Annotated in this window: 49 protein-coding genes, 4 tRNA genes and 3 pseudogenes; 19 read left to right on the plus strand and 37 right to left on the minus strand. The window is 69.8% G+C overall.

What is annotated here, in order from left to right; genetic code table 11:
* Nucleotides 1–747: 747 nt before the first annotated feature.
* The 8 genes from ACLQ23_RS22185 to ACLQ23_RS22220 form a co-directional block, all read right to left on the minus strand.
* A tRNA-Phe gene (locus ACLQ23_RS22185) sits at nucleotides 748–821 on the minus strand.
* A gap of 99 nt (nucleotides 822–920) precedes the next feature.
* Nucleotides 921–994: transfer RNA gene (locus ACLQ23_RS22190), tRNA-Asp, on the minus strand.
* 31 nt (nucleotides 995–1,025) lie between these two features.
* Nucleotides 1,026–1,098, minus strand: a tRNA-Glu gene (locus ACLQ23_RS22195).
* A gap of 153 nt (nucleotides 1,099–1,251) precedes the next feature.
* Nucleotides 1,252–2,034 carry a polysaccharide deacetylase family protein gene (locus ACLQ23_RS22200; protein ID WP_355587836.1) on the minus strand — a complete coding sequence of 261 codons (783 nt, stop codon included), beginning with the start codon at nucleotides 2,032–2,034 and terminating at the stop codon, nucleotides 1,252–1,254.
* A 73-nt stretch (nucleotides 2,035–2,107) separates the two neighbouring features.
* Complete coding sequence (locus ACLQ23_RS22205; RefSeq protein WP_425735022.1) at nucleotides 2,108–3,055, minus strand: MerR family transcriptional regulator; 948 nt, start codon at nucleotides 3,053–3,055, stop codon at nucleotides 2,108–2,110.
* Nucleotides 3,045–3,665: an isopentenyl-diphosphate Delta-isomerase gene (idi, locus tag ACLQ23_RS22210; protein WP_355627370.1), complete on the minus strand. Its 621-nt coding sequence runs from the start codon at nucleotides 3,663–3,665 to the stop codon at nucleotides 3,045–3,047. Before idi ends, ACLQ23_RS22205 begins: the two co-directional genes overlap by 11 nt.
* Nucleotides 3,662–5,143 carry a phytoene desaturase family protein gene (gene crtI / locus ACLQ23_RS22215; protein WP_355627373.1) on the minus strand — a complete coding sequence of 494 codons (1,482 nt, stop codon included), beginning with the start codon at nucleotides 5,141–5,143 and terminating at the stop codon, nucleotides 3,662–3,664. Before crtI ends, idi begins: the two co-directional genes overlap by 4 nt.
* 25 nt (nucleotides 5,144–5,168) lie before the next feature.
* Entirely contained in the window at nucleotides 5,169–6,311 is a 1,143-nt protein-coding gene (locus ACLQ23_RS22220) for a polyprenyl synthetase family protein (RefSeq protein WP_355587841.1), read from the minus strand.
* A 65-nt stretch (nucleotides 6,312–6,376) separates the two neighbouring features.
* Here ACLQ23_RS22220 and ACLQ23_RS22225 point away from each other — a divergent pair, with 65 nt between their 5' ends.
* Complete coding sequence (locus ACLQ23_RS22225; protein ID WP_355587843.1) at nucleotides 6,377–7,300, plus strand: phytoene/squalene synthase family protein; 924 nt, start codon at nucleotides 6,377–6,379, stop codon at nucleotides 7,298–7,300.
* A gap of 74 nt (nucleotides 7,301–7,374) precedes the next feature.
* On the opposite strand, the gene ACLQ23_RS22230 is transcribed toward ACLQ23_RS22225, so the two are convergent.
* Nucleotides 7,375–8,481: a serine hydrolase domain-containing protein gene (locus ACLQ23_RS22230; RefSeq protein WP_425734916.1), complete on the minus strand. Its 1,107-nt coding sequence runs from the start codon at nucleotides 8,479–8,481 to the stop codon at nucleotides 7,375–7,377.
* Between the two features lie 263 nt (nucleotides 8,482–8,744).
* Between ACLQ23_RS22230 and ACLQ23_RS22235 the strand changes: the two genes are divergently transcribed.
* The 6 genes from ACLQ23_RS22235 (at nucleotide 8,745) to ACLQ23_RS22260 (ending at nucleotide 19,073) form a co-directional block, all read left to right on the plus strand.
* On the plus strand, nucleotides 8,745–9,749 hold the full coding sequence (locus ACLQ23_RS22235) for a LacI family DNA-binding transcriptional regulator (protein ID WP_053652044.1): 1,005 nt from the start codon (nucleotides 8,745–8,747) through the stop codon (nucleotides 9,747–9,749).
* A gap of 369 nt (nucleotides 9,750–10,118) precedes the next feature.
* Nucleotides 10,119–11,498 carry an ABC transporter substrate-binding protein gene (locus tag ACLQ23_RS22240; protein ID WP_053652046.1) on the plus strand — a complete coding sequence of 460 codons (1,380 nt, stop codon included), beginning with the start codon at nucleotides 10,119–10,121 and terminating at the stop codon, nucleotides 11,496–11,498.
* 77 nt (nucleotides 11,499–11,575) lie between these two features.
* Complete coding sequence (locus ACLQ23_RS22245; RefSeq protein ID WP_425734915.1) at nucleotides 11,576–12,532, plus strand: carbohydrate ABC transporter permease; 957 nt, start codon at nucleotides 11,576–11,578, stop codon at nucleotides 12,530–12,532.
* Between the two features lie 10 nt (nucleotides 12,533–12,542).
* Entirely contained in the window at nucleotides 12,543–13,430 is an 888-nt protein-coding gene (locus tag ACLQ23_RS22250) for a carbohydrate ABC transporter permease (RefSeq protein ID WP_425734914.1), read from the plus strand.
* Nucleotides 13,431–13,527: 97 nt separating this feature from the next.
* Nucleotides 13,528–15,195 (plus strand): glycoside hydrolase family 13 protein, encoded by a 1,668-nt coding sequence (locus ACLQ23_RS22255; protein WP_425881028.1) that lies wholly within the window; start codon nucleotides 13,528–13,530, stop codon nucleotides 15,193–15,195.
* Nucleotides 15,196–15,374: 179 nt separating this feature from the next.
* Nucleotides 15,375–19,073: a discoidin domain-containing protein gene (locus ACLQ23_RS22260; RefSeq protein ID WP_425881029.1), complete on the plus strand. Its 3,699-nt coding sequence runs from the start codon at nucleotides 15,375–15,377 to the stop codon at nucleotides 19,071–19,073.
* A gap of 119 nt (nucleotides 19,074–19,192) precedes the next feature.
* Here the strand turns inward: ACLQ23_RS22260 and ACLQ23_RS22265 are convergent, their stop codons facing one another.
* Nucleotides 19,193–19,957 (minus strand): crotonase/enoyl-CoA hydratase family protein, encoded by a 765-nt coding sequence (locus ACLQ23_RS22265; protein ID WP_425881030.1) that lies wholly within the window; start codon nucleotides 19,955–19,957, stop codon nucleotides 19,193–19,195.
* Between the two features lie 195 nt (nucleotides 19,958–20,152).
* On the opposite strand from ACLQ23_RS22265, the gene ACLQ23_RS22270 reads away from it, so the two are divergent.
* Entirely contained in the window at nucleotides 20,153–21,004 is an 852-nt protein-coding gene (locus ACLQ23_RS22270; protein WP_355587856.1) for a Rieske 2Fe-2S domain-containing protein, read from the plus strand.
* A 679-nt stretch (nucleotides 21,005–21,683) separates the two neighbouring features.
* On the opposite strand, the pseudogene ACLQ23_RS22275 reads toward ACLQ23_RS22270, so the two are convergent.
* From ACLQ23_RS22275 to ACLQ23_RS22330, 12 genes and pseudogenes are all read right to left on the minus strand, one after another.
* Nucleotides 21,684–22,799, minus strand: a pseudogene (locus ACLQ23_RS22275) (LysM peptidoglycan-binding domain-containing protein); the annotation flags it as partial.
* Nucleotides 22,800–22,814: 15 nt separating this feature from the next.
* Nucleotides 22,815–23,258, minus strand: coding sequence for a pilus assembly protein TadG-related protein (locus tag ACLQ23_RS22280; protein WP_355587858.1), 444 nt, complete (start codon nucleotides 23,256–23,258; stop codon nucleotides 22,815–22,817).
* Nucleotides 23,255–23,722: a TadE/TadG family type IV pilus assembly protein gene (locus ACLQ23_RS22285; RefSeq protein WP_425734912.1), complete on the minus strand. Its 468-nt coding sequence runs from the start codon at nucleotides 23,720–23,722 to the stop codon at nucleotides 23,255–23,257. Before ACLQ23_RS22285 ends, ACLQ23_RS22280 begins: the two co-directional genes overlap by 4 nt.
* Entirely contained in the window at nucleotides 23,719–24,162 is a 444-nt protein-coding gene (locus ACLQ23_RS22290) for a TadE/TadG family type IV pilus assembly protein (protein WP_355587862.1), read from the minus strand. The genes ACLQ23_RS22285 and ACLQ23_RS22290 overlap by 4 nt, the downstream gene beginning before the upstream one ends.
* Before the next feature lie 5 nt (nucleotides 24,163–24,167).
* Nucleotides 24,168–24,371, minus strand: a complete 204-nt coding sequence (locus tag ACLQ23_RS22295) for a hypothetical protein (RefSeq protein ID WP_053652060.1) — start codon at nucleotides 24,369–24,371, stop codon at nucleotides 24,168–24,170.
* Nucleotides 24,372–24,395: 24 nt separating this feature from the next.
* Nucleotides 24,396–25,271 carry a type II secretion system F family protein gene (locus tag ACLQ23_RS22300; RefSeq protein ID WP_053652062.1) on the minus strand — a complete coding sequence of 292 codons (876 nt, stop codon included), beginning with the start codon at nucleotides 25,269–25,271 and terminating at the stop codon, nucleotides 24,396–24,398.
* Nucleotides 25,272–25,311: 40 nt separating this feature from the next.
* Nucleotides 25,312–26,214, minus strand: coding sequence for a type II secretion system F family protein (locus ACLQ23_RS22305; RefSeq protein ID WP_053652354.1), 903 nt, complete (start codon nucleotides 26,212–26,214; stop codon nucleotides 25,312–25,314).
* Between the two features lie 4 nt (nucleotides 26,215–26,218).
* Nucleotides 26,219–27,751 carry a CpaF family protein gene (locus ACLQ23_RS22310; protein WP_355627388.1) on the minus strand — a complete coding sequence of 511 codons (1,533 nt, stop codon included), beginning with the start codon at nucleotides 27,749–27,751 and terminating at the stop codon, nucleotides 26,219–26,221.
* Nucleotides 27,741–28,541: a ParA family protein gene (locus ACLQ23_RS22315; protein ID WP_355627391.1), complete on the minus strand. Its 801-nt coding sequence runs from the start codon at nucleotides 28,539–28,541 to the stop codon at nucleotides 27,741–27,743. The genes ACLQ23_RS22310 and ACLQ23_RS22315 overlap by 11 nt, the downstream gene beginning before the upstream one ends.
* A 2-nt stretch (nucleotides 28,542–28,543) precedes the next feature.
* On the minus strand, nucleotides 28,544–29,200 hold the full coding sequence (locus ACLQ23_RS22320) for an SAF domain-containing protein (protein ID WP_355627394.1): 657 nt from the start codon (nucleotides 29,198–29,200) through the stop codon (nucleotides 28,544–28,546).
* 25 nt (nucleotides 29,201–29,225) lie between these two features.
* Nucleotides 29,226–30,167, minus strand: a complete 942-nt coding sequence (locus tag ACLQ23_RS22325; RefSeq protein WP_425734911.1) for a hypothetical protein — start codon at nucleotides 30,165–30,167, stop codon at nucleotides 29,226–29,228.
* Nucleotides 30,161–30,727, minus strand: a complete 567-nt coding sequence (locus ACLQ23_RS22330; protein ID WP_425735021.1) for a hypothetical protein — start codon at nucleotides 30,725–30,727, stop codon at nucleotides 30,161–30,163. Before ACLQ23_RS22330 ends, ACLQ23_RS22325 begins: the two co-directional genes overlap by 7 nt.
* A gap of 589 nt (nucleotides 30,728–31,316) precedes the next feature.
* Here ACLQ23_RS22330 and ACLQ23_RS22335 point away from each other — a divergent pair.
* Nucleotides 31,317–32,108, plus strand: a complete 792-nt coding sequence (locus ACLQ23_RS22335) for a prepilin peptidase (RefSeq protein ID WP_425881031.1) — start codon at nucleotides 31,317–31,319, stop codon at nucleotides 32,106–32,108.
* A 149-nt stretch (nucleotides 32,109–32,257) separates the two neighbouring features.
* Here the strand turns inward: ACLQ23_RS22335 and ACLQ23_RS22340 are convergent, their stop codons facing one another.
* Nucleotides 32,258–32,887: a phosphatase PAP2 family protein gene (locus tag ACLQ23_RS22340; RefSeq protein ID WP_425881032.1), complete on the minus strand. Its 630-nt coding sequence runs from the start codon at nucleotides 32,885–32,887 to the stop codon at nucleotides 32,258–32,260.
* 169 nt (nucleotides 32,888–33,056) lie between these two features.
* Between ACLQ23_RS22340 and ACLQ23_RS22345 the strand changes: the two genes are divergently transcribed.
* Entirely contained in the window at nucleotides 33,057–35,456 is a 2,400-nt protein-coding gene (locus ACLQ23_RS22345) for a glycoside hydrolase family 65 protein (protein WP_425881033.1), read from the plus strand.
* An 18-nt stretch (nucleotides 35,457–35,474) separates the two neighbouring features.
* Here the strand turns inward: ACLQ23_RS22345 and ACLQ23_RS22350 are convergent, their stop codons facing one another.
* The gene (locus tag ACLQ23_RS22350; protein ID WP_355627400.1) at nucleotides 35,475–35,939 is read right to left on the minus strand and encodes a hypothetical protein; all 465 of its coding nucleotides are present in this window, start codon (nucleotides 35,937–35,939) and stop codon (nucleotides 35,475–35,477) included.
* Between the two features lie 142 nt (nucleotides 35,940–36,081).
* Between ACLQ23_RS22350 and ACLQ23_RS22355 the strand changes: the two genes are divergently transcribed.
* From ACLQ23_RS22355 to ACLQ23_RS22370, 4 genes and pseudogenes are all read left to right on the plus strand, one after another.
* The gene (locus ACLQ23_RS22355; RefSeq protein ID WP_425734908.1) at nucleotides 36,082–36,876 is read left to right on the plus strand and encodes an SAM-dependent methyltransferase; all 795 of its coding nucleotides are present in this window, start codon (nucleotides 36,082–36,084) and stop codon (nucleotides 36,874–36,876) included.
* Between the two features lie 75 nt (nucleotides 36,877–36,951).
* Nucleotides 36,952–37,347: pseudogene (locus ACLQ23_RS22360) on the plus strand (low temperature requirement protein A); the annotation flags it as partial.
* A gap of 53 nt (nucleotides 37,348–37,400) precedes the next feature.
* A complete protein-coding gene (locus ACLQ23_RS22365) occupies nucleotides 37,401–38,120 on the plus strand; it encodes a low temperature requirement protein A (RefSeq protein WP_425881034.1) in 720 nt (239 codons plus the stop codon).
* Between the two features lie 10 nt (nucleotides 38,121–38,130).
* The gene (locus tag ACLQ23_RS22370; protein WP_425734906.1) at nucleotides 38,131–39,027 is read left to right on the plus strand and encodes a GNAT family N-acetyltransferase; all 897 of its coding nucleotides are present in this window, start codon (nucleotides 38,131–38,133) and stop codon (nucleotides 39,025–39,027) included.
* A 21-nt stretch (nucleotides 39,028–39,048) separates the two neighbouring features.
* Here ACLQ23_RS22370 and ACLQ23_RS22375 read toward each other — a convergent pair whose 3' ends face one another.
* The 9 genes from ACLQ23_RS22375 to ACLQ23_RS22415 form a co-directional block, all read right to left on the minus strand.
* Nucleotides 39,049–41,085 (minus strand): ABC transporter permease subunit, encoded by a 2,037-nt coding sequence (locus ACLQ23_RS22375; RefSeq protein ID WP_425734905.1) that lies wholly within the window; start codon nucleotides 41,083–41,085, stop codon nucleotides 39,049–39,051.
* Nucleotides 41,082–42,518 (minus strand): extracellular solute-binding protein, encoded by a 1,437-nt coding sequence (locus ACLQ23_RS22380; RefSeq protein ID WP_355587888.1) that lies wholly within the window; start codon nucleotides 42,516–42,518, stop codon nucleotides 41,082–41,084. Before ACLQ23_RS22380 ends, ACLQ23_RS22375 begins: the two co-directional genes overlap by 4 nt.
* Nucleotides 42,519–42,926: 408 nt before the next feature.
* Nucleotides 42,927–43,697 (minus strand): IclR family transcriptional regulator, encoded by a 771-nt coding sequence (locus tag ACLQ23_RS22385; protein WP_355627414.1) that lies wholly within the window; start codon nucleotides 43,695–43,697, stop codon nucleotides 42,927–42,929.
* Nucleotides 43,698–43,871: 174 nt separating this feature from the next.
* Nucleotides 43,872–45,323: a class II fumarate hydratase gene (gene fumC, locus ACLQ23_RS22390; protein ID WP_425734904.1), complete on the minus strand. Its 1,452-nt coding sequence runs from the start codon at nucleotides 45,321–45,323 to the stop codon at nucleotides 43,872–43,874.
* Nucleotides 45,320–46,282 carry an alpha/beta hydrolase gene (locus tag ACLQ23_RS22395; protein WP_355627420.1) on the minus strand — a complete coding sequence of 321 codons (963 nt, stop codon included), beginning with the start codon at nucleotides 46,280–46,282 and terminating at the stop codon, nucleotides 45,320–45,322. Before ACLQ23_RS22395 ends, fumC begins: the two co-directional genes overlap by 4 nt.
* Before the next feature lie 126 nt (nucleotides 46,283–46,408).
* A complete protein-coding gene (locus ACLQ23_RS22400; protein ID WP_425734903.1) occupies nucleotides 46,409–49,150 on the minus strand; it encodes an AAA family ATPase in 2,742 nt (913 codons plus the stop codon).
* 239 nt (nucleotides 49,151–49,389) lie between these two features.
* Nucleotides 49,390–49,686 (minus strand): hypothetical protein, encoded by a 297-nt coding sequence (locus ACLQ23_RS22405; protein WP_425734902.1) that lies wholly within the window; start codon nucleotides 49,684–49,686, stop codon nucleotides 49,390–49,392.
* Complete coding sequence (locus ACLQ23_RS22410) at nucleotides 49,683–50,021, minus strand: hypothetical protein (RefSeq protein ID WP_425735020.1); 339 nt, start codon at nucleotides 50,019–50,021, stop codon at nucleotides 49,683–49,685. Before ACLQ23_RS22410 ends, ACLQ23_RS22405 begins: the two co-directional genes overlap by 4 nt.
* Before the next feature lie 64 nt (nucleotides 50,022–50,085).
* The gene (locus ACLQ23_RS22415; RefSeq protein WP_425881035.1) at nucleotides 50,086–50,313 is read right to left on the minus strand and encodes a hypothetical protein; all 228 of its coding nucleotides are present in this window, start codon (nucleotides 50,311–50,313) and stop codon (nucleotides 50,086–50,088) included.
* Between the two features lie 258 nt (nucleotides 50,314–50,571).
* On the opposite strand from ACLQ23_RS22415, the gene ACLQ23_RS22420 reads away from it, so the two are divergent.
* Nucleotides 50,572–51,993, plus strand: a complete 1,422-nt coding sequence (locus ACLQ23_RS22420) for a helix-turn-helix domain-containing protein (protein WP_377674899.1) — start codon at nucleotides 50,572–50,574, stop codon at nucleotides 51,991–51,993.
* Here the strand turns inward: ACLQ23_RS22420 and ACLQ23_RS22425 are convergent, their stop codons facing one another.
* A complete protein-coding gene (locus ACLQ23_RS22425; RefSeq protein ID WP_425881036.1) occupies nucleotides 51,994–52,560 on the minus strand; it encodes an NUDIX hydrolase in 567 nt (188 codons plus the stop codon).
* Nucleotides 52,561–52,956: 396 nt separating this feature from the next.
* Here ACLQ23_RS22425 and ACLQ23_RS22430 point away from each other — a divergent pair, with 396 nt between their 5' ends.
* The gene (locus tag ACLQ23_RS22430; RefSeq protein WP_425881037.1) at nucleotides 52,957–53,148 is read left to right on the plus strand and encodes a hypothetical protein; all 192 of its coding nucleotides are present in this window, start codon (nucleotides 52,957–52,959) and stop codon (nucleotides 53,146–53,148) included.
* A gap of 466 nt (nucleotides 53,149–53,614) precedes the next feature.
* Nucleotides 53,615–54,496: pseudogene (locus ACLQ23_RS22435) on the plus strand (tyrosine-type recombinase/integrase); the annotation flags it as partial.
* Nucleotides 54,497–54,526: 30 nt separating this feature from the next.
* Here ACLQ23_RS22435 and ACLQ23_RS22440 read toward each other — a convergent pair.
* Both ACLQ23_RS22440 and ACLQ23_RS22445 read right to left on the minus strand, forming a co-directional pair.
* Entirely contained in the window at nucleotides 54,527–54,784 is a 258-nt protein-coding gene (locus ACLQ23_RS22440; RefSeq protein ID WP_167946203.1) for a Txe/YoeB family addiction module toxin, read from the minus strand.
* A complete protein-coding gene (locus ACLQ23_RS22445; protein WP_167946201.1) occupies nucleotides 54,781–55,056 on the minus strand; it encodes a type II toxin-antitoxin system Phd/YefM family antitoxin in 276 nt (91 codons plus the stop codon). Before ACLQ23_RS22445 ends, ACLQ23_RS22440 begins: the two co-directional genes overlap by 4 nt.
* Before the next feature lie 248 nt (nucleotides 55,057–55,304).
* Here ACLQ23_RS22445 and ACLQ23_RS22450 point away from each other — a divergent pair, with 248 nt between their 5' ends.
* Nucleotides 55,305–56,549 (plus strand): IS256 family transposase, encoded by a 1,245-nt coding sequence (locus ACLQ23_RS22450; RefSeq protein ID WP_425735785.1) that lies wholly within the window; start codon nucleotides 55,305–55,307, stop codon nucleotides 56,547–56,549.
* Between the two features lie 88 nt (nucleotides 56,550–56,637).
* Here the strand turns inward: ACLQ23_RS22450 and ACLQ23_RS22455 are convergent.
* Nucleotides 56,638–56,709 (minus strand) — tRNA-Lys (locus tag ACLQ23_RS22455).
* Nucleotides 56,710–56,934: 225 nt separating this feature from the next.
* Between ACLQ23_RS22455 and ACLQ23_RS22460 the strand changes: the two genes are divergently transcribed.
* Nucleotides 56,935–57,237 carry a hypothetical protein gene (locus tag ACLQ23_RS22460; RefSeq protein ID WP_425881038.1) on the plus strand — a complete coding sequence of 101 codons (303 nt, stop codon included), beginning with the start codon at nucleotides 56,935–56,937 and terminating at the stop codon, nucleotides 57,235–57,237.
* Nucleotides 57,238–57,263: the final 26 nt, after the last annotated feature.

Below are 57,263 nucleotides of genomic sequence, written 5' to 3' on the forward strand. Positions count from 1 at the left end.
AAGGCGGCCCGCAAGCGGGCCGCGCCGGCCCGGCCCCGGCCTGCTGGCGACCTCCGGCCGGCATCGGCCGGGCCGGCCGGCCACGTTGGTGTCCCTACAGCTGTTGTCGGCACCACCGTGGCACCTGTCCGGATTGACAAGGGCCCCGCTGTTGCTCAGGACCCCGTAGCTTCCGCCCGCTGTCCACCCCCGGGGCACTCCTCGGGCGGGGCGTAGGCGCGAATGGTGCCGTTGTGCCGCGCAACTCTTCCGTCAGCGGTAAGGGGTACGAGGCGTTTACAGACGGGGCAGTAGCCCCGCTGGTGCTGCGAGCGTTGCGTCACCATGCCCCCATCGTCGCCCATCGAGGCTCAGGTAGCGGGCTGGCGACGGAAGGTGCCAGGTCTGGCCGGACGGGACGGGACAGTCGGCGGACTGCACGAGCTATCGCCCTCCGGGCGGGGATCTTCGACAGAGATGGGGGAGGCCCGTCCGGACGGTGCGGTAGTCGGTGGTTGCGTGGGTCGCCATCTCCACCATGAGTCCCTGGCCCGCTCCACGGTGTGTGGGACTCACGGCGGAGATGGCTCTGAGGTTGGCCGTGCGGATTAGGACGGCGTGCGATCTGCGTGCGATAGGCGGCGGCGATCCGAGGCCAAGAGCGGTCAGCCACGGGCAACGCTGACAGATGCGGGATGAGGGCATACAGCAAGATCCCCACCTGCGTTTCCGCTGGTGGGGATCTCTGTAGCCCGGCGAAAGGCTATGTGGCCAGGGGCGGGGTCGAACCGCCGACCTTCCGATTTTCAGTCGGACGCTCGTACCAACTGAGCTACCTGGCCGTGTTACTCGGCTCATGCTACCCGCCGACCTGACGAATCAGCGGCAGGGTCACACGCTCCGATACGCAGAACGCCGCGCGGGGCGCGGCGTCAGCGCTGCGGTCCTGACGGGACTTGAACCCGCGACCTCCGCCTTGACAGGGCGGCGAGCACTCCAACTGCTCCACAGGACCTAGCTTGTGTTGCTCCGGCTTGCGCCGGTCGTGCCCCCAACGGGATTCGAACCCGTGCTACCGCCTTGAAAGGGCGGCGTCCTGGGCCGCTAGACGATGAGGGCGGCCCCGCCATCATTGCACACTCGCAACTTCAAGCGGACTTGCTCCCATCCGGCCCCGCCGGAGGCTTGGAAAGCATACGTGATGCCTGGTCGGTCGACAAAACCGGTATCGCAGGAGCTCCAGCGAGGCGAATAACCGCAGGTCAGGGCGTTCTAATGGAGTCGGGCGATGCCGTAGCGGCGCTTCAGGTCGGCGATCAGGTGCGGGCAGGCGGCGAGCGTCGCAGCCCGGTCGCCGCCGCCGTCGTGCAGCAGCACGATGGCTCCGGGGCGAGCGGCGGAGTGGATGCGCTTGGCGATCGTCTTGGCGGTCGGCTTGTTCCAGTCCTGCGGGTCGACGGTCCAGTGCAGGGGGCGCATGCCGAGTTCCTTCGCCACCGTCAGCACCTCCGCTGTCCAGCGGCCGCCTGGCTGGCGGTAGAAGGGCACCGGGGCGTTCGGGGCGGCCGCCCGGATGGCCTTGTTGGTCCGGGTCAGGTCGGCCCGGATCTCGGCGACCGGTCGACGGGCCAGATCGAGGTCGTGCCGCCAGCTGTGGTTGCAGAGCTGATGTCCCTCCCGGACGATCCGTCGAATCAGTTCGGGGTGGCGCTGGGCCTCGTGGCCGACGACACAGAAGGTGGCGCTCACCCGGGCAGCCCGCAGTTGGTCGAGCACCTTGGGAGTCCAGGTGGGGTTCGGGCCGTCGTCGAAGGTCAAGGCCACCGGCTTCACACCGGTGGTGCGCCGCAGGCCGGACGGAAGGGTGGACGGCAGCGGTCGCAGCGGCGGCTTCGGCGGCTTGGTACGTGTGGGGCGCGGCGTCGGTGTGGGCGGCGTGGTCGACTCGATCGGCTGTGGCCCGCCGGCGGCGTGAATGCTGCCGCGCGGCTGCGCGCAACCGGACAGGGCCAGCACCACGGCGAGGACGGACGCCAGGGCGGCGCGGGCTTGCATCTGTTCGCTCCCGGGGGTCGGGGCAGGCGGACCACCGACGGTAGTGGAAGCCACCCCGAGCCGACAGGGCCGGTCAGGTCCCCGTCGACTGGTCCAGCGAGTCGCGTACCGCGACGGCGAGGGAGAGCGCCTCGGCCAGGTCGAACGGTCGCACCACCCCGGCGGGCAGTGTGTCGGCCTGCCAGCCGGGGCCGGCCGCGAGGATCAGCAGTGGGCGTCGGGGCGCGGCGAGCAGGGCGACGAGCTGGGCCGGATCGGCGGTGGCCCGGGTGTGCGACCAGAGCACCACGGCGGCCGGGCCGGTTCGCGTGACCGCCTCGACGAGGGCGGCAAGCGGTACCCGCGCACCAAGCATCCGGTAGCTGATCCCGACCTCGGCGAGCGCGGCGGCCAGCGCCTCCAGGGGCAGGCTGTGTTGCTCCTCGTCGGCGCACGACAGCAGAATGCGGGCGGGGCCGGTGGGCGCGTGGGCCCGACTGGTCGCCGCGAACGCCTCCGACACGCAGCGGGAAATCAGATGTTCGACCTCGACCAGGGCGCCGGTGGCGGCGTGCCGCTCGCCGACGCCGACGAGTACGGGACGCAGCAGGTTCTCCCAGGTGGCGACGACACCGCTGGCGGTCAGGGCGTGCGCGATCGTCTCGTTGATGGCGGCGGCGTCCAGTCGCATGGCGGCGCGGGCCAGCCCTCGGGCGGCCGGGCCGGCGCGACCCACCGGGATGGATCCGCCGCCGTCCCGGTGGGGCGGGCGGAGCCGATTTCCGTTACGAGCGACGTCGGCGGCCACCTGGTTCGGTGCCTGGCGTGCCCACCGGGCCGCCTCGGCAGGACTCACACCTTCGGCGGTGAGCCGCCGCATGATCTCGAGGCGGGCCAGGTCGGCGGGCGTGTACCGGCGGTGGTGGCCCGGGACATGCTCGCTCGGGCCGAGCCCGTAGCGCTGGTGCCAGGTGCGCAGCGTGGTGACTGCCACCCCCAGCCGCCGCGCGACGGCGCCAGCGCTCAGCGCCTCATCGGCCACCCGACCGCTCCGCCGCGTCATCCGCCGACGATCCGGACGGGGTCACGGCCGGGCCGGGTGCGCCCGGCGTCTCGCCAGAGGGGCGCAACAGCCGGTTCACCACCCCACCCAGCCACGGTGCGTACGACCGGGGGTCGCGGTCCAGCTCGGCTTCGAGGGCGGCAGGATCTGCCCAGCGCAGCTCGGCCACCTCGTCCGGGTCCGGTTGCAGTGGGGCGGCGGGCAGGAACTCGCCGCGCAGCACGTGGTCGTACTCGAATTCGACCCGACCGGTGGTCGGATCCTCGGCGTAGTAGACGTAGACGCCGACCTCCGTCAGCTCGACCGGGCCGGTGCCCAGCTCCTCGCGTAGCCGCCGGTTGGCGGCCTCGGTGAGCGACTCGTCCGGTTGGGGATGGCCGCAGCAGGAGTTGGCCCACCGCAGCGGAAACCGGGTCTTGACCGCGGCCCTGCGCTGCAGCAGCACCTGGCCGTCCGGGTCGACAAGCAGCACCGAGAAGGCCCGGTGGAGCTGCCCCGGCGGCTGGTGGGCTGTTGCCACCGTGGCTGCACCGAGGGCCTGGCCCGCGTCGTCGACCAGTTCGACGAGGTGTTCCTCGCGGCTGCTCATCGGCCCTCCCCGGTGATCCGACCGGCGGCCAGCTTGCCGGAGATCAGCACCATCGGCACACCGACCCCCGGTTGGGTGCCGGAGCCGACGAAGACCACGTTCGCCAGGTCGCGGTGCAGGTTCGACGGGCGGAACGGACCGGTCTGGAAGAGCGTGTGCGCGGCGGCGAACGGGGTGCCCGCGGCCATTCCCTGCTCCGCCCACTCGGCGGGGGTGATCGCCTGGAGCACCTCGACCCCGTCGCCGAAGCCGACGTAGCCGCGCTCCTCGAGGGTGCCGATCAACTGGTCGCCGTAGCGCCGGGTCAGGTCGCCACGCCACTCGAACGGCGCCCGGTCGAGGTTGGGCACCGGTGCGAGCACGTAGTAGGTGTGCCGGTCCGGTGGGGCAACCGACGGGTCGGTCCGGCTCGGGTTGGTGACCAGCAATGACGGGTCGGTCATCAGCTCACCCCTGCGGATGACCTCATCGAAGGTGCCCTTCCACGCGCGGCCGAAGTGGATGTTGTGGTGGGCGATCTTCGCATATCCCTGCCGCGAGCCGACGTGCAGCACGACGCACGACGGCGAGTAGGTGAGGCGGCGCGAGGGGGCGGCGGGAAGCAGATCCCGGTAGGCCACCGGCAGGTCCGGGTTGAGCACAACCACGTCCGCCGGCACCAGTTCGCCGTCGGCGGTGAGCACACCGGTGGCACGGCCGTTCACGGTCTCCACCCGCGTCACTGTGGTGTCGTACCGAATTTGCACGCCGTGCTTCTCGGCGGCGCCGGCCATGGCCCGGGAGACCGCGTGGATGCCGCCGCGCGGGAAGTAGACACCGGCCACCGAGTCGAGGTACGCGATGACCGCGTAGATGGCCAGCGCGTCGTGCGGGGCGAGGCCGGCGTACATCGCCTGGAAAGAGAAGATCCGCTGGGTACGCGGGTCACGGAAGAACTGGTTGATCTTCGTCTGGAGGCGGCGGAAGGCACCGCCGGTGAGCAACTTGAGCAGGTTGCCGGTGATCAGGTCGGTGGGGGCGTCCAGGTTGCGCTCGATGAAGTCGGTCCGCTCCAGCCGCCACAACTCCCGCGCGTAGTCGACGAAGCGCAGGTAGCCGTCGGCCTCGCGCGGCCCGCAGACCCGGGAGATCTCGGCAGCCATCCGCGTGGTGTCGGTGAGCACGTCAAGCGTGGAGCCGTCCGGGTAGTACGCCCGGTAGGCCGGGTCGAGCGGGGTCAGGTCGAGCCAGTCGTGCAGCTCCTCACCGACCGCGCCGAGCGCCTCGGCGATCAGGTCGGGCATGGTGAGCACCGTCGGGCCGGTGTCGAAGTCGTAGCCGTCCACCGAGAGCCGACCCGCCCGGCCGCCGGGCACCGGCTCGCGTTCCAGCACTGTCACCTGCCGGCCGCTGCCGGCCAGGTGCAGCGCGCAGGCCAGCCCACCCAGCCCGGCGCCGACGACAACCACCCGATCCGTTCGTCCCGTCACCGTGCGCACGTGACCTCCTTGAAAAAGTCGCTCATCAGGCCCGCCGGTCGGTGGCGGCGGTGGCCAACCCGGTCAGCGCGGTCCGCGCCGTCCGGTCCACGGGCGCGGCGTCGAGCGCGGCCAGCGCGTCGCCCACCCGCTCGGCGATCATCCGTTCCACCCGCGCCACCGCGCCGGTGTCGGCTACCAGTTCGGCGAGCTCGTCGACCGGCCCGGTGTCGGCTTGATCCAACGCTCTGCGCTGGGCGGGCGTGGCCAGTTGCCGGGCCAGCATGAGCAGTGTGGTGGGCTTGCCGGTGCGCAGGTCGTCGCCGGCCGGCTTGCCGGTGGTGGCCGGGTCGCCGTAGACACCCAGCAGGTCGTCGCGGAGTTGGAACGCCTCGCCGACGGCAAGGCCGTAGCGGGTGTACGCGGCGACGAGCGGGGCGTCGGTGCTCACTCCGGCCAGGGCGGTGCCGAAGAGCAGCGGTCGTTGCACCGTGTAGCTGGCGGTCTTGTAGCGGGCCACCCGCAGCGCCCGGTCGACAGTCCAGTTGGCCGCGTCGTTCTCGCCGAGCACGTCCAGGTACTGCCCGGCGATCGTCTCCACCCGCATCTGGTCGTAGCAGCGGCGGACCTCCAGCAGCCGTGCCGGCGGCACTGCGGCGTGCGCCAGCAGCCGGTCGGCCCAGACCATGCAGAGGTCGCCGATGAGCACAGCGGCAGCCTCGCCGTAGCGGTCTGGATCGCCCCGGTGGCCGGCGGCGACGTGCTGGGCGGCGAGCGCGACGTGCGCCGTGGGCCGGCCGCGCCGGGTGGCGGAGTCGTCCATCACGTCGTCGTGCACCAGCGCGAAGGTGTGCAGCAGTTCGAGGGCGGCCAGCGCAGGCAACACCGGTGGGAGTGATTCGCTGCCGCCGGACGCGCCCCGCCAGCCCCAGTACGCGAACGTGGACCGGAGACGTTTCCCGCCGACCAGGACTGCGTCCCGTGCGGCTGCCGCGAATTCGCCCATCGCTGCGTCGATCTGAGCGAGGGATTCGACCTCGGCGGTGAGGAAAGTGGTGAGGGTGTCGTTGACGGCGGTGCTCAGATCGTGGGTGTACGCAGCCAGGACGGCACGGACCGGATCGTCCCTGTCGCCCGGCTCTGTCGGAGCCACACGGATCGCGTTGCCCGTCGCTGCGTCGTTGGCCATGTGGGCGAGCGTACCCTAGGCTACGAGTTGCGTCGATTGGTGCGTCGATAATTGAGGAGGGTCCGGTGGACACGGATCTCACCGCTGCCTATGACCGATGCCGTGAGCTGCACAAACGCCACGGCCGCACCTACTATCTCGCCACCAGACTGCTTCCCGCCTGGAAACGGCGACACGTGCACGCGCTGTACGGCTTCACCAGGTACGCCGACGAGATCGTCGACCGCACCGAGGACCTTCCGCCGGCCGAGCGGGCCGCCCTGCTCGACGACTGGGCCAGCCAGTTCGTGGCCGGTCTGCACGGCGCGCAGGTCGACGACCCGTTGCTGCCGGCCGTCCTGCACACGATCGCCATCTTCGATCTCGACCGGGACGACTTCGCGTCGTTTCTCAAGAGCATGGCGATGGACCTGACCGTCACGGCGTACCCGACGTACGACCACCTGCTCGACTACATGGAGGGCTCGGCGGCCGTCATCGGCACCATGATGCTGCCGATCCTGGGCAGCTCCGACCCGGCCGCTGCCCGCGAGCCCGCCCGGCAGCTCGGCTTCGCCTTCCAGCTCACCAACTTCATCCGGGACGTCGCCGAGGACCTCGACCGGGGCCGCACCTACCTGCCCGACGAGGACCTTGCGAAGTTCGGCGTCACCCGCGACGACCTGCTCGAGGCCCGCAACCGAGGGCGCGGCACGCCCCGTATCAGAGAGCTGATCGAGTACGAGGTGACCCGAGCCCAGGCGCACTACGCCGCCGCCGCACCGGGCATCACCATGCTCGCCCCTGCCTCGCAGGCCTGCATGCGCACCGCGTACGCGCTCTACGGCGGCATCCTCGACGAGGTGGCCGCGCAGAACTACGACGTCTTCGCTCGGCGTGCCCTCGTGCCGCAGCGACGGCGGATGGCGGTGGCCGCCCGCGCACTGCTCACCCCGACCGGCACCCCCGTCACGATTCCCGGGCCGACGATCCAGCCGGCCGCCCGCTAACCGCCAGCTGCACTGCAAGAAAGGGCACCTTATTAACGCCTGGTGTTGTAGAAGGGGCCCTTCCTAACAAGCGGTCAGAGGCAGGAGTGCAGGGCTTCCGCCAACTCGTCGACACGATCGTGCTCGGCCAGCGTGGCGGTGGCGTACGCGAAGGTGTAGCCCCGGCCCGGGTCGGCCCACGCGCTGCTGCCGCCGATGCCACCCATGCCCCAACTGCCGTCCGGCTCCCACTGCATGCCCAGCGTCCACTGGGCGACCCGGTCCAGCACCAGGTCCGGCCCGTCGTACTGGACCCTCGTCGCCTCCGCCACCAGGTCCGGGCTGACCAGGCGTACGCCGTCCAGGACACCGCCGGCCAGCAGACCGGCGTAGAGCCGGGCCAGGCCGGCGGCGGTGGCGTGCAAATTGACCGCCGGCACCTCGGCGCCCCGCCAGAGCGGACTGTTCAACACGGCCAGGTCGAGCCCACCCGCGGGGTTGCCGATGGCGCGGGCGCGCAACGAGCCCGGCGTACCGAGCGCTCGGGTCGGCCACTGCGGGTCGCCGTAGCGCAGGTCAGCGCAGCGCCGCTGATCCGCCGCGGCCAACCCGAAGCCGAGGTCGAGTCGCCACGGGCCGGCGATCTCGTCGGCCAGGTAACGCCCCACCGACCGACCGTCCACGCGGCGGACCAACTCGCCCACCAGGTGGCCGTACGTCCACGCGTGCTCACCGGCCACCGAGCCCGGCGTCCACTCGGGGTCGGCGGCGGCCAGATCGCCGGTGAGCAGCGCCCAGTCGGTGATCGCCGTGGCCGGCCGGGGCACCGGGAAGGCCGGCAGTCCGGCGGTGTGCGACAACACCTGGCGCACGGTTGCCGGGGTACGGAACTCCGACCAGTACCGCGTCACCGGCGCGTCGATGTCGATCCGTCCCCGGTCGACGAGCATCAGCAGGCAGAGTGCCGCGACGGGCTTGCCGACCGAGTAGACGTTCACGAGCGTGTCGTGCCGCCACGTCCCGCCGTCGTTCCCGGCGGTGGTCCGTGACCCGCCGTCGGGCCTGTCGGTGGTCCGTGACCCGCCGACCAGGTCGACCACCGGGTGACCGTCGTACCAGATGGCCAGGCTGGCCCCGGTCTCCCGACCGGAGCTGAGCAGGTCGTGGAAGCAGTCCCGGACCGGGGCGAAGCGCGCGTGCATCAGGCCACCGTAAGTGGAGTTGCCGCTCCCCGTGCCTCTGGCCCACGTTCTGCTCGCACGCGGCCCTGGAGTGCTCTGATGAGCGTGATACCTCAGAGTCATATTGATGACTCTGAGGTATCAAGCTCATAGCATTGACCGATATCCGGCGCGGAGGCGCGGAGGCGCTGCCTGGTGAAGGCGGCAAGACACCGCAGCGGAACGGCAAATCCCGACGATCCTGCTGTTCATTTCTTTCAGTAATGTGACGTACGATTGCGGCCGTGACCAAGCGGTTGACTGAAGTTGCCAAGAAGGCGGGCGTCAGCGAGGCCACCGTCAGCCGGGTGCTCAACGGTCGGGACGGGGTCTCCGAGGCGACCCGGACGGCCGTGCTGACCGCGCTTGACGTGCTGGGCTACGAGCGACCGACCAAGCTGCGTGGCGAGCGCGCCCGGCTGGTCGGGCTGGTGCTGCCCGAGTTGCAGAACCCGATCTTCCCGGCGCTCGCCGAGGTGGTCACCGGATCCCTCGCCCAGCGCGGCTACACGCCCGCCCTCTGCGCCCGCACCATCGGTGGTGTGTCCGAGATGGACTACGTCGAGATGCTCCTCGACCACCAGGTCTCCGGCGTGATCTTCGCCGGTGGCTCGTACGCGCTGGCCGACGCCCGCCACGACCACTACCGCCGGCTGACCGATCGGGGCCTTCCGGTGGTGCTTGTCAACGCCGGCGTCGACGAGTTGGGCTTTCCGCGGGTCTCCACAGACGACGCCGTGGCGGTGGAGCAGGCGTACGGGCATCTGCGCTCGCTCGGTCACGAGCGGATCGGGATGGTGCTCGGCCCGGAGGGGCACGTGCCGTCGCGCCGCAAGCTGGACGCGATGGTCCAGGCCGCCGGTTGGGGTGACGCCGAGCGTGAGTGCGTGGAGCGTTCGAGCTTTTCGATGGAGGGCGCACGGGTCGCCGCGACCAAACTTGTCGAACGTGGCGTGACAGGCATCATCTGTGCCAGCGACGTGCTGGCTCTGGGCACCATCCGGGCCGCCCGGCGGCTGGGTCGTGCGGTGCCGACCGACATCTCGGTTGTGGGCTTCGACGACTCGGCGTTCATGACCTGCACCGACCCGCCGTTGACCACGGTGCGGCAGCCCATCGAGACGATGGGTCAGGCCGCTGTGGACCTGCTCGTCACCCAGATCGAGGGCGTCGGCGTCCTTCAGGACGAGTTGCTGTTCGAACCGGAGCTGGTTGTTCGCGGCTCCACCGCACCGGCCCCGGGTCGCTGACCACGCCCGTGCGCTGACGCTGCCGGGGTACCGACCCGTACCCATCTGACGACGTTCGGCCGTCGACCGCTCACCAGCGGTCGGCGGCCGTTTTCGTCGTTGCCCGGCCCTCGCCGGCAGCAGCCTGAGCGCCACCTGGTCAAAGAGCGGCAAAAGCTCTCAAGGTCACCCCAGCCCCGCATCACTATCCCTATCTGTCACTCAGATGTCGTGTCTTTTCATGTTGCAGTCGCACTCTTGCTGAAGCGAGTTCTCATCGCTACAGTGACGTCACTCACACCTGGCACCGGCGCAGCTACAAGGCGTCAGGTCTCACCACCGCAGATTCAGCGACGTCATGGAGACACCCGTTCCCGAAGGGATGGACAGATGTCCGTACCGCAATACCGAAGGGCTGCGGCGTTAGCGCTCGTGGCCGGCCTGGGGCTCAGCCTCACGGCGTGCTCCACGAAGAGCGACGACAAGGACACGACCGCTGGCGGCAAGGTCACCATCACTGTCGACTGCCAGCCCGTCGGCGCGCAGAAAGAGCTGTTGAAGAACTGGAACGACGATGTCGCCGAGTTCCAGCGGCAGAACCCGGACATCGTCATCAAGAGCGTGAGCGTCGGCGAGCAGTGCAACAACCCGCCGGACTTCACCGCCCGCCTCGCCGGCGGCACCGTGACGGACGTCTTCTACGGGTACATGACCGATCTCCAGCAGGTGCTGGACTCCGGTCAGGCGATGGACATCTCCGAGTACGCGAATAAAGACACCGTCCCCACCTGGGACAGCATCGACCCGGCGCTCAAAGAGGTCTTCAGCGACGGCGGCAAGCTCTACGCCGTCCCGGTGAAGAACTACTCGATGGGCCTGGTCTACAACAAGGCCCTGTTCCAGCAGGCCGGGCTCGACGTGAACAACCCGCCCAAGACGTGGGCCGACGTCCGGGCCGCAGCCAAGAAGATCTCCGCGCTCGGCAACGGCATCGCCGGCTACTCGGAATACAGCGCCGGCAACACCGGCGGCTGGCACTTCACCTCCCTGCTCTACTCGCAGGGCGGCCGGGTGCTGACCGAGGACGGCAAGAAGGCCGACTTCAACAACGCCATGGGCAAGCAGGTCCTGCAGAACCTCAAGGACATGCGGTACGGCGACAACAGCATGGGCGCCCGCCAGCTCCTCCAGTGGGGTGACCTGCTTACCAACGCCGGTGCGGGCAAGGTCGGCATGTTCATCGGCGCACCGGACGCCACCCAGGCGATCGTCAGCCAGTTCCAGGGCAAGTTCCAGGACTGGGCGATGAGCCCGCTGCCCGGCCAGGACGGCCTGGCGAAGGGCACTCTCGGCGGCGGCGAGGGCTACTTCTTCAAGAAGGGCCTCACCCCCGAGCAGGTAAAGGCCGGTCTGAAGTGGATCGCGTACCAGAAGTTGACCCCGGGCAAGGGGCAGTTCGACTACGTGCGGGCCAAGCCGCAGAACTACCCGGTGGGTCTGCCGCAGCCGCTGCTCTTCGCCAACGGCAGTGACGCGCAGAAGCAGGAACTCGAACTGCGCAAGGCGAACGCGAACGTCGACACCGCGAACTTCGCGATCTTCGAGGCGACCCCGATCCCGATCAAGGGCGAGCCCCGCAACGCGCAGGCGATCTACGCGGTGCTCGACGCCGCGATGTCCGGGGTGCTCACGAACCCGAACTCGAACATCGACGCGCTGCTCAAGACGGCCGAGGACAAGGTCAACCAGCTCCTGTCCGCCCAGAGCTGACCGGCAGGTGTGGGGGCCGTGGCACCCGGCCCCCACACCCCGTGCCGCACCGTCCGCGTCACTGACTTGGAGTTGCCTTGACGATCACCACCGTCCCGGAGACCCCCAGCAAACCGGGCCGCCCGACGTCGCCGTACCCGGTGGGGCCGCAGCGCACCAGCCTCGGCCGCAAGGTACGGGACAACCTCACCGGGCACGCGTTCCTGATCGGCGCGGTGCTCTGCTTCGTGGTCTTCTCCTGGTACCCGATGATCCGCGGCATCGTCATGAGCTTCCAGCGGACCCGGCGCGGCGAGACGACCTGGGTGGGCTGGGACAACTACCTGCGCATCGTCGACGACCCGAGCTTCTGGACCGCCTGGAAGAACACCGCCTACTTCACGGTCCTCGCGCTCGCCCTCGGGTACGTGGTGCCGTTCTTTGTGGCGATCCTGCTCAACGAGTTCCGCCACGCCAAGGGATACCTGCGGATCCTGGTCTACCTGCCGGTGATGCTGCCCCCGGCCTCGGCGCTGTTCCTGTTCAAGTTCTACGCGTACGACCCCAGCGAGGCGGGGTTGTTCAACGCGATCCTGAAGGCGTTGCACCTGCCCACGTCGCAGTGGATGCAGTCGCCCGGGATGACGATGCCCGCCATGGTGCTCGCGTCGACCTGGATGAACATGGGCGGGGCCGTGCTGATCTACCTGGCGTCGTTGCAGAACATCCCCGGCGAGCTCTACGAGGCTGCCGAGTTGGACGGCGCCGGGATCTGGAAGCGGATCCGCCATGTGACGATCCCGCAGACCCGGCTGATCCTCGCGCTGCTGGCGATGCTCCAGATCGTCGCCACCATGCAGGTGTTCATCGAGCCACTCATTCTCGCCAACGGCGCGGGCGCGGAGGACTCCGCGACATCGGTGGCGTACCTCATCTATCAGCACGGGTTCTTCCAGAACGATCTCAACGGCGCCGCCGCACTGGGCGTGATCATGCTCGTGGTGCTGGCCGGCTTCTCCGCCGTGTACGTGCGGCTGACCGCGAAACAGGACTAGGACGGCGAGAATGGCACAGGACTCCGGGACCCGGACCCTCATCTCCCATGCCCAGCTCAGCAGGGGGCGCGGTCGGGTCATCTACTGGGCACTGCTGGCCATCGTCGTGGCCGGCTTCACGCTCGTCTTCCTCGGCCCGCTCTACTGGATGGTCACCGGCGCGCTCAAGTCCGGCCAGGAGATCGCACAGACCCCGCCGACGCTGTTCCCGAAGGACCCCCAGCCGCAGAACTACATCGACGCCTGGAACAACCTGGCCCTGGCCAAGCTGCTGTTCAACACGTTCTACTACGCGGCCGGCGCGGTGCTGTTCCAACTCGTCTTCGACAGCGCGGCGGCGTACTCACTGTCCAAGCTCCGACCGATCTTCGGCAACACGATCCTCGCCCTCATGCTGGCGACGCTGATGATCCCGGCGATGGTGCTCATCGTGCCGCAGTACGTGACAGTGCTCGACCTGCCGATCCTGCACATCAACCTGCTCGACTCGCCGTTCGCGATCTGGCTGCCGATGGTCGCGAACGCGTTCAACATCTTCCTGTTGAAGCGGTTCTTCGACTCGATTCCCGAGGAGTTGATGGCGGCGGCCCTGGTGGACGGGGCGACGCCGCTGCGTACGCTCTGGTCGATCATCCTGCCGCTGTCGCGTCCCATCCTCGGGGTCGTCTCGATCTTCGCCGTGACGGCGGTCTGGAAGGACTTCCTCTGGCCGAAGCTGGTCATGCCGTCACCCGAGACCAGGACGGTGAGCGTCGGCATCTACACCTTCGCGGGCGGTACGCCGATGAACGTGGTGATCGCCGCGTCGGTCATCGCCGCGATCCCGACCGTCATCATCTTCCTGGTCTTCCAGCGGAACATCATGTCCGGTCTGACCGCGGGAAGCCTCAAGGGATGACCACCACCGCAACACCGCGGCGACCAACGGTGGTCCGCTCCGAGACAGAGACAGGTCGGCGAGCACGTCGACGTACTGACGCAGAAAGCAGGTGCTCGTGTCCACAGCAGACAGAGGTCCGTGGTGGCGTGGGGCGGTTATCTACCAGGTGTACCCGCGGAGCTTCGCCGACGGCAACGGCGACGGCATCGGCGACGTCGCCGGCATCCGGTCCCGGCTCGACCACCTGTCCGCGCTCGGCGTCGACGCGATCTGGTTCAGCCCCTGGTATCCGTCGCCGATGGCGGACGCCGGCTACGACGTGTCCGACTACCGCGACATCGACCCGGTCTTCGGCACCCTCGCCGAGGTGGAGGCGCTGATCACGGAGGCGCACGAGCTGGGTATCCGGACGATCGTCGACGTGGTGCCAAACCACTGCTCCGACGCGCACCCGTGGTTCCAGGCGGCGCTGGCCGGCGGCCCGGTAGCACCTGAGCGGGACCTGTTCTGGTTCCGCCCCGGCCGTGGTCCGAACGGCGATCAGCGGCCCACCGACTGGGTCGGCGAGTTCGGCGGCGAGACCTGGACCCGCACCACCAACCCGGACGGCACCCCCGGAGACTGGTATCTGCACCTGTTCGCCCCGCAGCAGCCGGACTTCAACTGGGACCACCCCCGGGTGCGGGCCGAATTCGAGGACATCCTGCGGTTCTGGTTCGACAGACGGGTCGACGGCATCCGGATCGACTCGGCCGGGCTGCTGGTCAAGGACGGGACGCTGCCGGAGGTCCGGCCGGACCAGCCGCACCCGTTCCACGACCTCGACGGCGTACACGACATCTACCGGGGCTGGCGGCGGGTCGCCGACTCGTACCCGGGCGACCGGGCGCTGATCGGCGAGGTGTGGCTGCCGGACCGGCAACGGTTCGCCAACTACCTGCGCCCCGACGAGCTGCACGCGGCGTTCAACTTCGACTTCCTCGGCTGCGCCTGGGACGCCTCGGCGTTGCGCGAGAGCATCGACGGGACGCTTAGCGCGCACGCCCCGGTCGGCGCGCCCGCCACCTGGGTGCTGTCCAACCACGACGTCACCCGGCACGTCACCCGCTACGGCCGGGCGGACACCACGTTCAGCTTCGCCGCCAAGCGCGAGGGGATCCCCACCGACCTGGAGTTGGGCACCCGCCGGGCGCGGGCCGCCGCGCTGCTGTCGCTGTCACTGCCCGGCGCCGCCTACGTCTACCAGGGCGAGGAGCTGGGACTGTGGGAGGTCGAGGACATCCCGTACGCGCTGCGCCAGGACCCGATGTGGGAACGCTCCGGTCGGGTCGACCCAGGTCGGGACGGCTGCCGGGTGCCGCTGCCGTGGGCCGGTGACGAGCCGCCGTTCGAGTTCAGCCCCGAAGGCGCGGCGGCACCCTGGCTACCCCAACCGGCCGACTGGAAGGACCGGACGGTCCGGGCGCAGACCGGCGACGCGACCTCGATGCTGGAGCTGTACCGGGCGGCACTCACCCTGCGGCGGGCCGAACCGGCGCTCGGCGACGGCGAGTTGACCTGGCTGCCCGCCCCGGACGGTGTGCTCGCCTTCAGCCGCGGCGACGGCTTCCGCTGCCTGGTCAACCTCTCCGACACGGCTGTGCCGTTGCCACCGGACGGGGAGTTGCTGCTGGCCAGCGGCCCACTCGACGACGGGCTGCTGCCGTCCGACACGGCCGTCTGGCTGCGTACCCCCGAACTGGCTGGCGGGACGCGCGCGGCGGACGGTACCGCCTTGACCTGACCTGGCCGGCGGACCCATCGAGAGAGAGGAGAGCCGAGGAACCTGCGACGCCGCACCGACACGGGCCCACCCAACATCGCACCGTCTCCACCTGTCGCGGCACGACGGGCGTACCCCTGCACCCGTCACCGGGCAACGCAACGCACCCCACCACCCCCGAAAGAGGTGTAAGCGACCCCATGTCCAGAAACGGCACCAGACGAGGCACCCCACCGACCGGTACGCCCGGTCCCCGCACCACCCACACGGCTTGGCGACCCGTTCACCGCCGGCTGCTCGCCGGCGCGCTCGCCGGGATGCTCCTCGCCGCCGCCCCGGCCCTCACCCCAGTGGCCAGCGCGGCCCCCGCTGTCGACGCGTCCGCGTCCGCCGCACGCGCGGCAGTGCTCGCCGGGCTCTCCGCCACGATGAGCGCCAGCAGCTACAACCAGAACTACGTGGCGGCCAACGCCAACGACGGCAACGCCGACACCTACTGGGAGAGCGCGAACAACGCGTTCCCGCAGTGGATCCAGGCCGACCTGGGCGCCACCGTCAGCGTCGACCGGGTGGTGCTCAAGCTGCCGCCGTCGTCGGCCTGGCAGACCCGTACCCAGACGCTGTCCGTGCTCGGCTCCACGAACGGCTCGACCTTCACCACACTGAAGGCGTCCGGCAGCTACACCTTCGACCCGGGCACCGGCAACACCGCGACCGCCAGCTTCACCGCGGCCAGCACCCGCTACGTGCGGGTCCAGGTCACCGGCAACACCGGCTGGCCCGCCGCCCAGTTCTCCGAGGTCGAGGTGTACGGCGCCGCCGGCAGCCCCGACACCCAGGCGCCAAGCGTCCCCGGCAACCTCGCCTACACCCAGCCCGCAAGCGGCCAGATCCGGCTCACCTGGTCGGCGTCCACCGACAACGTGGCGGTGACCGGGTACGACATCTACGCGGGCGGCGCGCTGCGCGGCAGCGTCAGCGGCTCGACGCTCACCTACACCGACAGCCAGCCCGACAGCGCCACCGTCTCGTACTACGTGCGGGCCAGGGACGCGGCCGGCAACCAGTCGGCGAACAGCAACACCGTTACCCGGACGGGCACCGGCAACCCGGTCGGCACCAACCTGGCGGTCGGCAAACCGATAACCGCCTCCGGGTACGTCCACACGTTCGTGGCCACAAACGCCAACGACAACAACACGGCCACCTACTGGGAAGGCAACGGCAACCCGAGCACGCTCACCGTGCAACTCGGCGCGAACGCCAGCCTCAGCCAGGTCGTGTTGAAGCTCAACCCGGACTCGGCCTGGGGCACGCGTACCCAGAACATCACGGTCCTCGGCCGGGACCAGGGTTCGTCGACGTTCACCACGCTGGTGGGCGCCGCGAACTACACCTTCAACCCGGCCACCGGCAACACGGTGACCATCCCGGTGTCGGGCGCGGCCGCCGACGTACGGCTCTCGATCGCCTCCAACACCGGCGCGCCGGCCGGGCAGGTGGCCGAGTTCCAGGTCATCGGCACTCCCGCACCGAACCCGGATCTGACCGTCACCGGCATGTCGTTCAGCCCGTCCGCGCCTGTCGAGACGAGTGCGGTCACCCTGTCGGCAACCGTACGCAACGCGGGCTCGGCGGCCTCCGGCGCCACAAACGTCAACTTCTACCTCGGTGCGACCCGGGTCGGCACCGCGTCCGTCGCTGGCCTCGCGGCCGGCGCGTCGGCAACTGTCAGCGCGAACATCGGTACCCGTGACGCGGGCAGCTACCCGCTCAGCGCGAAGGTCGACGAGAGCAACACAGTCGTCGAGCAGGACGACACGAACAACAGCTACACCAACCCCAGCCCGCTCGTGGTCAGCGCGGTCGCCTCCTCCGACCTGGTCGCCGCGGCGGTCGCCTGGTCACCGGGCAACCCGGCAGCCGGCAACACGGTCACCTTCTCGGTGTCGGTACGCAACGCCGGCAGCGTGGCGTCCGCCTCCGGGGCACACGGCATCACGCTCACAGTGCTCAACGAGGCCGGCACAGCGGTGCGGAACCTGACCGGCTCGTACTCCGGGGTGATCAACGCCGGGGCCACCGTCGGCCCTGTCAACCTGGGCACCTGGACCGCCGTGAACGGCAAGTACACGGTCCGGGTGGTACTCGCCGCCGACGGCAACGAACTGCCAGTCAAGCAGGGCAACAACACAAGTGACCGTCCGCTCTTCGTCGGGCGCGGCGCCAACATGCCGTACGACATGTACGAGGCCGAGGATGGCGTGGTGGGCGGCGGCGCGACGGTCGTCGGCCCGAACCGTACCGTCGGCGATCTGGCCGGTGAGGCGTCCGGCCGGCGCGCGGTGACCCTCAACTCGACAGGCAGCTACGTCGAGTGGACCACCAGGGCCAGCACCAACACCCTTGTCACCCGGTTCTCCATTCCGGACGCGCCGGGCGGCGGCGGGATCAACTCGACGCTCAACGTCTACGTCAACGGCACGTTCCACAAGGCCATCGACCTGACGTCCCGGTACGCCTGGCTCTACGGCAACGAGGCCAGCCCTGGCAACTCGCCGAGCGCGGGCAGCCCACGGCACATCTACGACGAAGCAAACGTCATGCTCAACTCGACGATCCCGGCAGGCAGCACGATCCGCCTCCAGAAGGATCCGGCCAACACCACCACGTACGCCATCGACTTCATCAACACCGAGCAGGTGGCACCGATCGCGAACCCGGACCCGGCGCGCTACACCACGCCGACCGGCTTCACCCACCAGGACGTCCAGAACGCCCTGGACCGGGTGCGGATGGACACCACAGGCAACCTGATCGGCGTGTACCTGCCGGCCGGCAACTACTCCACCTCGTCGAAGTTCCAGGTGTACGGCAAGGCGGTAAAGGTGACCGGCGCCGGCCCCTGGTACACCCGGTTCAACGCCCCGTCCGGGCAGGACAACACCGACATCGGGTTCCGGGCCGAGAACTCGGCGGCCGGATCGTCCTTCGCGAACTTCGCCTACTTCGGCAACTACACCTCGCGGATCGACGGCCCCGGCAAGGTCTTCGACTTCGCCAACGTGTCGAACATCGTGATCGACAACATCTGGAACGAGCACATGGTCTGCCTCTACTGGGGCGCCAACACCGACTACATGACGATCAAGAACTCCCGGATCCGGAACATGTTCGCCGACGGCATCAACATGACCAACGGGAGCACCAACAACCTGGTGAGCAACAACGACGCCCGAGCCACCGGCGACGACAGCTTCGCGCTGTTCTCGGCCATCGACGCGGGCGGCGCCGACATGCGGGACAACGTCTACGAGAACCTGACGTCGACGCTGACCTGGCGGGCCGCCGGTGTCGCCGTCTACGGCGGCTACGGCAACACGTTCCGCAACATCTACATCGCGGACACGCTCGTCTACTCCGGCATCACCATCAGCTCGCTCGACTTCGGCTACCCGATGAACGGCTTCGGCGCGAGCCCGCCCACCCGGTTCGAGAACATCTCGATCGTCAGGGCCGGTGGGCACTTCTGGGGCGCGCAGACCTTCCCGGCGATCTGGGTCTTCTCCGCCTCGAAGGTGTTCCAGGGCATCCGGGTCAGCGACGTGGACATCGTCGACCCGACCTACAGCGGCATCATGTTCCAGACGAACTACGTCGGCGGGCAGCCGCAGAACCCCATCACCGACACGGTCTTCACAAACGTGTCGATCAGCGGGGCGCGCAAGAGCGGTGACGCCTACGACGCGAAGTCCGGCTTCGCCATCTGGGCCAACCCGATGCCGGAGGCCGGGCAGGGTCCAGCCGTCGGGTCGGTCACCTTCAACAACCTGCGACTGAGCAACAACGCGGTGGACATCCAGAACCCGACCTCGACGTTCACCATCAACCGCAACTGATCCAGCCGGTCGCCCTCATCGGCGGCTGATCTCCCGGGCGGTGCGGCCACTCGACATGCGGTGGCCGCATCGCCCGGCTCGGCGTCAGTCCGCCGCTGCGCCGCGCCGCTGGTCCGGCGTCAGTCCGCCGGGGTGCCGTGCCGGCCGGCGCCGGCGGCGAACCGGGCCGCGCCGGCCGCCGCGTCGGTGGCAAGCGAATCCATCCCGTACGCCAACTCGGTCGCCAGCGCCTCCGACTCAGGCCGACCCGCGCCGGCCAGCACCGCCGCCCGGTCGTTGCGCAGGCAGGACTGCGGGTGCCTGGCGATCAGGGCAGCCAACTCCTCGGCCGCCGCCCGCGCCTGGCCCGGCGGCACCAACCGGTTGACCAACCCCATCGCGTACGCCTCGTCGGCCGGCACCGGACGTCCGGTGAGGATCAGGTCCAGGGCGCGGCTCTCCCCGATCAGCCGGGGCAGCCGGACCGTGCCACCGTCGATCAACGGCACTCCCCAACGGCGGCAGAACACCCCGATCGTGGCGTCGGACTCGGCGACCCGCAGGTCACACCAGAGCGCCAACTCCAACCCGCCGGCCACCGCGTACCCGGAGATCGCCGCGATCACCGGCTTGCCCAGCACCATCCGGGTAGGGCCCATCGGACCGTCGCCCTCCGGCTCGACCCGGTTGCCGCTCGGCGTACCGATCGCCTTGAGGTCGGCACCGGCGCAGAACGTGCCGCCCGCTCCCCAGAGCACGGCGACCGCCGCGTCCGGGTCGGCGTCGAAGGCGCGGAAGGCGTCAGCGAGAGCCCGTGCGGTCGGCCCGTCCACAGCGTTTCGCGCCTCCGGCCGGTCCAGCACCACAGTCGTAACCGGCCCCGAACGCTCGACAACCACACCCATAAACCCAGCATGCCCACCCCGTCCGCAAGGCACCCACCCCACCCACGCTGATCTTGCAGTTCCGGTCGCCCAAATGCCCGAGGTGTACGTGATGTCGGGGCAGCAACTGCAAGACCGACGAGGACTGGGTGGCAGGGGTGGGGGATTGCCGCTGTTGGGCGGTTTGCGACCGCGTTCGCTGGGAAGTCGGTACGGGTGCGAGCACTTCTGACGAAAGTTGAGCAGGCAGCCGGCTTGGACCGGACGGGTGACCGGTTGCAGCGGGTGGTCCTGAGCACGCTGCGTCCGCGGCGGCTGCGGGACCTGCTGCACGGTGTGCCGCTGGGGCATCCGCTGCACCCGGCGATGGTGCAGGTGCCGGTAGGTGCGTGGATCAGTTCCGCAGTGCTGGACCTGATGCCGGGCCAGCGCCGGCCGGCCACCGTGCTCGTCGGCTTGGGCACCGTGAGCGCGTTGCCCGCGGCGGTCGCCGGGCTGAACGACTGGGCAGCGCTCTCCCGGGACCAGCGTCGGGTGGGCCTGGTGCACGCCGCCGCGAACACTGTCGGCGTCGGCCTCTACGCCGGCTCACTGGCGGCGCGCCTCGCCGGGCGGCACGGCGTGGGCAGGGCCCTCGGCTTCCTCGGGCTCTCGGCCGTGAGCCTCGGCGCCTACATCGGCGGCCACCTCGCGTACAAGCAGGGAGCCCAGGTCAACCAGAGCATCTCCGAGCTGCACCGGATGAGCGACGGCTGGCACTCGCTGGTCGACATGGCCACGCTGCCGCAGCGCACGCTGGTCACCCGCGACGTCGACGACGTCTCGGTGATCCTCTACCGCCACGGCGACGAGGTCACAGTGATGCTGGAGCGCTGCCCGCACCAGAGCGGGCCGCTCGGCGAGGGCGAGGTGCAGGAGATCGACGGCCACGCCTGCGTGGTCTGCCCGTGGCACGGCAGCGCGTTCCGGCTCAACGGAGGCGAGGTAGTGCAGGGACCCTCCGGCAGTGACCAGCAGATCCTGCCCACCCGCGTCCAGAACGGCGTGCTCCAGACCCGCCTGCCCTGACCCGACCCGGCCTGGCCCCTGGCTGGCTTGCCTGGCCCTGCCGGCCCTTGCACCGCCTGGCCCTTGCACCGCCTGGCCCTTGCACCGCCTGGCCCTTGCACGGCCGGCTTGGCTGGCCTTGCCCTGCCCGACGCTGGCGCTTTGCGCCGGGGCGGCGGTGTTGTCGATGGCCATGATGTCTGTGAGATATAAGTATGTCTCAGAGACATCACGCTCTCCAGACACTTGGCCCCGGGACCCCTCGGCGCGCGATCTGTACCGTCGCCGGCTTCAGCGTTCGATCAGCTGCGTCGGTGCCGGCGGGCCGACGGTCCGTTCAGCTGCGTCGGTGGCGGCCGACCGATGGTCCGTCCGGTACGGAGTCCAGGTCGTGCCCGGTGGCGAACAGTTCGCCTCTGGCACTGTCGCCAGCCCAACCGTCGTCACCATTCCAACTCGGCGCACCGGTGGGCGGCGTGCCGCGGCCGGCAGGTGCCGTGCTGCCGGTTGGTGCGATCCCGCCGCCATTCGGCACCGCGCCGCCGCCGCGAGCTACCCCGCCGCCATCGCGGGATACGGCACGGCCGTCGCGTGCTACCGCGCTATCGCGCGACACTGCACGGCCGCTGCGAGCCCTCGCGCTGCCGTCGCGGGACGCTGAACTGCCGTCGCGGGCTGCCGCGCCGCTGCCGATCGCTGTGCGGTTGTAGCGCGTTGCTGGTGCTTTGGCGCGGGGTGTGCGGGAGGACGTGGCCAACCGGGGAGTCGCCCCGGCGGTGGCCGGGCGGCGCCGCAGTCCGAGCACCGCACCGATCTGGGCTCCGACGATGCTCGCGACGGCCAACACGGCGGACACCGCCAGCGGTCGGTTGACCCCGTCGGTGTCACCGGCCCGGGCTGCGCCGACCGTCATCGTGGGTGCCTGGCCTGCCGGCTCCGTACCGCTGCGGGGTGTCGTCTCCGTCCGCTCCGGTGCCGGCTGCTCCGGTGCCGCCTGCTCCGGTGTGGTCTGTTCGGGGGCCGGTCGCGGTGCCGGCGGCTTGGGGGCGGCGGGCGGGCCCACGAGTTTTCCGGTGGCGTGTCGCCGTGTGCCCTGGTCGGCGGCCTCGCTGGGAAGCCGGAGCAGTTGGCCGGGACGGATGCGATCCGGGTCGTCGATCTTGTTCAGCTTGGCGAGCTGCCGGTAGTCGCCGAAGTCGTCCAGGTAACGCTCGGCCACCGTGCCGAGGTAGTCGCCCCGTGCCACCCGGTACATCGGCGCAGCTTCGTCGCCCGCGACGGAGTCACCGGGGGCGGTGAACCCGGTCCGGGTCAGCGGGACCGCCGTGTCGTGGGTCGCGCTCGGACGGTTCGGCGGGGAGAGGGTGGCGGCGGCCGCTGCGTCCGGACTCGCGTAGGCCGGGGTGCCGTAAACGGCTGCGGCGCTGGCGGCGGCCGGGCTGGCCGCAAGGATCAGCGCGACCGAGCCCACAAGCGCGGCGGCGGCCTTCTGTTGGCGGCTCATTCCGGGCAGCTTCGGCGCTGGCCGGCGCAGGGTCTGCGCGCCAAGCTCGACCAGGACGGAGAAGGTGAACGTGGCCCAGCCGAACCAGCCGGCCAGCGCCAACGCCCGCAGGAAGAGCTGACCGTCGTCCCGGCTGGTCAGCGCCGTGCCCACCTCGGCGAAGGTGGGTAGGTGATCGGGCAGGGGATTGCCGGCGAAGGCGAGCAGCGCGATCGGCGCGCCGACCACCAGGGCGCAGAGCACGACAAGCGCGCCGAAGCCGGTGAGCATACGTCCGGTCCGGCGTACCGCGGACTGATCCGATGCGGACATGGCTGCCTTCCCTTCCTACGGGTCTGCGGTGATGGCCCGCGCGGTGGCCTCGCCGGTGACGGTGACCCGGTCGGCGAAGCCGAACAGCCCGAGCATCGAGCGGCGGTAGGTGATCGTGACGCGTACCTGGACGACGGTCTCCCCGGCGATGCGCGGGAAGCTCACGGTGTGGCCGTTGGTGCCTGCGGCGGACAGGTAGTTGGCGACCGCGACGCGTGCCTGTGGTTCGTTGATCCGCTTCGGCCCGCCTTCGATCGCTGTTGCCCGGTCGATGGCCTGCCCGCCCGCGCGTGCCGCCTCGGCGGCCAGGTTGTCAGCGCGTTGCAGAGTGCGTAGTTGCCCGGCGCCGTCGAAGGAGAGCCCGATGATGGCCAGTACGCCGATCATCGCCACCGCCAGGAAGATGCTGACCCGGCCGTGGTCGTCGGTCAGCGGACGTACAGCTGTCGGGGTGCTCATCGCCGGCTCCGGTAGCGGTCCAGGGGTGAGGTGAAGCTCGCCACGATGCGGTTGTCGGTAGGCATGCCGGGCAGCGCGGCGAGCCGCAGGTCCCGGAAGGACACCCGGCAGGCGACCCGGACGGTGACAGTGGCGTCCTGCCCGACGGGGCTGCGGAAGGCGTCGTCGAAGCTGCTGGCCCGGCCCTGCACCGAGCCGGTGAACGTCAGCGTGGGGGCGTCGGTGCAGGCCAGCCCTCGCCAATCAAGCTGCTTGCTGACGGCATCACGCGCCTGGGCGCGGGCGGTGCCGGCGTCCCGGGAGATCGAGGCGGCGCGGGCGGCGTCGTGCGCGGCGGCGTCGATCGCCTCGGCGGCCACCGCGCTGCGCCCGGCCACACCGGCCAGCACCATGAGCGCGATGAACGCGGGCGCGAGCACCGCCACCTCGATGGAGACCGAGCCGCGCTCGGCGGGACGGTTCACGGCTGGGTCACCCGCTCCGCCGTCCCGTGGGCGGTCTGCTGCACCGCGAAGTCCACGCCGGGCACCACCGACAGGGACCGGCCGCGCACCGTGCAGGTCACCTCGACCTCGGTGGTGACGCAGCTCGGGCCGTTCTTGTCCCAGCCCACCAGCCAGCCGCCGGTGGCGGTCAGGAACCGTGTGGCGCTGGCGGCCCCGGCGCCCTCGGGCGCCTGATACAGCCGCTCGGCGTTGACCCCGCTCTGCGCGGCGTTCAACGCCGTGGAGCGGGCCAGGAAGACGGCCGAGACCTGGATCGACGCGAACAACAGCAGCAGGATCAGCGGCATCACCACTGCCAACTCCACAGGGTTGGCACCCCGCTCCCGGTCACCGGCCACGAGCCGACGCCGGGCGGTCGACACCGCCCGGCGCCAGCACGGGTACGCGGCTCCGCGCATGTTTGCTACTTCGGGTTCGTGTGGGTCGGAATGTTCGTCATCCAGTCGTTGGCTTTGCTCAGGGCCAGTCCGGTGACGATTGTCGCCACGAAGACCAGACCGAAGATGATCACAGCGGTCGGGACCGGGCTGTCGCCGCGCTCGCCGTCGCGGCGCACCTCGGCGAGGCGCGTCGTCAGCACGACGTGCAGGTAGCTGATGAGGGACATGGCGTACTCCTTCTCGGGGTGTGGTCAGACTCGGGCGAGGAACGGATAGACGACGAAGCCGAGCAGCACGAAGACGAGCAGTGCGCCCGGGATGTCGAGTCGGCTGGTCACGCCCTCGGCGCGGGCGAGGTTGTCGGTGCGGATCTGGTCGCGCAACGAGTCGGCCCGGCTGCGCAGGGTCTCGTGCACCTGCGCGCCCTCGCTGCCGGAGGACCGCATGATGGCGCCGACGTCCCCCAGCTCCGGAATGCCGATCTTGTCGGCGAGGTCGCGCAGTTCGTCCCAGGGCGCGTGCATCTGCATCTGGGCGATCCGCAGGGCCTCCTGGAGTCTGTCGAAGACCCAGCCGTCGCAGACCGCGGCGGCCCTTTCCAACGACTGCACAGGCCCGTGCGCGGCGGACAGTTGCAACGCCACCAGGTCCAGGTAGGTGCAGACGGCCTGACGGAACTCGTCCCGGGCGGCATCCGCTTTGCTCAGCACCGACCGGTGCGCCAGCAGCCCGGCGACCAGCGCCATGCCGAGGCTGCCGAGCACCGGTATGACCAGGGGAAACGAGATGCCGAGTACGAACAGCGCGACGCCGAGCAGGGTCGGCGTGGCCAGCCCGATCAGCGCGGAGAGCAGCACCGACAGCGCGTACTGCTCGGAGGTCTGCCCGATCAGGGCGAGCTGTCGGTGCGGCGGTCGCAGCCAGCGGGCCAGCCCGGTCAACCAGTCCGGTTGCCGGGACGTGGGAGCGGCGACCCGGCCGAGGCTGGGCGGCTGGTGCAACCTGCGCAGCGCCGGCCCGAGCGCCGGGGTCGCCGGCACCAGTTCCCGGATCACAAGGAACAGGCCCAACCCGATGGTGGCCCCACCGCACACGGCGATGGCGAGGTGCCAGTTGACGACGATCATCGGCGCTCACCTCCGCCGCGCGGGCCCGTGCTGCTCGCGTTCACGCCACCACCTCCTGCGGGTCCGGCGCCGGCAGGAACCGGGCCGGGCGCTGCGGCTGGCTCATCGAACGGACCCAGGCCAGCAGACCGATGAAGGCCGCGCCGAGGGCTGCCATCACCACCTGGCCGGTCGTCGTGCCGTACGGCTTGATGTACTCGGTGTTGATCAGCCCGTACGCCAGGGTCGCCAGGGTCATGCCGGTGAGGAAGCGGACCGCGAACCGGGGCTGGGTGCGCTTGGCCTCGATCTCCCGGCGGGTGGCGACCTCCGCCGCAGCCGCGCCGGCGATCGAGCCGAGCACGTCACCGAGCCGCTCACCTCTGTCGCTCAGGTGCAGGATCAAGGCCGCCACCACCTGGTCGCAGACCGGGTCGCCGATCTCGTCGGCGAAGGCCAGCAACGCGGTACGCGCCGTCCAGCCGGCCTGCAACCGGGCGGCGAGCAGCCGTACCTCGTCCTCGATGCCCGGTGGCACGCTGCCGATCGTGCCGATGATCGACTGCTGGAGGCCCTGCCCGATGCCGGAGACGTCCTTGAGGCGGCGGGTCCACTCGCCGACCGCCTCGATCCGGGCGATGGCGCGTTGCTCGGCCTTGCCCACCGCGAACAGCCACGGCGTGCCGGGTACCGCCACCGCCACCAGCAGACCCACCACCGGCAGCCCGGTCAGCAGGAAGGCAAGCGCGCCGGCCACCACTGCGGCGAGCAGCAATGCCTGATGGGCGCGCTGCTCGGCGGGGTTGGGGCTGGATCCGCGCCACAATCGACCAAGGCCGGGGCCCGCGCCGGGACCGGGGCCGGCGGGCCGGCGGGTGCCCACAAGCGCGACAACGGCCAGCAGCAGTCCGGCGACACAGGCGGCCCCGGAGACCACGGCGATCAACTCCAGGCTGTTTCCCATCACGTCACCGCCGTGCCAGTCGGGTCTGTCGGGGGCGGCGCCACGCTCCGGTGCCGGCCTCGATCCACCTGGTCAGCAGCCGTGCGTCGTAGCCCACCCGCAGCAACTGGTCGCGGACCCGCTCGGGCAGGTGCCGGGGGACCGCGCGGCCGTCCGGGCCCGGCCCGAACACTGTTGTGGTGGTGATCCGTCCGGCCTCACCGGCCCCGATCACCTCCTCCACGTGGGAGACGAACCGGTGCTTGCGTCCACCGATCGCGGTCTCGTCCTCGACGGTGACGTAGACGATCAGGTCGAGGGCGTTGCCGGCCATCCGCCGGGCCTGGTCGACTGTCATCTCGCGGCCGTGGGCCAGCGCCAGCTCGACGATCCGCTCACCGACCCCGGAGGCCGTACGGGCGTGGATCGTGCACATCGAACCCCGGCTGGTGGTCATCGCCTGGAGCATCGGCACGATCTCCCGGGAGCGCACCTCGCCCACGATGATCCGCAGTACGCCCATCCGCAGCGACAGCGGGATCAGGTCGGCGATCGTCACCTCGCCCGCCGGCCGGCCGTCGAAGCCGCGCTCGCCGTGCCCCTCACGGGCTTCGAAGCTCATCACCGCCCGGTGTCGCTCCCGGCGTCGGGCCGGCAACAGCTCCCGGCTCTCCTCCAGCAGCACGTACGGCTCGTCGGGCGGGATCTCGTTCATCAACGCCCGGATGATCGTGGTCTTTCCGGCACCGGCCAACCCGGCCACCATGATGTTCAGCCCGGCGCGCATCGCCGCACGGAGGAAGTCGCGCAGCAGCGGATCGATCATCTCGTCCAGGTCGCCCCGGGCGCCGGCCACGTCGTCCAGGCTCACGTCGAGCGTGTTGTGCTTGCGGATCACCGCGTACGGGCGGTGGCTGACCAGGAACACCGCGGCCAGCCGGCTGCCGTCGGGCAGTTGCAGGTCGAGTGTCGGTTTCACAGTGGACAGTGACCGTTCGGTCGCGCCGGCTCGCCGGGCCGCCGCCTGGAGGATCTCCACCAGTTCGGCGTCGCTGTCGGCGATCGGCTCGGCCCAGTCCACCCCACCGCCGTGCCTGGTGATGCGCACCTGGTCGCAACCGAGGATGTGTACCTCCTCGATGGTGTCGTCGACAAGGAGGGTCTGTAGCCGACCCAGCCCGACCAGCTCGGCCGTCACCTGATCGAGCAGCAGGCGCTCCTCGCCGGCGGCCATCGGCGTACCGGCCCGGCGGACCGCGTCGGCGTACTCGGCGACCACCGCGACGGCCAGCCGCGCCCGTTCGGTGTCCTCCTCGTCGACTGTGAACTCCCGGCCGCGCTGCCACAGGGTGAGGCGTTCGGTCAGTTCGCGGCGCAGCTCCCGTACCACCTGGAAATCCGTCCGCGGCCGGGGTTGCTCCGGCGGCGCGGTGACGGCGGGGACCGGAGTCGGCATCGGCGGGTGGTGCCGGCCGTTCGGCGTGGGCAGCGGCGGTGCCGTGGACGTCGCACCCGGCGGCTGCTGGCGCGGGTCGGCGGAGACCGGCTCAAACCGCATCGGGCACCACCTGCTGTACCGGCCAGGCCAGTCGCGCCCGCCGTCGTTCCAGCAGCGCGCCGACCGGCACCTCCAACCCGGCGGCCGCGCGCAGCAGCGGCCGTCCGGACCGCACCGTGCCACCAAGGGCCAGCACCTGCGCGGTACGCGGATCGTGCGGCAGTCGGGCGATGACCGGCAGTTTCAACGCGCGGCTGATCTCGGTACGTCCGTGCCCGTCGCCGACCAGCAGCAGCCGTAGCGTGCCCGGCGGCACCCGGTGGTCGGCGAAGTCCCGTTCGAGGGCGGTGGCCACGGCCCGCGTTCCGGACAGGTCCGGCAGGTGGGCGCGGGTCACGAGCAGCACCACCGAGGCGGCCCGCAGCAGTGGCAACGGTGGGCCGGTGACATGCAGGCGACCGCAGTCGACGAGCACGTCGTAGCCGGGGTTGCCGCGGTCCAGGGCGGTGAAGTAGTCCGCGAAGCGCTGCCAGAGCGGTGTGACACTGCCGGCCTGGGCCGGGTCGACAATGCCGGGCAACAGCAGCCGTTCCCGGCGGGGCGCGTCCAGGTCGACAAGCTGCGACCAGAACGCCGTCTCCAGGTTGCCGTCCCGCAGCTCCCCGACGGCCAGTTCGCCGATCCCGCGCGGCCCGTCCAACTGGCCGCCGAGGTATCCGGCGAGGATCGATCCGCCGGCCGGGTCGCATTCGGCGAGGACCAGTCGGCGGTGCCAGGCCAGCGCGCAGGCCAGCGCCGAGGTGGTCACCCCGGGCGAACCCTTCGCGGACACCAGCGCGATGATCGCCATCCTCAGGCCGCCTCGGTGAGCACGACGGCGAGCCGCTCCTGGGCAGCCAGCGCCACCACCGCGGGTACGTCCCGGACGGGAAGCGCCAGGTACAGCACTCTCTCGTTGTCCGTCGGGCTGATCATGTCGATCACGGTGGCTGCGAACCGGGTGCCCGTGGCGGTCGCCCCGGTGGCGTTGTCGTCCGGCGTGCTGACCAGCAGGACCTTGTCGCCGGGGTGCAGTTCACGCGCCGGCACCTGAGCGGGCTTCAGGCCCAGCGCGATCTGCTGCTGACCCGGACCGAGCAGCGGGGCGTCGGTGACCTGCCCGAGGGTGAGCAGGGTGCCGGGCAGCAGGGCCACGGCGGCCCGCTTGCCGACCACCTCGTCCAGCCGGGCGGCGGGCACCGGGTCCAGCCCCTGCCCGCCGGCGACCTGGACGGTGATCAGGTCGTCGGCGCTGATCTCCCGCCCCACCTCCACCGGCCGAGCCACCGCGAGGTAACTGCCCGTTGCCCGGACCGAGGTGACCGCGAACGCGGCGCCCAGACCACCCAGGGCGATCAGGAGTACGGCCAGGCCGAGCAGCCCGGGGCGAACCCGGCGCTGCCGTACCACCTTCGGCGGGCTGACCGGCGCGTCCACCTGCCCGGCCCCGTTACGCGTCGCCAGACTCACCGGTCATGCTCCGTTCGCTCGCTTGTCACCTGGTCACCACCTGGAGCTCGTTGATCTGGACCGGCACGGTGCCACTGGTCCGGGTCTGGGCGATCGGTTCGCCCTCGACGCCGCTACCGGTCCACCAGCGCACCGTCCAGAACGTTGTGGCACCCACCTGGTACGTGTCGGCCTTCGGGTAGCCGTTGCGGTAGCCGCAGTCCGGGGAGGGTCGGCCTGCGTGCTTGCCCTTCGCGTCGTACGGGGTGCCGGGGCCGGTGCAGGTGACCTTGTCGCCGTTGCCCATGTCCCAGACGATGCGGTCGACCTTCGCCTCGATGGTGACTGTCAACCCCCTGTCGGACGCGGACGCGCGTAGCGGCCCGAAGTAGCTTTCGCTCGGGGTGGCCCACATCCAGACCGGGAGGCCGACCAGGCCGGGCCCGATGTCCTTGCGGGGTGCCACCCGCAGCCGCGCGGGCAGCAGCTTGATCGACGCGAGTGCCCTGCGGGCCAACTCCTCCGGGTCGGGTGGTGCGCCGAACCCGGGGGGCGGGGTGCTGCGCAGCACCACGTTCTGGGCACCGAGGTCGCCGCCGTTGCAGGTCTCGACGTACCACTGCTGACCTTCGGGCGCCTCGTTCTGCGGCTGGGCGAGCTTGTAGTAGCAGCCGCTGCCGTTGTCGAACCAGCCGAGCGTCTCGTGGTAGCAGGGGATGGTCCGGCCCGCCCACTGGCAGACACCTCCGCCTCCGCCGCCGCCGGAGTCCCCGCCGCCGTTGTCGCCGCCGCCACCGGGACCGCCGGGGGTGCCGGGCTCGTCGTCCCAGACGTTGCAGTCGGGCTGGCCGGGTGGGCACTCCACGCCGGGGTCGGCGCGCCGGGCGGCGGCAGCCGGCAGGGTCGTGCCGACCACCAGCAGCAGCGCAAGGCCGACGCCGGCGAGCATCCGACCGACCGGGGTGCCCTTTCCTCCCCGGGTCAGCACGGCTGGTCCTGGTGTGCGGCGCCGGAGTTGATCAGCCATCGGCCGTCCGGGTAGCGGGTGGCAGTGGCGGTGGCCAGGTGCCTGCCGCCGCCGCTGCCGGGGACGACCCGTCGGTCCTTGGCGTAGACCAGTCGGTAGCCGGTCGCGTCCAGGCAGTCCTGGATCTCCACGGTGGCCGGCTTCGAGTCCAGGCTGACCGAGGTGACGGTCGGGTCGGATTTCAACGTCCCGGTACGCATCGCGCCGTGCTCCTTGGCCTGGAGAATGGACATTTGGACCCGGGTCAGTAGTGGATCAGCGAGAAAGCGGGACAGTTCCGGCGCATGTGGATCGCTGCGCCCACTCGCCGCGCGTGAAGCCGCGAGATAGCCGGCATATGCGTCGAGCGCCGCCTTTTCCGCAGCGAGTCGATCGGCGCCCGAATCTGCTTGTCGGTCCGCGCCTCGTGGCACCGTCGGCCGTTCGACGGTCTCCCGTTCGCTGCCACAGGCGGCGGTCGGCACCGCTGCGGCGGCCACTAGCAGGCAGATTGCCGCTCTTCTGAGCTGCCGTCCGCGCACCGTCGAGCCCTCCTCGTGATCGCCCTGCGGCGAGGGGGTCACCGCCGCAGGGCATGCGGGAGCGCGCCCGGATGAGCCCATCCGAAGCCGTTCATTGCGCTTCCACATTCACCGTTACGGATCTTTACAAATGCAATGTCCCGTGCTGTTCGGTCGATGGAGTGAGGCTTGCGTCACACTCAAGGGGCGAGCATAAGCTGACGTCCGCTGATGCAACAGAGGCAATTCAAGTGAACACGCTGCGTGATGATGGGTGGTGGTGGCGGGTGTCCGTGCTGCGCTGCGGGCAACGGTCGGCAGGAGGTCGGGCCACGCTCGGGCCTTGTCGGGTCGGTGCCGTCTGCCGGACGATCTCCGGTGGGCTCGGGAGTGGGACATCGCGCCCTCATCCCGGCATCCCGACGGGGTTGGGGGCCGATCGGCGAGGGGGTTGGTCCGGCTCGGTGGCCGGCGTCGACCCGGTCCACGGTGTCGTCGGCCGCCCGAAGTTCAAGGTCGCTTTCCGCGCCATCCGCTACACCAGAGCGATCGTTGCGTCACGATACGTGTTCGCCTTCGCGGGGGATGTCGACCCGTCGGTGGGACCGACATGGCACTGACCGGCCCTGCGACGGCCGCACCGGGCCAGCACCGTCGACCCGATCGGAGCCCGGCCGTCCGGCTCTCGACCATTCTGGCCGTCCTGTCGGTCAGCCCGCTGCTGCGGTTGGCCGCCCTGCGCTACGCCGTACCGTCGGGCACCGTAAGCCGGACCGGCTGCGACGCCTGCGGCGAACCGGTCGGGCTGACCCGGCCCTGGCCGGCGCTCACCCCGGTCGGCCGCTGCGGTCGGTGTCGAGCCCCTGTCGGACCGCCGCCCGGAATCGTCGAGGTGGCCGCGCTCGCCGCTGTGGTGCTGCTGGTGCTTGTCGGCCCGGCCGCCGGGGCGCTGCCGGCGCTTGCCTGGTGGCTCGGGTGGACGATCCCGGCGGTGCTCGTCGACCTGGCCGTGCACCGGTTGCCCGACCGGCTCACCCTGCCAGCGGCGGCCGGCACCTGGCTGCTGCTCGGTGCTGCCGCGTTGGTCGCCGCTGAGCCGGCACCCTGGCTGCGGGCCGTCGCCGCCGGCACCGGGCTGGCACTGCTCTTCGCCACCAGCACGCTGCTGCTCGGTCGGCGCGGCTTCGGGCTCGGTGACGCGAAGTTGGCGCTCAGTGTGGGCGCGCTGCTGGGCTGGTACGGCTGGCCTGTAGTGGTGGTCGGGCTGCTGCTCGCCTTCGGGCTGTCCGCCCTGGTCAGCATCGGTCTGTTGGCGGCCCGGCGAGCGCGCTGGTCCACCCACCTGCCGTTCGGCCCGTTCCTGTTGTTCGGCACGGCGGGCGCTCTCCTGCTGGTCACCTGACCACCCCCGATCTGCCCGACCACCTCGGTCCACCTGACCACCTCGGTCCACCTGACCGCCCTCGATCCAGGATCCAGTGGCATCGCTCGCGGCTAGAGCCACTACAACCAGGATCGGGCGGCAACCAGGATCGGGCGGCCCGGGGAGGGTCAGCGGTGTGATCGGCCTGCCAGGTCGGGTTCCGGGCGGCGGGCGCGGTCGGCCCTACGGCGTAGCGCCTCGGCGGCCGGGCGGGCCAGCAACGGGGTCACCACCGCGGCGACCAGGGCGCCGAGCAGGACACCCGCGACCACGTCGTGCGGGTAGTGCACGCCCACGAAGACGCGGGAGAAGGCGGCGAGCGCTGCCAGCGGCAGTGCGAGGAGGCCGAGTCGGCGGGAGAGCAGCAGCGTGGTGACCGCCAGGGCTCCCGCGACTGTGGCGTGGTTGCTGGGAAACGACCAGTCGCCGGGTGGTGGGCAGGCGTTCGCGATGATCGCCTGCCTGATCGTCCGGCACGGCCGGTCCTCGTCCACCACGGTCTTGAGCCACTCGCTGCCCGCGTACGCCAGGAGGGTCGGCAGCGGCGCGACAAGGGCGAGTGCCCGGTTGTGCGGGCCGCCGGCCAGGCGGCCCAGCGCGGCGACCAACAGCAGCGCGCCGAGCAGCAGGATCACGCCCTCGGTGGCGTGCCCGACGAACCACTGCACCGCCTGCGGGCTGTCGGCGGCGGCGTCGACCACGTCGTGGTACCACTCCTCGCTGATCTTCGGAACGTCAATGCTGCCGGTGTCGGCCATGAATCACCTCACCTGATGTTCATACCGCCTTGATGTTGGAGACAACGTAGGAACGCGCCAGCGGGCACCGCAGGAGCCGAAGGTCAGGCCAACCCCACGACCTTCGTCCAGCAACCGCACAGGCGTCTCTGCTTGGCTCGTCAGAAGATGTCGGCACCCAGGAGGCTTCGTGCACACCAGTTCGGCCACCGACCAACCGCCGCCCACCGCTGGGACGGTGGACGACGAAACCTGGCAGATCAGGCGTAGCGGGGCCGATCTGGACCGGCTCGGCGAGACGGAGTCGATCTTCGCGTTGAGCAACGGGTGGGTCGGCTGGCGAGGCGTCCTCGACGAGGGGGCGCCCGGTGAGATGCCGGGCAGCTACGTCAACGGCCTGCACGAGCGGCGTGAACAGACCTACCCCGAGGAGGGGTACGCGTTTCCGCAGGCCAACGACACAGTCATCAGCGCGCCGAACGCCGCGCTCATCCGGCTGTGGGTGGACGACGAGCTGCTGGACATCAGCACCGGAACGCTGCACCGGCACGAGCGGGTGCTCGACCTGCGCACCGGTGTGCTGCGCCGGGAGACCGAGTGGACCTCGCCCGCCGGGCGGAGGGTGCTGATCCGCAGCACCCGGCTGGTGTCCCTGCCCCGTCGGCCGGTTGCCGCCGTCCGGTACGAGGTCGAGCCACTGGACGCCCCCGTCGAGCTGCGTGTCTGCTCGGACCTGCTGGCCAACGAGCGGGTGCCGGAACGCTCGGACGACCCGCGCGCCGCCTCGGTGCCCACCGATCCGCTTACCGCCGAGGCGCATCACACGAACGGCCTCGACGGGGTGCTCGTGCACCGCACCGGGCGCAGTGAGCAGCGCGTCGCCGTGGCGGTCAGCCACCTGCTGGACGCGCCGGACACGGTGACCGCCACCTGCGACGACATCCCCGACCGGGTACGCCTGACAGTGGCCGGTCGGCTGCACCCAGGCGAGCGGGTACGGCTGACGAAGTTCGCCGCGTACGAGTGTGGGCCTGTCGACGGGCCGCCGGCCGACGAGTTGGCCGACCTGGTCGTCGCCGAGGCGGACGCCGCCCGTGCGGACGGCTTCGACGCCCTGCTCACCGACCAGCGGGCCAGCCTGGACGCCGCCTGGCAGGTCGCCGACGTGCTGCTCGACGGCGACGCGGAACTCCAGCAGGCGATCAGGTTCGCCATGTTCCACCTGATCCAGGCGGGCCGCCCGGACGGCGACCGCACGATCTCGGCCAAGGGCCTGACCGGTAACGGCTACGACGGTCACGTCATGTGGGACACCGAGACGTACGTGCTGCCGGTGCTCACCTACCTGGCACCGGCGGTGGCCCGCTCGGCGCTGGCCTGGCGGCACAGCCACCTGCCGGAGGCCCGGGAGCGGGCCGCCGAGCTGCGGCTTACCGGTGCGACGTTCCCGTGGCGGACCATCGGCGGCCGGGAGTGCTCCGGCTACTGGCCGGCCGGCACCGCCGCGCTGCACGTCAACGCGGACATCGCCGACGCGGTGCTGCGCTACGTGGCGGCCACCGACGACCAGCGGTTCCTCGCCGAGGCAGGGCTGGACCTGCTTGTGGAGACGGCCCGGCTCTGGCACGGCTACGGCCACTGGTCGGGCACCGGCGCGTTCCACCTGCCCGGGGTGACCGGCCCGGACGAGTACTCCGCGCTCGTCGACGACAACGTCTTCACAAACCTGATGGCGCGGCGCAACCTGCGGGGCGCGGCGGACGCCGCCGAGCGCCACTCCGACGCCGCCGGGCGGCTCGGCGTCGACCCGGCCGAGATCGCCGGCTGGCGGGCCGCCGCCGACGCGGTCTTCATCCCGTACGACAGTGAGCGCGAGGTGCACGAGCAGGCCGCCGGGTTCACCAGGCAGCCGGAGTGGAACTTCGCCGACACCGACGAGGACGACTACCCGCTGCTCCTGAACTTCCCCTACCTGGAGTTGTACCGCAAGCAGGTGGTCAAGCAGGCCGACCTGGTGCTGGCCATGCAGCACTGCCCGGGCGAGTTCACCGCCGAGGAGAAGGCCCGCAACTTCGCCTACTACGAGGCCCGTACGGTCCGCGACTCGTCCCTGTCGGCCGCCCCGCAGGCGGTGCTTGCCGCCGAGGTCGGGCACCTCGACCTGGCGTACGACCTGTTCGCCGAGTCCGTCACGCAGGACCTGGCCGACCTTGGCGACAAGACCGCCGACGGGCTGCACCTGGCCTCGCTGGCCGGGGCGTGGCTGGCGTTGGTGCAGGGCTTCGGTGGAATGCGCGACGACCGTGGGGTGCTCTCCTTCGACCCCCGGTTGCCCTCGCGGATCGATCGGCTGGCGTTCAGCCTGCGCTGGCGCGGCCACCGGCTACGGGTCACGTTGACGCCGGCCGAGGTCCGCTACGAGCTGCCCGACGCCGCGTCCGATGCCACAGTCGAGCTGTGGCACCACGGTGAGCACCTGCGGGTCACCGGCGCGGAACCGGTCACCCGGCCGATGCCGCCGGTGCCCGACCCCGGGCCGGAGCCGCCCTCCCCGCCCGGTCGCCGCCCCGACCGCCGCTCGGCCGCCTGACCGCCTCGCCGCCCGCCCTCAGGCGGGCGGCAGGCCGCCGGCCATCCGCTCGCGGACGGCCTCCAGCGCCTCGAAGGCGTACGCCCAGTTGTGGCACTTGAAGCTGCGCAGACCGTCGATTGCGGTGTGGCAGTCGGAGCAGCGTACGCCGGGGATGGCGGCCGGCACCTCGGTGTTCACGTACTTGTGTTCGCCGAGGATGACGGTGGCGATCATGTTCTTGTCGTGCAGGCCGGAGAGCGCCGACGAGACGATGTCGTACCAGGTGACCCGCCTGCCGCACTTCGGGCAGTCCGGTTCGTCGCCGCTTACCCAGAGCGGTGCGCCGATGCTGCGCGCCGGCATGCCGAGCAACTTCTCCAGCCGCCGGACGTCCGACTCCGGTGTGGTCCACCGGTGTCGGCCGGGCAACGAGGCGGGCGAGTCGTACACGGCGCGGAACAGGTCGTGGTCGACCCGCACGGTCTCCCGCTGAGTGGTCATCGGCGTCCCTCCCCGGTGCGGCGGTGCCCCCAAGGTGGTCGGCGTTGACCAGGGGTGCAGCCGGATCAACGACACGAGGGGTCAGCGGGTCGTCGCCTCGGGTGTTAGACATCGAGTTCGGACCGCGTCGAAGGGACCCCTCGTGAGCGATCAGGCACCCGACACAGCCGACGTCACCGCCCAACCGAACGTCGCCCGGATGTACGACTACTTCCTCGGTGGCAGCCACAACTTCGCCGTCGACCGGGCCGCCGCCCAACGGGTCCTGGAGATCTTTCCGGAGACCGGGGCCGCCGCACAGACCAACAGGCACTTCCTGCGCCGGGCCGTCCGCTACGCCGCCGAGCAGGGCGTACGCCAGTTCCTGGACATCGGTGCCGGCCTGCCCACCCAGGGCACCGTGCACGAGGTGGTGCGCGCCGTGGCACCCGACTCCCGGGTGGTGTACGTCGACTACGACGAGGTCGCTGTCGCGTACGCCCGCAGGTTGTTGGTCGACGTGCCCGGCACTGCTGTCGTGCGGGGCGATCTGCGGCGGCCCGACGACCTGCTCGACCACCCGGCGTTACGCGGCACGCTCGACCTGAACCGCCCGGTGGCGGTGCTGCTCCTCGCGGTGCTGCACTTCGTGTCGGATGACGACGACCCGTGGGGTGCCGTTGCCCGGCTGCGGGACGCCACGGTGCCCGGCAGCCACCTGGCGCTGTCGCACCTGACGTTGGACGGCATTCCGCCGGAGTTGGCCGAGCGGGGGAAGGCGATCTACCGCAACAGCAGTGCTCCGCTGGTGCCCCGTACCCACGCCGAGACGCTGCGTTTCTTCGCCGGTTACGACCTGGTGGAGCCCGGCCTGGTGGAGACCACCCAGTGGCGGCCGGACACCGAGCCGGATCTCGTGGACTCGCACGGCTATGCCGGGGTCGGCGTCCGCCGCTGACCGTTTCGCCGTCGACGGCGAACTCCGGGTGGTACGACGGACGCAGGGCGTGCGTGCCACCCGGGAGGAGCGCCGATGGCGAGCAGGCCCGACCGGCTGCTGCGGGGAAGCGACACCCCGCTCAGCGCCTCGTTCCTGGAGCTGTTCTTCGACCTGGCGTTCGTCCTGGCCCTCAGCCAGCTGGCCCAGCACCTGCTGCACGACCTCACCGTGGCCGGTGCGCTGCGTACCGCGCTGCTGCTGACCGGGATCTGGTGGATCTGGGTGACCACCGCCTGGTTCGCCGACTGGTACGACCCGGAGAGCCCGGCGGTGCGGTCGCTGCTGATCGGTGCCACGCTGGGCAGCCTGCTGGCCGGGGTGGCGACTCCGCAGGCGCTGGACGGGCGGGCCGTGCTCTTCGCTGGCGCGTACGTCGCGGTTCACGTCGCCCGGGGCGCGGTCACCACCTTCGCGCTGCGCGGCCATCCGTTACAGAGCCGTACCCTGCGGATCTTCTGCTGGTTCAGCGTCTCCGCCGTGCCGTGCCGTGGTTGGCCGGCGCGTTCCTGCCGGCCTGGCGGGTGCCGCTGTGGGTGTTCGCCCTCGCGCTCGACCTCGTCGGGCCGCGGCTGGGCTGGCACACTCCTATGCTGGGACGCGCCCGGCAGCGGGAACTACACCTCGCCGGCGAGCACTACGCCGAGCGGTACCAGCAAATCATGATCATCGCGCTCGGCGAACTTGTGCTGGTCGCCGGCCTCACGTACGCCGACACAAGCCTGCACCTCCCGGCGACCGCCGCCTTCCTGTTGGTCTTCGCCACCGCCGTGTTGATCGGTCTGCTCTACGTAACGCCCGCCGGCCTGCGTCTGGGTACGGCCATCGAGCATGCCGACCCGTCCCGGCTCGGCGTCATCACGGCGTACCTGCACCTGGTGATGATCGCCGGGCTGGTGGTCACCGCCGTCGGGGCGGAACTGAGCATCGCCCACCCCACGCAGGCCGGCGACACGACGGCTGTCGTCGTCATCGTGGGCGGTCCGATGCTGTTCCTGGCCGGGCGGATCCTCTTCTCGCTGGCGATCCACCGGCGGCTCTCGTGGTCGCGGGTGGCCGCCCTGTTCGTGCTGGCCAGCGCGTCGGTCGTCCTGCGGCTGCCCCTGGTGGCGGTAAGCGCGACCGCCGTCAGTGTGCTGCTCGTGGTGGTCGTGCTGGACCGCGCCGGCATCATGTCCTACCGCCGCACACGATCCTCTGACTAAAGTCAGGCTTATGGACTCTGGGCTCATCGCCGCCGTCCGGCGGTTCAACCGGACTGTCACCCAACGGGTCGGCGCCCTCGACGACGAATACATGGCCCAGGGGCGCCCGCTGGGGCAGGCCCGCCTGCTCTGGGAGATCGGCCCCGCCGGCGCCGAGGTCGCGGCACTGCGAGCCCGCCTCGGTCTGGACTCGGGATATCTGAGCCGACTCCTGCGCGCCCTGGAGAACGACGGGCTGATCACCGTGGGGCCGGCCGACCACGCGGGCGGCGACGGCCGGGTACGTACAGCCCAGCTCACCGACGCCGGCCGGGCTGAGTGGAACCAACTCGACAAGCGGTCCGACGCGCTCGCCGCCTCGATCCTCGAACCTCTCACCGACCACCGCCGCGAACGACTCGTCGCCGCCATGGCCGAGGTCGAACGACTGCTCATCGGCTCGATGGTCGTCATCGAGCCGTGCCCGCCGAGTGACCCACGGGCCAGGGGGTGCCTGCGCGCGTACGCCCGGGACATCGCACGACGATTCGACGACGGCTTCGACCCCGCGCTCAGCAACCCGGTGCACGACGAGGCGCTCGTCCCACCCAACGGCGTGCTCCTGCTCGCCACCCTCAACAGCGAGCCCGTCGGCTGCGGTGCCGTCAAACTCCACGGCGACGCACCCGCCGAGATCAAGCGCGTCTGGGTGGCCGACGCCGTCCGAGGGCTCGGCGTCGGACGGCGGCTGCTGGGCGAGCTGGAACGCTACGCCGCCGAGCATGGAGCAGCCGCCGTCCGACTGGACACCAATCGCAACCTCACCGAGGCGATCGCCATGTACCGGGCGACCGGTTACCGGGAGATCGAGGCGTACAACACCGAGCACTACGCCCACCACTGGTTCGAGAAGACGTTAGGACAGTGACCGGCTCCTTTGGGGGTGGGTTCAGCCCTTCACCGCGCCCGCGGTGAGCCCTTCGGTCAGGAAGCGCTGCCCGAGGGCGTACATGATCACCACGGGGATGCTGACGAGCAGCGACGCCGCAGCGAGTTGGCCCTGCGGCACGACGTCTCCGGCGATCATCGACTGCATCCCCACGGGGAGCGTCTTGTACTCGTCCTTCGTGATGAACACGAATGCGAAGAGGAACTCGTTCCAGGCGTTTGTCAGTGTGAAGAGCGCGACCGCCAGCAGACCCGGCTTGGCCAGCGGCAGCACCACCCGGCCGAACGCCTGGAGGCGGGTGCAGCCGTCGACAAGCGCGGCCTCCTCCAACTCGATGGGGATCGACGAGAAGTAGCCCACGAGCAGCCAGGTGGCGAACGGAAGCGTGAAGGTCGGGTACGTGACCACAAGGGACCACAACGAGTCGGTGAGCCGCGCGCCGATGAGCATCTGGTACAGCGGGATGAACAGCAGGGCGCCCGGCATCACGTAGGTGAGCAGCACCGTGACGGTGAAGCCCTGCGCCCCACGGAACCGCAGCCGGGCCAGCGCGTAACCCGCGAGGGCGGCGCAGACAAGCGCCACCGTCGTGGAGGCGGCGGACACCAGGATGGTGTTCAGGTACCAGCGGCCGAACGGCTGGTTGGCGAAGAGCGCTGTGAACTGTTCCATCGTCCACGGTGTCGGCCACAGGTCGTCAGTGCGCATGACGACCTGACCCTCGGACTTGAAGGCCGTGACGGCGATCCAGTACAGCGGGCCCAGCACGAAGAGGAGCAACCCGGCCAGCGCGACCCAGGACCCGACGCCCGACACGACTGACGACGATCGGCGACCGCCCCGGGAGTTCAGGGCCGAGACCACCCGGCCGACCGCCGCCGCGATCAGCAGGATCACGCCGAGGACCACTGCCGCCTTCCAGAAGATCTGCGGCGACGCCCAGAGCAGCAGACCGGTGACCAATGCGGTGACGACCCACGGCATCGCCCTGCGCGCCGTCCCGGCCCACCGCTGCGCCTCGATCCACCGCGCTGCCCGGCGTCCTCGGGGGAGTTTGGCACCCGAGTCCTGGCGCAACAACCGGACCAGGACGAACACCAGCCCGCCGATGATCGGCAGCATGACGAGCGTGACCGCCGCGCCAGCGCCGTACTGGAGTTGCAGGATCGCCTTCGAGTACGCGACGAGCACGTACGGTGCGGTCACGTCGCCCGGACCACCCTGCGTCAGCAGCCAGACGAGGTCGAAGTTGTTGAACGTCCAGATCGACGACAGGGTCACCGTCACCGTGAGCACGTGGCGTAGTCCGGGCAGCGTCACGTTCGCGAACCGTTGCCACGACGAGGCGCCGTCGATGGTCGCCGCCTCGTAGAGGTCCGCCGGGATGGCCTTCAACCCCGCCAGGAAACACACAGTGAAGAACGGCACGCCCTTCCAGACGTTCACGAGGATCACCGATGGCATGGCCAGATTCGGGTCGGACAGCCAGCCCGCCGGCCAACTGTCGACAAGGTGCAGGTCGACGAGCAGCGGCCCGATCCCGGTAGTGGTGAGCAGCGTGTTGACGCTGCCGAAGATCGGGTCGAGCAGCGCACGCCAACTGAACGCCGTGACCACCGTCGGCACCACCCACGGCACCAGCAGCAACCCGGCCAGCACGGCCCGCCCGCGTCGCCTGTGGTGCAGCAGCAGGGCCGCGGCCAGACCCAGGACAACCTTGAAAATCTCGGCGTACGCGGTGAAGACGAACGAATTCACCACGCCTGTGTGGAACTGGTCGTCGCCGACGAGGGCGAGGTAGTTGTCCAGGCCGACGAACACGGTGTCCTGCCCGTGCCGTTCCGTGGTGCTGGTGAGTATCGACCGGCCGATCGGCACGATGACGAGACTGCCGACCAGCAGGGCCATGGGCGCCAGGAACAGCGCCGCGAGCCGCCAGTCGCGACCCAGCCGCCGCTGGGTCGGCGTGAGTGAGCCGGGCCCCGACGGCGGGGAAATCCTCGCCGTCGGGACCCGCGCAGGGCGAACCGTTCTCACTGCGGCAGCCCCTGCTGGTTGAAGATCTGCACCATCTTCGTGTGGGCGGCCTTCACTGCCTGCGCAGGAGCCGTCCCCTGAACGACCTGCTGCATCATGTCGGTGAGGACGTACGCTGCGCCGACCGCCTGCTGACCCGCGCTTGCCTTCTGCGGGAAGGACAGGCCGTTCTTCGTGTTCAGCGGCAGCTTCAGCTCAGTGATCTTGCGGAGCATGGGGAACGCCGGGTCGCCGCTTGTGAAGAACGGGTCGGCGTCCCAGACCTTCTCCCAGGCGGGCATGACCAGGCCGGGGGCCTCCTTCGCCACCCCGAGCAGCGCGGGCGCGCTGACCAGGTACTGCGCCAGGAGCTTGGCGAGGGCGGGATTCTTGGCACCCTTGAAGACGACGAAGCCCTGCGACTGGCCGAGCAGCAGGGGGTTGTTGGTCGCCGGCCCGATGCAGTCCGAGAACACGTGGGTCTTCTCGTACACCGGGTTCTTCTTGGTCCTGGAGTCCGCGTAGACGCTGAACTGGTTGCGGGTGTAGCCGAGGATCCCGGCGAGCCAGTTCTCGTTGTTGCTGGTGTCGGTCCAGCTCGCGATCCCCGGCGGCAGCATCGGCTTGTACTTGGGGTTGGTGTAGATGTCGCCCAGGAAGGTCACCGCCTGCACCGTCTCGGGCGAGTCGAACGTGACCTTCCGGCCGTCGTTGGAGGCGATCGACCCGCCGTACGCGTTGATCAGCGCCTCGATCATGCCGTTGCCGTCACCGGACCGGTTCACCGTCATGCCCCAGCCGAACCGGCGCTTGGCCGGGTCGGAGATCTCCAGGCACAGGTCCCGCAGCTCTTCCCAGCTGTAGATGTCCTTGGGGGTGATGCCCTTGTCCTGCATCCAGTCCTTGCGCAGGAAGGACCCGATCCCGATGAAGTGGTACGGGATCGCGAACCACTTGCCGTCGAAGACGCAGAAGTTCTTGGCCTCGGCGCAGGGCTCGCCATACTTCGCGGTGAGCGCCTGGACGACGTCCGTCACGTCCTCCAGGTCGCCCAGCGCCTGGAACTGCGCGACGAACCGTGAGTCGGTCATGAACGCCAGGTCACGCGCGACCCCGCCCTTGACCTCGGCGTCGATCTTGGCCACCACGTCACCGGCGTCGGCCTGAACCAGGCTGTTCTCGATCTTCGTGCCGGTGGTGTCGGCGAACTTCTTGATCGAGCTGTCGAGGGCTTCGTTCGCCGCCGTCGAATACAGCTTCTGCGACAGCATCCCCATCGAGGAGCCCTTCATCGCCGCGGCGGCGTCGATGAGCTCCTGTGGAACCTCCGGCTGGACCCTGGTGGGCGATTCGGAGGTGCCCCCACACGCGGCCAGACCGGTCGCGCCGAGCACCCCCACCCCTACTCCCAGGAAGCCGCGCCGAGACCAGACCGGGTTGTCCTTCATGGACATGTGCCTCCTTCATCTCCCGGCATCGCTGCACGCCGATGGCGCAGTTGGCGTAGTTGACGAAACGTCGCGATGCCCCTGCTTGTCTGTCTCTGTCCGGGCGACCACAGTTGAGTCACCCGCATCGATCAGTGAGTTCGCGTAGACCCATCACGTGCGTGGCGCGGTCGAGCTGAGAAAGCGGTGCTGAGGTGCCAGTTCGGTCGACCGCGAGGGCCGTCGCCGTTCGAAATTTCGAACCGAGTTCGAGATACCGTATCGGGTGGACGCGACGCTAGAGCAACGGCGCAAGTGATGTCAATGTTTCGATGCGGTTTCCGACGGAAGGCGGCAAACCGGCGCCCGGATCAGTGGGACGGCGCAACTCGCCGCCGCGTTACCGGGCGTCGGAGTGCTCGTCGCGGCGGCGCTCTATCGGGTCGGGGCCCGGTAGCCCATCCGGGCGGACAGCGCGGCAGCGCCCTCGCGAACCAGTCCGGCCCACTCCACGTGCGCCTGAGGAGTCCAGCGGATGATCGGCGCGGACAGGCTCATAGCGGCGATGGTCGCGCCGGAATGGTCCCGAACCGGCGCGGCGACGCAACGCATGGCGGTGTCCGACTCGCCCACGTCGACCGCGACGCTCTCAGCCCGGACACGATCAAGATGCTCGCGGAGCAGATCCGGATCGGTGATGCTGGCCGGCGTCATGCCGAGCAGGTCGCCCTTCGCCAATACGGCGTCCAGGCCTGCCTTGTCGAGACCCGACAGCAGGATCTTGCCGACCGCCGTGCAGTGGGCAGGCAACCGCCGACCCACCGCGGACACCATCCGGACCGGGTGCGTGCTGTCGAACTTAACGAGGTAGATGACATCGGCGCCGTCGAGGACTGCCACGTGGACAGCCTCGTCACACGCGGCGGCCACGTCCCGCGCCACGCACTGCGCCTCACGCACCAAGTCGAGTCGGCCGGAGAACGCCGCGCCGAGCTGGAACAACGGCATGCCCAGCCGATACTGCACCGGCTGGCCCGGGACGGAGATCAGGTACGAGCGGGCCTCAAGCGTGACGAGCAGTTCGTGGACCGTGGTACGGGGCAGATCGAGCCGCTCCATCACCTGACGGGCCGACAGTTGAGGGTGGTCCAGGAACAGTTCGAGGACGTCGAGTGCGCGGTTGACTGCCGGTACCACACGGGGCATGTCGCTAGTCCCTTCGAAGCGCCGGACCCGCGTCAACGATCTCCACACGGGCCAGCACCTGAAGAGGATAACTGCGAGCGCGCAGCCACCCCGACAGCCTGGACGATCTGGCCGCGCACGTTCGAGCGTGCGATCGATCAGCGCGGCGTCCAGATGCCGTCGGGGTGGCCGTTGTCAGGCGCCGTCCACGCCGTGGCCGACCATCTTCTCCGGCTGCACGATCTGCTCGAACTGCTCGGCGGTCACCTTGCCGGAGGCCAGGGCGCCCTCACGCAGCGTCAGGTCGTTCGCCAGGGCCATCTCGACGATCCGCGCCGCGTTCTGATGCCCGATGAGCGGGCTGAGCGCGGTGACCAGCATGAGGCTCTCCCCGACGTACCCGGAGATCCTCTTGGTGTTGAGTTCTGTTCCTTCGACGCTGAAGGTGCGGAACTTCTCCATGCCGTCGCCGAGGATGCGGGCGGAGTGCAGGAAGTTGTTGATGATGAGCGGTCGCATCGCGTTGAGCTGCAGGTTGCCCTGCGAGCCGGCGAACGCCACGCCGCTGTCAGCGCCGAGCACCTGGACCGCGATCATCACGATCGCCTCGCACTGCGTGGGGTTGACCTTGCCGGGCATGCTCGACGAGCCAGGCTCGTTCTGCGGCAGCAGGAGTTCGGCAAGGCCGGCCCGCGGGCCCGACGCGAGCCAGCGCATGTCGTTCGCGATCTTGATGAGCGCGACGGCAAGGCCCCGCAGCGCACCGTGAGCGCGCACCATCGCGTCCAACGAGCCCTGCGCGGCGAACTTGTTCGGCGCGGTGACGAACGGCTTGCCGGTCAGCTCGGCGAGCTTCGCCGCCACGTCCCGGCTGAAACCCTGCGGCGCGTTCAGGCCGGTGCCGACCGCGGTGCCGCCGAGCGTCAACTCGTACAGACCCTGCCGGCTGTGCTCGATCTCGGCGATACAGGACCGCAGCTGGGCGGCCCAGCCGGACCATTCCTGGCCCACCGTCAGCGGAACCGCGTCCCCCAGGTGCGTACGGCCGATCTTGACGACACCCATCCACTTCTCGGACTTGCGCTCGATGACCTCGGCCAGCCGTCGGGCCTGCGGCAGCAGTCGATCGTCGAGCTCGGTGATCGCGGCGATGTGCATGGCGGTCGGGAACGAGTCGCTGCTCGACTGTCCCATGTCGACGTCGTCGTTCGGCCTGACCGGCTCCTGCGAGCCCAACCTGCCGCCGAGCAGCTGGATAGCCCGGTTGGACAGGACCTCGTTGACGTTCATGTTGCTCTGGGTGCCCGAGCCCGTCTGCCAGACGTAGAGCGGGAAGTGGTCGTCGAGCTGGCCGGCGATGGCCTCTTCAGCCGCCTGCACGATCGCGCGCGCCTTGCCCTCAGGCAGCCGGCCGGCAGCCTGGTTGACCAGGGCTGCGGCCTTCTTCACATAGCCGTACGCGTGGTACACCTCCTTGGGCATGAGGTCGTCGCCGATCGAGAAGTGCGCCAGCGAGCGCTGCGTCTGCGCGCCCCAGTAGCGATCGGCGGGCACCTCGACCGTGCCCATGCTGTCGAACTCGCGGCGGGTGCCGGTCGCCGTGAGGGCGACCGGCACGTTGCGCAGCGTCGGGACCTCGCTGCTCACGCCTGCAGCGCCTCCTTGAGGAAGGAGACCGCCTGCGCGACCGCGGCCTTGGCGGCGTTCGTGTCGTGCAGCGCGTTGACCATCACGAAGTCGTGGATGATCGCCGAGTACGTCACGTGGGTGACGGGTACGCCCGCGGCGCGCAGCTTGTCGGCGTACCCGGCGCCGTCGTCGTGCAGCACGTCCTCACGGGCGTTGATGATCAGCGCCGGCGGCAGGCCGCGCAGTTGGTCGGGGGTGGCGCGCAGCGGCGACGCGGTGATCTGCGCCCGGTCCTGCTCGCTGGTGGTGTACTGATCCCAGAACCACTTCATGCCGGTACGGGTCAGCCAGTAGCCCTCGGCCCAGCGATGGTACGAGTCGGTGTCGAACCCGGCGTCGGTGACCGGGTAGAACAGCACCTGCGCCCGGAAGTCGACGTCGCCGCGTTCCTTGGCCATCAGGGTCAGGGCGATGGCCATGTTCCCGCCGACCGAGTCGCCGCTGATCGCGATGCGCGAAGTGTCCAGGCCCTCGTCGGCGCCGTGCGCGGCGACCCAGGCCGCAACCGCGTACGACTGCTCGTTCGCCACCGGGTACTTCGCCTCGGGCGAAAGGTCGTACTCGGGAAAGACCACGGCCGCGCCGGTGCCGACGGCGAGTTCACGTACGAGGAGGTCGTGAGTGTGGGCGTTGCCGAACACCCACCCGGCGCCGTGCGTGTAGATCACGACCGGCAGTGGACCGGTCGTGCCCCTCGGCTTGACGATACGGGTCCGCACCGAGCCGGTCGGCCCGCCCGAGACGGTGATCCACTTTTCCTCGACGTCGGGCTTGAAGATGGGGCTGTCCTGGACCCCATCGACGGTCTTGCGACCTTCCTCGGGGTCGAGCTGGTAGAGGTAGGGCGGATTCACAGTGGCCTCGGCGAACGCCTGGGCGGCCGGCTCGAGCGAGACGTTGTGCGGGTTTGCGGACATGTGGTCCTCCTCGGACATCTGATCGGGTTGGTCTTGCCCCGATAGCCTGGCGGTACCGCCTGGCCTGCAGCGTCCGTCGACTGACTGACATTGCGCATCGCCCACGTACGTACGACACCGCGTCAGTCAGGCCGGTCCCCGGCTTCCTGACCCCTCCGCGCAGTCGGCCAAGGCGTCGCGCAGGGCCGCGCGCGAGGTGATGCCCAACTTGGGGAACACCCGGTACAGGTGGGTGGAGACGGTACGCGGCGAGAGCACCAGACGGGCGGCGATCTGCGGGTTGGACAGCCCGGAGGCGGCCAGCCGGGCAACCTCCAGCTCCTGCGGGGTGAGGCCAGCTCCGGCGTCACCACGAGGCATTCGGGTCATCCCGGTCGCACGTAGCTCGGCCGTGGCTCGGGCCGTCCACGGCACCGCTCCGAGTCGCTCGAAGCTCTGGCGGGCGGTGGAAAGTTGGACCCGTGCCTCGCGGCTGTGCCCCAGCCTGCGCAGCCGCTCACCGTAGGCCAGGTTCACCCGGGCCACCTCGAACGGCCACTGGTCGATGCCCGGCAACGCCAGCGCCTCCTCGAACAGCGCAGGCGCGTCCTCAGGAGCCGAGGTCATCGCCGTCATCGCGGCGGTCAGGAGCGCGAAGCGCGGTGAGATACGGCTCACCTGCGCGTCCCGCATGGCGGCAGCATGCCGCAGCGCATCCTCGACCCGACCGGAGTAGAGCGCTGCCTCGGTCAGGTCCAGGGCACTCCAGAGCGCCTCGATGCTGAACGGCGACAGCACACCCGGCGCAGTGATCGCCGAGGCATGGACGAAGGCGGTTTCGAAGTCGGACGAGCCGAGCGCCGCGCGGGCGAGCGCATGGTGCGCCCAGTGCTCCAGGCGACCCAGACCGCGGCTCGCCGCCCAGTCCAAGAGCGCCGTGCAGTGCGCGTGGCACGTGTGCGAGTCACCGCGGTGGGCAGCGATGAGGCCGGCGAGGTAGTGGCCGACATGGGCGAGAGTGTGATGCCCCGTCTCGTGGCCGACCTCGCGGATCTCGTCGGCGGTGGTCTGCGAATCGTCCCAATGACCGGCGTAGAGGTCGGCGAGCGCACTCATGATCATTGCGGGGATGGCCCCGCCCAGCGTCCCGGCGTCCCGCGCGTCGCCGATCAATCGGGCGAGGGGCTTGCGCCAGTAGGCGAGGCGATCTAGGTTGGAGGCGGCCAGCGCGGTCCGGTGGATCACGTCGGCGTCGGTCACCTCGTCGAGTTGCGCCAGCCCTTCGTCGAGATCCCGCAGCAGCGCGTCCGGTATGGAACCCGGGTCTTCCAGGATCCGGACCAGGGAGATGGGCGAGCTGGCGGGAACATCCGGCAGCGTCGCCACGAGTTTGCGTAGCGGCACCCAGTAGTCCGCGCGCCCGGAGTACAGACAGACGAGCGTGAGAGTGAGCAGGGGCGGTGTGAGCTCGTCGAGGTTCGGGCAGGAGTCGACGGCATTCCGTTCGATCGCGTCGACCAGCAGTCGGTGAGCCGTCACGACATCGCCGTCCATCAGGCACAGCCACCCCGCAGCGGCAGCAGCAGGTAAAGATCGGTCCGTCGGTGTCTTGGCGCGCAGCTCAGCCATGATCTGATGGGACAACGCGAGGTGCCCGGCCACGGACGCGCCGATGTAGGCGGCGTGCGCGAGGCGACGGCTCCCGGCGACACGGTCGGAGCTCAACGCGGCAGCGCGCCGCAGTCTGGCCACGGCGCCCAGGACATCGCCGCGACGCATGCTGCTGTGGGCGCTGTCCTCGACGATCTGGGCGATCGACTCGTCCGGCGCCGCAGTCGTCATCGACAGGTGATCCGCGCGGCGCTCGGGCTGATCGACAAGCGCGTCGGCCAGCCGCTGGTGAGCCGACCGCCGCTGGTCGAGGGTGGCAGCCTCCACCACGGCGGACCTGACCAGAGGATGCCGGAAACGCACCGTGCGCGCGTCCGCGGCGGCGATGATCAGGTCGTCCCGCTCCGCGGCGTCGAACCCGTCGAGTCCTTCGAGACCGCTGGCAGCTTCCAGCACACAGATGTCCCCGGAACCTTCCAGGGCGGCAAGCAGAAGCAGTTCACGGGTACGCGACGGAAGCCGCGCGACACGAGCGGCGTACAGGGCGCGGACGTCCCTGGCGGGTCCGGTGCCGGGCAACGGATCATCGGTGCCGGCGAAGGCGCCGAACTCCAGCAACGCTAACGGATTACCCTGCGCCTGCTGTGCCACCGCATGCTGCGCGCGGGAAGGGAGGCGGGTGAACCGGTCGGACAGCAGCCGGAGCGCGTCCGTCTCGCAGAGCGGCAGGATCTCCTGCTCCGGCAGACCGATGCCCGACGACCCCGTGGTTTCGGTGCGGACGGCCGCCAGCACTCCGATGCGACGACCACCGGCCCTGCGGGCGACGAAGCCGATCACTGACCGGCTCGCCCGGTCCAGCACATGCAGATCATCGACGATCAGCAGCAGAGGCTTCTCCCGGGCAGCCTCGCCGAACAGCGAGAGAGCCGCGTGCAGGACGGTCATCTCGGCCGGCGCAGGCCCGGTGCCGAAACCGAGCGCGACCTCGAGCGCCGAACGCATCGGTGGCGGCAGAGACGCGAGCTCTGCGGAGAGTGGACCGACGAGCTGGTGTAGGCCGGAGAAGCTGATCTCCGTCTCGTACTCGACACCGCTGCCGCGCACCACCCGTATCCCCTGGGCGGTAGCGAGCTCGGCAGTGGCGTCCAGAAGCGCCGTCTTGCCGACACCGGGCTCGCCGGTAAGAAGCAGAGCAGCGCCGTTCCCGGCGGCGTCATCGAGGAAGCTCGTGAGAAGGAGCAACTCATCGGTACGCCCTACCAGCCCGGCCGTCATCTCCGTCCACCTCGCATCCGGCCCATCGCTTCGTCATGGCCGTGCCGAGCGATCGAACGAGCAGCTGTTTCGTTGATCTTCCCATGTTCGCCTGGTCAACAGCGAGTAGCGGATAAGTGACCAGTCACTCATACTCGCTCGCCCGCCTCTCAGGCGCAGGTCCGCAGCGGTCTGTCAGGGATCCGAACCCTGAACCTATGGATTGCCGGCGAGCCGGGCTTCTGCGGTCTGATTCGAGGTCAACCGTCCTGCTGTGGTGCTTCACGGCCGGGTTCGGCTGGCACGGTTGCTGTACTTCGCTGCTGTACTGCTGGCGGTTGTCTGGTCCAGCCGATGAAGCGTCGGTGGAGCGCGCCGGCCGGTGCCCAGGGCATGTCTTCGGCGGCCCGGACGAGGTAGGCACCGAGGTAGAGGGCCAGCGACACGGGCGCGTCGGCGTACTCCGCGCGTAGCTCCCGGCGTCGGGTCGGGCAGGGCCAGGGCAGGTCGCAGCCGCCGCAGTGCCAGATCGGCATGACCGGGCCGTGGGTGGTCACTGCACACCGCCCAGGAACCGGGCGACGCTCGCGCGGGCCCGCCGGCTGGTCGCCCACTCCACCTGCCAGCACGGGTACGGGGCCAGCCGCGACCACCACGCCCGGCAACCAGCACACATGCCGTCGAGCCCTCGGATGTGTACGGCCAGGATTGCGTGCTCCTGGTCGTCTTTCACTGCTCCTCCTCTCCCGGCCAGTGGCCACGGTTGATGGGGATGCGGTGTCGAGCGTGGCAGGGCAGATCGGCTCCGCAGCAGCAGATTCGCCGCCAGTGCTGCCAGGACCAGACCGGCCGGTGCCGCCGCGCGAAAGTCAACGCGGTGGCCGAGAGGTATTCGTCGTACGAGACCCGCCGGCTGCTGGGAGTTGCCCGGCCTGCTGTACCGGCCACGGTTCGGCTCATGAGAGTCTCCCCGGCCCAGGCTTGTTGTATCGATCGGTAGGCAGGCCCCACGTTGGCCTGTGGCTGTCGTGGGAGCGCAGGCGTGCGGCCTGGTCGAGCAGCCGTCGCTGGGCTGCCGCCTGCTCGGCGTCTTGGTACTGCTGTCCGGTCCCCGGCGGCGGTGGTGGCTCGGGCTGCCGCAGTAGCCACCGGATCAGCACGTACAGGTTCGGTCGGAGCGTCACGATCCCGCCTCCTCGCCAAGTGCCGACAGGGCGGACTCGACGGGAGCTTCTGAATCGTGGAGGGTGCCTGCCCACGCCAGCCCCAGCACGTTGTCGGCATCGAAGAACATGTCCGAGACGATTCCGCCGGACTAGGCGCGGCGGCCATGTCGGCTGGTCATGTCACCGTGACATGGGCGGCCTCGACCTGCCCGGACAACATCCCTAGGCTCCAGATCGAGCACCATGAGTAGTCGTCCGACGACGCTTGGAGCCGCTGTGCCGTTCGATCATTTACGGATCCCCGAAGACCTCTGGTCGCGCCAGGACATATGTGCGGCTCTTGCTGCCCGCGACATCGGTGCCCTGTTCCGGCTGTTTACTCGGCACACCGGCGCGAGTCAGACGCGCATCGGGGCCGCCGTCGGCTTGGAGCAGGGCTACGTCAGTCGGATCATCGCCGGCCGGAAGGTGTCCTCCATCGACGTGCTGGAGCGCATCGCCGACGGCTGCGCCATGCCTGACGAGGCACGGATGACGCTCGGCCTCGCGCCTCGCCAGCGGTCATATCGCGCCGCCATGGCCGACCACCGGAACACCCGCCACAGTGATCTACCGGCCAACCGCTCCTGGCGCGAGGACGTTTGCGCTGCCACGCAGTTATGGGAAGGCGACGTGAACCGTCGAGAACTACTCCGCCAAACCGTATTCAGTTCCGCCGCGTACACGCTGCCCGCCCTGCGCTGGTTCACCGCAACCAGCACCCAACCCGTCACACAAGAAGGTCGCCGAACGGTCGGTCAGCCCGACATCGACACCATCCGCGAGATGACCGCCACCTACCGGCGACTCGACAACCAGCACGGCGGCGGCCACGCCCGCGCCAACGTCACCCGCTACCTCCACCACGAGGTCACGCCCCTGGTGACTGAAGGCCGATACGATCCGGCAACCGGCCGCAAGCTGCTCGCCGCCGTCGCCGAGCTGACGCAACTCGCCGGCTGGCAGGCGTACGACATGGCCGAACACGGCCTCGCCCAGCGCTACCTCACGCATGCCCTCGACCTGGCCCGGAACGCCGACGACGCCGGCCTGGGTGCCGAGATCCTCGCCGCGATGAGCCACCAAGCCACCTACCTCGGCCACACCGCCACCGCCGTCGACCTCGCCCGGGCCGCCCGACAGACCGCCCAGCGCGCCGGCATCACCGTGCTGACCGCCGAGGCGCTGGTCATGGAAGCCCACGCCCACGCCGCCGCCCGCGAAGAACATGCCTGCGCCACCGCACTACACCAGGCGGAACACGCCCTCGACCGAGCCGACCGCAGCGGCGACCCGCAGTGGCTGGGCTACTTCGACGAGGCATACCTGTCCGCCAAGTTCGGCCACTGCTTCAACGCCCTCGGCCAACACAGCCAAGCCGAACGCTTCGCCGCCCGATCCCTACAGATGGACGAACGCTACGTACGCGGCAAAGCCTTCAACCTCGCACTACTGGCGACCTCCCAAGCCCGCCAGGACGAACCCGACCGCGCCAGCATCATCGGCGGGCAAGCCCTCACCCTGGCCACCCAACTGAAGTCCGCCCGCGCCGTCCGCTACATCCGCGACCTACAAACGGACCTCATGCCACACCGCCGCCGACCAGCTGTACGACACCTCATCACCCGCATCGACGCGGCTCTCGGCCAACGCCGCTGACTACAACTCGCCCCGGGCCTTGCGCGCGACCAGATCCAACACCGCGATCACCGTACCGGCACCCACGATCTCACCCTGGAAGACGAGATGCCGAGCCTCCTCCAACGGAATCCACGCGACCTGCTCGGCTTCGTTGACATCCACCGCCGCACCGATGTGCTCCGCGCTCCTGGCAAGAAACAGCAGGTTCTCCGCGTCCGCGGTCGCCACCCACGGCTGGAACGACAGCAACGGCTCTACCTCACCCGGACGCCACCCGGTCTCCTCTTCAACCTCCCGGACCGCGCACGCCGCCGGATCCTCGCCCTCATCGACGTAGCCACCGGGCAACTCCCACACCCACCGGTCGAACACGAACCGGTGCCGCCGCATCAGCAACAGCCGCCCCTGACCGTCAAGCACCGCGACCATCGCCGACCGAGGCGCCCTAATCACGTACTGCTCAAACCGCACCCCGTCCGGCAACTCCACATCCGCGATGCTCAACCGGGCCCGCCGGCTACCGTCCACCACCCGCTCACCGTGAATCGTCCACCGCGTCAACCCGACGTCCTGTCCCTCCACCATCCGGCCAGTATCCGACCAACGGCACGGAACCCGCCCCGCACGGCACTCCGCCGATTCAGTTCCGTGCGTGACGACCCCCGTCGGGGGGATGCGGTCTCAAGCTGTCGGCCGCTGCCAACTGGTGGCGATCCGCGTCGACGAGCAGGTGCGGAGCGTCGTCGGTTCACGTTCGCAGTCAACCCGCGTCTGCGCTCGCGCTGCCTTCTTGCTGCCTCGCTGCTGCTCGACGTCTCGCTTACAAGCTCTGGGCGCTTCGTCCGGGATGGTCCGTCCGCGTCTGCGACCTCGGGCGGCTGTCTGTGCTTGGCCGCCGCCGGCTGTCCTCATCTCGGCTGGTTGCTGGCGACAGCGGTTATGGGAAGGCGCGAGTCGCCCATCGAATCCTAGAGTGGCTCCATGTCGGGCCGTCGGGAACGTATACGTCGAGAGTTGGGCGGCTTCCTCAAGGAGTATGGCCGCAGCTCTCGATCTCGCAACGGGATGGATCCCAACGATCGCCAGTACAGCCGCAAACTGGAAACCCAGATCAAGCGGATGCGTCCTGAGGACCTCGACCGCCTGATGCGGGACGACGACAACGACCAGTAGCCGCCGACTGTCAGCTTGGGAATCGGGTTGAGCAGGTGCCACAGGGCGTGGGGACTGCTGGCGACGGAGGATACGGACCTGCCCGCCGGCCATCCAGACGGGGCTCCGCTGGCCGATGTTGACCGCTGCATCGGGCACGGATCGGGCACGACCGGCCTGCGGCTTAGCAGTAGCTGGCCTTAACCGCTAAGCCGCTAGGCGGCTTAATTCAGCTATCAGGCGGGCGGCTTTCCTCGGTTGGCAAGGCATCCGGCAGTCGGTTGTACGACATCCGGGCGCGATGCCCATGGGGCCGCGAAGCGTCCATACCCTCGGTAAGGTGGCTCCGCCGGAAGGATGGTGCCGCTTTGAACGTGCTTGACCTTATAGGTCACATTGCCGACATATCGGCACTACCAGTCGCTCTGACCGGATTTGGAATCACTTATTACCAAATCACGAAAACGCGAGAGGCTGCAGAATCCGCCGGGCCAGCGACGTGCAGACCTGGATCAACGAGGTCGGGCGGACCTGCCAGTGCTGCGCCCAGGGCAAGGACGAGCGGCGCAAGCCCGCCCAGCGTCGCTGCTGTGCCCTCGGCCGGTGCTGCCGGGATCTGCCCTCGGCAACCAGCGTCACGCACCTGCGGACCGTGCTCCGGACGCTGCTGTCCCAGGCGATCACCGAAGGGCTGATCACCCGCAACGTCGCGTCCCTGGTGAAGCTGCCACCGGTACGCAAGCGCAAGCGCAAGGCGTGGACGAGCGACGAGGCGCGGCGCTTCCTGGAGTCGGCCCGCGCCGACGACGACCCGCTCTACGCCGCGTACGTCCTGGTCCTGGTGCTCGGTCTGCGCAAGGGTGAGATGTTGGGGCTCACCTGGGCGGACGTCGACCTCGACGCGGGGGAGTTGACCATCGATCGGCAACTTCAGCGGGTCGGCGCCGAGTTGCTGCACCGGGAGACGAAGACGGCAGCCTCGGACGCCACCCTGCCGCTGCCGGACATCTGCACCGTGGCCCTCGGCCGCCGCCGCGTCGCCCAGACCGCCGCCCGGGATGCCGCCGGTCCGGCCTGGCAGCCGTCCGACCTGATCTTCACCACCCGCTACGGGCGGCCGGTCGAGCCGCGCAACTTCAACCGCTTCTGGGACCGCCGCTGTGACGCGGCCGGCGTTCGGCGGATTACCGTCAGGGATGCCCGGCGGACCTGCGCCTCGCTCCTGGCGGACCTGGACGTGCACCCCCGGGTGGCGATGCAGATCCTCCGGCACGCTCAGTTCGCCATCACCATGGAGATCTACACGGTGGTGTCCTCGGCGGCGACTCTCGACGCGCTCAAGCGACTTGGCCAGACGCTCGACCAATGACCGCCGCGCCGCCGGTTCCGGTCCGGTCCGCTATCGGTCGCCGTAGTGGTACCGGCAGGCGATGATTTCGACGTCGTCCTTGGTGATCCGATACACCAGTCGGTGTTCGCGATCGATTCGGCGGGACCAGAAGCCGGACAGCTCTCCCCGAAGGGGCTCCGGCTTGCCGATGCCCTCGTATCCGTTGCGCATCACGTCCGCGATGAGTTCGTTGATGCGCTTGACGAGCTTCCGATCCGTGTGGCTGAGGTACTGGTTCCACGCCGTCGCGGTGAAAACCAGCCTCACGCGACGTCCCGCACGGTGGCCGGGTCGACCAGATCGCGATCGGCCGCATCGCCCTTCTCCAACTCCGCCATCGACCGGCGCAGCGCGGCGGCGTTGCTCGGGCTACGCAGGAGGTACTCGGTCTCCTTCATCGACTCGTACTCGGCAAGCGGCACGATCACCACCGGCTCGTGGCCGGACCGGGTCACCACCACTTCCTCCGCGTCGTTGATGACGCTGTCGAGTTCGGCGGCCAGGTTCTGCCGTAGCTGGGTGAAGTTGACGGTCCGCATGACCACCTCCATAGCAAGTACAGAAAACTGTACCTTAGGTGGGCCCGCAGCATCATGCATGCACGCATCGCCTGCTACTGCTGTACTTCGCTGCTGTACGGGCCATGCCACCAAGGCGAGAGACCCGTGGGTTACGTCCACGGAAGTGGTGTACGACTTGCCCGTGATGGGCGTGTTGCGTAGATAGGAGACGGCCACCGCGCGATCCTTCGAGACGGCTAAGTCCGAGTGAAGGAGAGTGATGCGCGATGGCCGCATCTGAGAGTGTGAACCCTGTTGAGCTGCTGTGCGAGCAGATAGTGGGCGCGTCGCCGGATGTGTTGCAGGCGATGATCAAGACGTTCGCGCAGGCGGTGATGTCCGCCGAGGCGGACGCGATCTGCGGCGCCGCGTATGGGCAGCGCAGTGACGAGCGGGTCAACTCCCGCAACGGTTACCGGCCGAGAGAGTGGGACACCCGGGCCGGCACGATCGACCTGGCGATCCCCAAGCTGCGCCACGGTTCCTACTTCCCGGACTGGCTGCTGACGCATCGGCGGCGGGCCGAGCAGGCCCTGGTGTCGGTGGTGGCCACGAGCTATCTGCTGGGGGTGTCGACGCGGCGGGTGGAGAAGCTGGTGGAGCAGCTCGGGATCCGGCAGTTGTCGAAGTCGCAGGTCTCGGAGATGGCCGCCCATTTGGACGCGCAGGTCGAGGCGTTCCGCAACCGGCCCCTCGACTCGGGCCATTACACGTTCGTGTGGATGGACGCGCTGACGATGAAGGTCCGCGAAGCCGGCCGCACCGTCAACGTCCACGCCCTGATCGCGGTCGGGGTCAACGCCGACGGCCAACGCGAAGTGTTGGGCCTGGACGTCGCCTCCGACGAGGACGGCGCCGGCTGGCTGGCGTTCCTGCGGTCGCTGACCGCCCGCGGCCTGACCGGCGTGCGTCTGGTCATCTCCGACGCCCACGCCGGCCTCGTGGCCGCCATCGGCGCGGCCCTGCCCGGGGCGTCGTGGCAACGGTGCCGCACCCACTACCTGCGCAACCTGCTGACCAAAGTGCCGAAGTCGGCGCAGCCGTGGATCGCCACCCTGGTCCGCACGATCTTCGACCAGCCCGACGCCGACGCCGTCCGAGCCCAGTTCCAACGGGTCGTTGCCACGATCGAAGCGAAGTTCCCCACCGCCGCCGAGCACCTCGACGCCGCCCACGACGACCTGCTGGCCTTCACCGGGTTCCCACGGGAGATCTGGCGCCAGATCTGGTCCAACAACCCGCAAGAGCGGCTGAACAAGGAAATCCGCCGGCGCACCGACGTCGTCGGGATCTTCCCCAACCGGGCAGCGATCATCCGACTCGTCGGCGCCGTCCTGGCCGAGCAGACCGACGAATGGACCGAAGGCCGCCGCTACATGGGCCTGGACCTACTCGCCAAAGCCCGCATGGTCACGATCAACACCGATCAACACGACACCAACCAGACAGAACCCGCCCCGATCGCCGCATAACATCAGACCGGATCCCGCGATGGCCGTCTCCTACACCACTCGCGCGGACGTGACCGACCCGTGAAGGGCTCGTTGGCCTGCTGAAGAGTGGGCCGCCAGGGACTCGAACCCTGAACCTATGGATTAAAAGTCCACAGCTCTGCCATTGAGCTAGCGGCCCGCGCGCTCAGGTTACCGGACGGTTCCCGCCCACGGCTCTCGGCTTCCGGTCGGCCGTCGATGCCTGTGGCTGGCCGGCACCCACCCGCACCCTGATCGGGTGGCGTCCGGCGTGCTGGAGCCGTCAGTGCCCTCTATCACGGTGGCCGGGCCCAAGCCGGCACGCGGAGTGGATCAAGCAGTTGACCCATGCATGGCTGAGCGCGGCTGGGGAACTGGAACGTGCATGAGGTCGAGCAGTCCCCCGGCCGTTGCGGCGTCCGGGGAGGAGGTCGGGCCGGACGGCGTACGTCAGCCGGGCGGTGAGGTGCACGCCTGGTTGCCCGGCCAGAACCAGACCGTCTGCGGCCTGGCCCTGAGTCGGACCCGGCTGCGTCGCTTCCCACATGTGCGCTTCGACTATTCGGGCACCGACGCGCTTACCGAGGTCGACGCGGTGGGCTGGATCTGCCCGCGCTGCCTGGCGGCCACGGCTGGCCGGCGTGCCAAGGAGAAGCACGGCTGGGTGCGGAACTCCCCTCGGCCTTGATCAACTCGGCTTCCTGGAAGAAGCGG

The organism is Micromonospora sp. DT41, assembly GCF_049841715.1.
In the GTDB taxonomy this organism is placed as follows: Bacteria; Actinomycetota; Actinomycetes; order Mycobacteriales; family Micromonosporaceae; genus Micromonospora; species Micromonospora profundi.

Excerpts from the sequence above, each read along its gene's own strand:
- ACLQ23_RS22260 (WP_425881029.1), top strand. The coding sequence starts at position 15,375 with ATGTCCAGAAACGGCACCAGACGAGGCACCCCACCGACCGGTACGCCC.
- ACLQ23_RS22400 (WP_425734903.1), bottom strand. The coding sequence starts at position 49,150 with ATGACGGCCGGGCTGGTAGGGCGTACCGATGAGTTGCTCCTTCTCACG.
- ACLQ23_RS22305 (WP_053652354.1), bottom strand. The coding sequence starts at position 26,214 with ATGGGAAACAGCCTGGAGTTGATCGCCGTGGTCTCCGGGGCCGCCTGT.
- ACLQ23_RS22370 (WP_425734906.1), top strand. The coding sequence starts at position 38,131 with ATGGACTCTGGGCTCATCGCCGCCGTCCGGCGGTTCAACCGGACTGTC.
- ACLQ23_RS22230 (WP_425734916.1), bottom strand. The coding sequence starts at position 8,481 with ATGCACGCGCGCTTCGCCCCGGTCCGGGACTGCTTCCACGACCTGCTC.
- ACLQ23_RS22430 (WP_425881037.1), top strand. The coding sequence starts at position 52,957 with ATGTCGGGCCGTCGGGAACGTATACGTCGAGAGTTGGGCGGCTTCCTC.
- idi (WP_355627370.1), bottom strand. The coding sequence starts at position 3,665 with ATGAGCAGCCGCGAGGAACACCTCGTCGAACTGGTCGACGACGCGGGC.
- ACLQ23_RS22250 (WP_425734914.1), top strand. The coding sequence starts at position 12,543 with ATGGCACAGGACTCCGGGACCCGGACCCTCATCTCCCATGCCCAGCTC.
- ACLQ23_RS22290 (WP_355587862.1), bottom strand. The coding sequence starts at position 24,162 with ATGCGCGGAGCCGCGTACCCGTGCTGGCGCCGGGCGGTGTCGACCGCC.
- ACLQ23_RS22425 (WP_425881036.1), bottom strand. The coding sequence starts at position 52,560 with ATGGTGGAGGGACAGGACGTCGGGTTGACGCGGTGGACGATTCACGGT.
- ACLQ23_RS22310 (WP_355627388.1), bottom strand. The coding sequence starts at position 27,751 with ATGCGGTTTGAGCCGGTCTCCGCCGACCCGCGCCAGCAGCCGCCGGGT.
- ACLQ23_RS22340 (WP_425881032.1), bottom strand. The coding sequence starts at position 32,887 with ATGGCCGACACCGGCAGCATTGACGTTCCGAAGATCAGCGAGGAGTGG.
- ACLQ23_RS22240 (WP_053652046.1), top strand. The coding sequence starts at position 10,119 with ATGTCCGTACCGCAATACCGAAGGGCTGCGGCGTTAGCGCTCGTGGCC.
- ACLQ23_RS22385 (WP_355627414.1), bottom strand. The coding sequence starts at position 43,697 with ATGCCCCGTGTGGTACCGGCAGTCAACCGCGCACTCGACGTCCTCGAA.
- ACLQ23_RS22300 (WP_053652062.1), bottom strand. The coding sequence starts at position 25,271 with ATGATCGTCGTCAACTGGCACCTCGCCATCGCCGTGTGCGGTGGGGCC.
- ACLQ23_RS22350 (WP_355627400.1), bottom strand. The coding sequence starts at position 35,939 with ATGACCACTCAGCGGGAGACCGTGCGGGTCGACCACGACCTGTTCCGC.
- ACLQ23_RS22200 (WP_355587836.1), bottom strand. The coding sequence starts at position 2,034 with ATGCAAGCCCGCGCCGCCCTGGCGTCCGTCCTCGCCGTGGTGCTGGCC.
- ACLQ23_RS22315 (WP_355627391.1), bottom strand. The coding sequence starts at position 28,541 with ATGGCGATCATCGCGCTGGTGTCCGCGAAGGGTTCGCCCGGGGTGACC.
- ACLQ23_RS22280 (WP_355587858.1), bottom strand. The coding sequence starts at position 23,258 with ATGAGCACCCCGACAGCTGTACGTCCGCTGACCGACGACCACGGCCGG.
- ACLQ23_RS22265 (WP_425881030.1), bottom strand. The coding sequence starts at position 19,957 with ATGGGTGTGGTTGTCGAGCGTTCGGGGCCGGTTACGACTGTGGTGCTG.
- ACLQ23_RS22445 (WP_167946201.1), bottom strand. The coding sequence starts at position 55,056 with ATGCGGACCGTCAACTTCACCCAGCTACGGCAGAACCTGGCCGCCGAA.
- ACLQ23_RS22395 (WP_355627420.1), bottom strand. The coding sequence starts at position 46,282 with ATGTCCGCAAACCCGCACAACGTCTCGCTCGAGCCGGCCGCCCAGGCG.
- ACLQ23_RS22450 (WP_425735785.1), top strand. The coding sequence starts at position 55,305 with ATGGCCGCATCTGAGAGTGTGAACCCTGTTGAGCTGCTGTGCGAGCAG.
- ACLQ23_RS22335 (WP_425881031.1), top strand. The coding sequence starts at position 31,317 with ATGGCACTGACCGGCCCTGCGACGGCCGCACCGGGCCAGCACCGTCGA.
- ACLQ23_RS22380 (WP_355587888.1), bottom strand. The coding sequence starts at position 42,518 with ATGTCCATGAAGGACAACCCGGTCTGGTCTCGGCGCGGCTTCCTGGGA.
- ACLQ23_RS22295 (WP_053652060.1), bottom strand. The coding sequence starts at position 24,371 with ATGTCCCTCATCAGCTACCTGCACGTCGTGCTGACGACGCGCCTCGCC.
- ACLQ23_RS22220 (WP_355587841.1), bottom strand. The coding sequence starts at position 6,311 with ATGGCCAACGACGCAGCGACGGGCAACGCGATCCGTGTGGCTCCGACA.
- ACLQ23_RS22460 (WP_425881038.1), top strand. The coding sequence starts at position 56,935 with ATGAGGTCGAGCAGTCCCCCGGCCGTTGCGGCGTCCGGGGAGGAGGTC.